50 protein-coding genes (1 of these 50 running past the window's edge) are annotated in these 57,671 nt (G+C 59.9%); 28 read left to right on the top strand and 22 right to left on the bottom strand.

Annotated features, from left to right (window positions below):
* A protein-coding gene (locus HY067_11675; protein MBI3528615.1) for a class I SAM-dependent methyltransferase crosses the window boundary here: on the top strand, window positions 1–374 show its end. It extends 847 nt beyond the left edge of the window; 374 of the gene's 1,221 nt are visible here — the last part of the coding sequence; the start codon falls outside the window, past its left edge; it ends in the stop codon at window positions 372–374.
* Between the two features lie 65 nt (window positions 375–439).
* Window positions 440–1,729, top strand: coding sequence for an FAD-binding oxidoreductase (locus HY067_11670; GenBank protein ID MBI3528614.1), 1,290 nt, complete (start codon window positions 440–442; stop codon window positions 1,727–1,729).
* 6 nt (window positions 1,730–1,735) lie between these two features.
* Here HY067_11670 and HY067_11665 read toward each other — a convergent pair whose 3' ends face one another.
* From HY067_11665 to HY067_11615, 11 genes are all read right to left on the bottom strand, one after another.
* The gene (locus HY067_11665; GenBank protein ID MBI3528613.1) at window positions 1,736–3,106 is read right to left on the bottom strand and encodes a PFL family protein; all 1,371 of its coding nucleotides are present in this window, start codon (window positions 3,104–3,106) and stop codon (window positions 1,736–1,738) included.
* A gap of 13 nt (window positions 3,107–3,119) precedes the next feature.
* A complete protein-coding gene (locus HY067_11660) occupies window positions 3,120–3,404 on the bottom strand; it encodes an ACT domain-containing protein (protein MBI3528612.1) in 285 nt (94 codons plus the stop codon).
* Between the two features lie 100 nt (window positions 3,405–3,504).
* On the bottom strand, window positions 3,505–4,401 hold the full coding sequence (gene hemF / locus HY067_11655) for an oxygen-dependent coproporphyrinogen oxidase (GenBank protein ID MBI3528611.1): 897 nt from the start codon (window positions 4,399–4,401) through the stop codon (window positions 3,505–3,507).
* Window positions 4,402–4,405: 4 nt separating this feature from the next.
* Window positions 4,406–5,689: a phosphoribosylamine--glycine ligase gene (gene purD / locus HY067_11650; GenBank protein MBI3528610.1), complete on the bottom strand. Its 1,284-nt coding sequence runs from the start codon at window positions 5,687–5,689 to the stop codon at window positions 4,406–4,408.
* A 57-nt stretch (window positions 5,690–5,746) separates the two neighbouring features.
* Entirely contained in the window at window positions 5,747–7,306 is a 1,560-nt protein-coding gene (gene purH, locus HY067_11645; GenBank protein ID MBI3528609.1) for a bifunctional phosphoribosylaminoimidazolecarboxamide formyltransferase/IMP cyclohydrolase, read from the bottom strand.
* 69 nt (window positions 7,307–7,375) lie between these two features.
* A complete protein-coding gene (locus tag HY067_11640; GenBank protein ID MBI3528608.1) occupies window positions 7,376–7,612 on the bottom strand; it encodes a Fis family transcriptional regulator in 237 nt (78 codons plus the stop codon).
* Window positions 7,609–8,616 carry a tRNA dihydrouridine synthase DusB gene (dusB, locus tag HY067_11635; protein MBI3528607.1) on the bottom strand — a complete coding sequence of 336 codons (1,008 nt, stop codon included), beginning with the start codon at window positions 8,614–8,616 and terminating at the stop codon, window positions 7,609–7,611. The genes HY067_11640 and dusB overlap by 4 nt, the downstream gene beginning before the upstream one ends.
* A 76-nt stretch (window positions 8,617–8,692) precedes the next feature.
* On the bottom strand, window positions 8,693–9,859 hold the full coding sequence (locus tag HY067_11630) for an FAD-dependent monooxygenase (protein ID MBI3528606.1): 1,167 nt from the start codon (window positions 9,857–9,859) through the stop codon (window positions 8,693–8,695).
* A gap of 55 nt (window positions 9,860–9,914) precedes the next feature.
* Window positions 9,915–11,216 (bottom strand): aminopeptidase P N-terminal domain-containing protein, encoded by a 1,302-nt coding sequence (locus HY067_11625; GenBank protein ID MBI3528605.1) that lies wholly within the window; start codon window positions 11,214–11,216, stop codon window positions 9,915–9,917.
* 70 nt (window positions 11,217–11,286) lie between these two features.
* Complete coding sequence (locus tag HY067_11620) at window positions 11,287–11,967, bottom strand: nucleotidyltransferase family protein (GenBank protein MBI3528604.1); 681 nt, start codon at window positions 11,965–11,967, stop codon at window positions 11,287–11,289.
* A gap of 32 nt (window positions 11,968–11,999) precedes the next feature.
* Window positions 12,000–12,992, bottom strand: coding sequence for a phosphotransferase (locus tag HY067_11615; GenBank protein MBI3528603.1), 993 nt, complete (start codon window positions 12,990–12,992; stop codon window positions 12,000–12,002).
* 65 nt (window positions 12,993–13,057) lie between these two features.
* Here HY067_11615 and HY067_11610 point away from each other — a divergent pair, with 65 nt between their 5' ends.
* The 3 genes from HY067_11610 to rsmA all read left to right on the top strand — a co-directional run bounded on the left by HY067_11610 (window position 13,058) and on the right by rsmA (window position 17,566).
* The gene (locus tag HY067_11610; GenBank protein MBI3528602.1) at window positions 13,058–15,274 is read left to right on the top strand and encodes an LPS-assembly protein LptD; all 2,217 of its coding nucleotides are present in this window, start codon (window positions 13,058–13,060) and stop codon (window positions 15,272–15,274) included.
* Between the two features lie 72 nt (window positions 15,275–15,346).
* Entirely contained in the window at window positions 15,347–16,657 is a 1,311-nt protein-coding gene (locus HY067_11605) for a peptidylprolyl isomerase (GenBank protein ID MBI3528601.1), read from the top strand.
* Window positions 16,658–16,792: 135 nt separating this feature from the next.
* Window positions 16,793–17,566 (top strand): 16S rRNA (adenine(1518)-N(6)/adenine(1519)-N(6))-dimethyltransferase RsmA, encoded by a 774-nt coding sequence (rsmA, locus tag HY067_11600; protein MBI3528600.1) that lies wholly within the window; start codon window positions 16,793–16,795, stop codon window positions 17,564–17,566.
* A 12-nt stretch (window positions 17,567–17,578) separates the two neighbouring features.
* Here rsmA and gloA read toward each other — a convergent pair whose 3' ends face one another.
* Together gloA and HY067_11590 are read right to left on the bottom strand one after the other, a co-directional pair.
* Window positions 17,579–18,019 (bottom strand): lactoylglutathione lyase, encoded by a 441-nt coding sequence (gloA, locus tag HY067_11595; GenBank protein MBI3528599.1) that lies wholly within the window; start codon window positions 18,017–18,019, stop codon window positions 17,579–17,581.
* On the bottom strand, window positions 17,977–18,165 hold the full coding sequence (locus HY067_11590) for a rubredoxin (GenBank protein ID MBI3528598.1): 189 nt from the start codon (window positions 18,163–18,165) through the stop codon (window positions 17,977–17,979). Before HY067_11590 ends, gloA begins: the two co-directional genes overlap by 43 nt.
* Window positions 18,166–18,229: 64 nt before the next feature.
* Here HY067_11590 and thiD point away from each other — a divergent pair, with 64 nt between their 5' ends.
* The 3 genes from thiD to hemL are packed head-to-tail and all read left to right on the top strand — an operon-like array spanning window position 18,230 to window position 20,984.
* Window positions 18,230–19,066: a bifunctional hydroxymethylpyrimidine kinase/phosphomethylpyrimidine kinase gene (thiD, locus tag HY067_11585; GenBank protein ID MBI3528597.1), complete on the top strand. Its 837-nt coding sequence runs from the start codon at window positions 18,230–18,232 to the stop codon at window positions 19,064–19,066.
* Window positions 19,050–19,685 carry a thiamine phosphate synthase gene (locus HY067_11580; protein ID MBI3528596.1) on the top strand — a complete coding sequence of 212 codons (636 nt, stop codon included), beginning with the start codon at window positions 19,050–19,052 and terminating at the stop codon, window positions 19,683–19,685. Before thiD ends, HY067_11580 begins: the two co-directional genes overlap by 17 nt.
* Window positions 19,686–19,694: 9 nt before the next feature.
* Window positions 19,695–20,984 (top strand): glutamate-1-semialdehyde 2,1-aminomutase, encoded by a 1,290-nt coding sequence (gene hemL / locus HY067_11575; GenBank protein MBI3528595.1) that lies wholly within the window; start codon window positions 19,695–19,697, stop codon window positions 20,982–20,984.
* Between the two features lie 14 nt (window positions 20,985–20,998).
* On the opposite strand, the gene HY067_11570 is transcribed toward hemL, so the two are convergent.
* Window positions 20,999–21,601 (bottom strand): cytochrome c4, encoded by a 603-nt coding sequence (locus tag HY067_11570; protein MBI3528594.1) that lies wholly within the window; start codon window positions 21,599–21,601, stop codon window positions 20,999–21,001.
* Window positions 21,602–21,674: 73 nt separating this feature from the next.
* Between HY067_11570 and HY067_11565 the strand changes: the two genes are divergently transcribed.
* Window positions 21,675–22,277 (top strand): YihA family ribosome biogenesis GTP-binding protein, encoded by a 603-nt coding sequence (locus tag HY067_11565; GenBank protein MBI3528593.1) that lies wholly within the window; start codon window positions 21,675–21,677, stop codon window positions 22,275–22,277.
* A 231-nt stretch (window positions 22,278–22,508) separates the two neighbouring features.
* On the top strand, window positions 22,509–23,513 hold the full coding sequence (hemB, locus tag HY067_11560) for a porphobilinogen synthase (protein MBI3528592.1): 1,005 nt from the start codon (window positions 22,509–22,511) through the stop codon (window positions 23,511–23,513).
* Between the two features lie 8 nt (window positions 23,514–23,521).
* Here hemB and HY067_11555 read toward each other — a convergent pair whose 3' ends face one another.
* Window positions 23,522–24,142, bottom strand: coding sequence for a hypothetical protein (locus HY067_11555; protein ID MBI3528591.1), 621 nt, complete (start codon window positions 24,140–24,142; stop codon window positions 23,522–23,524).
* A gap of 5 nt (window positions 24,143–24,147) precedes the next feature.
* Window positions 24,148–26,478, bottom strand: coding sequence for a penicillin-binding protein 1A (locus HY067_11550; GenBank protein ID MBI3528590.1), 2,331 nt, complete (start codon window positions 26,476–26,478; stop codon window positions 24,148–24,150).
* Between the two features lie 154 nt (window positions 26,479–26,632).
* On the opposite strand from HY067_11550, the gene HY067_11545 reads away from it, so the two are divergent.
* The 17 genes from HY067_11545 (at window position 26,633) to HY067_11465 (ending at window position 49,264) form a co-directional block, all read left to right on the top strand.
* Window positions 26,633–27,739 (top strand): pilus assembly protein PilM, encoded by a 1,107-nt coding sequence (locus tag HY067_11545; GenBank protein MBI3528589.1) that lies wholly within the window; start codon window positions 26,633–26,635, stop codon window positions 27,737–27,739.
* Window positions 27,736–28,344 carry a PilN domain-containing protein gene (locus HY067_11540; GenBank protein ID MBI3528588.1) on the top strand — a complete coding sequence of 203 codons (609 nt, stop codon included), beginning with the start codon at window positions 27,736–27,738 and terminating at the stop codon, window positions 28,342–28,344. Before HY067_11545 ends, HY067_11540 begins: the two co-directional genes overlap by 4 nt.
* A gap of 6 nt (window positions 28,345–28,350) precedes the next feature.
* A complete protein-coding gene (locus HY067_11535; GenBank protein MBI3528587.1) occupies window positions 28,351–28,983 on the top strand; it encodes a type 4a pilus biogenesis protein PilO in 633 nt (210 codons plus the stop codon).
* Entirely contained in the window at window positions 28,980–29,501 is a 522-nt protein-coding gene (locus HY067_11530; GenBank protein ID MBI3528586.1) for a pilus assembly protein PilP, read from the top strand. Before HY067_11535 ends, HY067_11530 begins: the two co-directional genes overlap by 4 nt.
* An 18-nt stretch (window positions 29,502–29,519) precedes the next feature.
* Window positions 29,520–31,652: a type IV pilus secretin PilQ gene (locus tag HY067_11525; protein MBI3528585.1), complete on the top strand. Its 2,133-nt coding sequence runs from the start codon at window positions 29,520–29,522 to the stop codon at window positions 31,650–31,652.
* 89 nt (window positions 31,653–31,741) lie between these two features.
* The gene (aroK, locus tag HY067_11520) at window positions 31,742–32,344 is read left to right on the top strand and encodes a shikimate kinase AroK (protein ID MBI3528584.1); all 603 of its coding nucleotides are present in this window, start codon (window positions 31,742–31,744) and stop codon (window positions 32,342–32,344) included.
* Window positions 32,332–33,420, top strand: coding sequence for a 3-dehydroquinate synthase (gene aroB / locus HY067_11515; GenBank protein ID MBI3528583.1), 1,089 nt, complete (start codon window positions 32,332–32,334; stop codon window positions 33,418–33,420). Before aroK ends, aroB begins: the two co-directional genes overlap by 13 nt.
* Entirely contained in the window at window positions 33,413–34,534 is a 1,122-nt protein-coding gene (locus HY067_11510; GenBank protein ID MBI3528582.1) for a deoxyguanosinetriphosphate triphosphohydrolase, read from the top strand. The genes aroB and HY067_11510 overlap by 8 nt, the downstream gene beginning before the upstream one ends.
* 315 nt (window positions 34,535–34,849) lie before the next feature.
* Window positions 34,850–39,505, top strand: coding sequence for a glutamate synthase large subunit (gene gltB, locus HY067_11505; protein ID MBI3528581.1), 4,656 nt, complete (start codon window positions 34,850–34,852; stop codon window positions 39,503–39,505).
* Between the two features lie 90 nt (window positions 39,506–39,595).
* On the top strand, window positions 39,596–41,059 hold the full coding sequence (locus HY067_11500; GenBank protein ID MBI3528580.1) for a glutamate synthase subunit beta: 1,464 nt from the start codon (window positions 39,596–39,598) through the stop codon (window positions 41,057–41,059).
* A 92-nt stretch (window positions 41,060–41,151) separates the two neighbouring features.
* A complete protein-coding gene (locus tag HY067_11495; GenBank protein MBI3528579.1) occupies window positions 41,152–42,213 on the top strand; it encodes a uroporphyrinogen decarboxylase in 1,062 nt (353 codons plus the stop codon).
* Window positions 42,214–42,532: 319 nt separating this feature from the next.
* Complete coding sequence (locus tag HY067_11490) at window positions 42,533–44,710, top strand: primosomal protein N' (protein ID MBI3528578.1); 2,178 nt, start codon at window positions 42,533–42,535, stop codon at window positions 44,708–44,710.
* 55 nt (window positions 44,711–44,765) lie between these two features.
* A complete protein-coding gene (locus HY067_11485) occupies window positions 44,766–46,508 on the top strand; it encodes an arginine--tRNA ligase (protein ID MBI3528577.1) in 1,743 nt (580 codons plus the stop codon).
* Between the two features lie 14 nt (window positions 46,509–46,522).
* On the top strand, window positions 46,523–47,128 hold the full coding sequence (locus HY067_11480; GenBank protein ID MBI3528576.1) for an SPOR domain-containing protein: 606 nt from the start codon (window positions 46,523–46,525) through the stop codon (window positions 47,126–47,128).
* 31 nt (window positions 47,129–47,159) lie between these two features.
* Window positions 47,160–47,819 (top strand): thiol:disulfide interchange protein DsbA/DsbL, encoded by a 660-nt coding sequence (locus HY067_11475; GenBank protein ID MBI3528575.1) that lies wholly within the window; start codon window positions 47,160–47,162, stop codon window positions 47,817–47,819.
* An 18-nt stretch (window positions 47,820–47,837) separates the two neighbouring features.
* Window positions 47,838–48,491, top strand: coding sequence for a thiol:disulfide interchange protein DsbA/DsbL (locus HY067_11470; GenBank protein MBI3528574.1), 654 nt, complete (start codon window positions 47,838–47,840; stop codon window positions 48,489–48,491).
* A complete protein-coding gene (locus HY067_11465; protein MBI3528573.1) occupies window positions 48,488–49,264 on the top strand; it encodes an SDR family oxidoreductase in 777 nt (258 codons plus the stop codon). The genes HY067_11470 and HY067_11465 overlap by 4 nt, the downstream gene beginning before the upstream one ends.
* A 13-nt stretch (window positions 49,265–49,277) precedes the next feature.
* On the opposite strand, the gene HY067_11460 is transcribed toward HY067_11465, so the two are convergent.
* The 6 genes from HY067_11460 to HY067_11435 form a co-directional block, all read right to left on the bottom strand.
* Window positions 49,278–49,931 (bottom strand): HAD-IA family hydrolase, encoded by a 654-nt coding sequence (locus HY067_11460; protein ID MBI3528572.1) that lies wholly within the window; start codon window positions 49,929–49,931, stop codon window positions 49,278–49,280.
* A gap of 2 nt (window positions 49,932–49,933) precedes the next feature.
* Window positions 49,934–50,410 (bottom strand): tetratricopeptide repeat protein, encoded by a 477-nt coding sequence (locus tag HY067_11455; protein ID MBI3528571.1) that lies wholly within the window; start codon window positions 50,408–50,410, stop codon window positions 49,934–49,936.
* Between the two features lie 55 nt (window positions 50,411–50,465).
* A complete protein-coding gene (gene glmS / locus HY067_11450) occupies window positions 50,466–52,295 on the bottom strand; it encodes a glutamine--fructose-6-phosphate transaminase (isomerizing) (protein ID MBI3528570.1) in 1,830 nt (609 codons plus the stop codon).
* A 66-nt stretch (window positions 52,296–52,361) separates the two neighbouring features.
* A complete protein-coding gene (gene glmU, locus HY067_11445; GenBank protein MBI3528569.1) occupies window positions 52,362–53,678 on the bottom strand; it encodes a bifunctional UDP-N-acetylglucosamine diphosphorylase/glucosamine-1-phosphate N-acetyltransferase GlmU in 1,317 nt (438 codons plus the stop codon).
* Between the two features lie 142 nt (window positions 53,679–53,820).
* On the bottom strand, window positions 53,821–55,158 hold the full coding sequence (gene dacB, locus HY067_11440; GenBank protein MBI3528568.1) for a D-alanyl-D-alanine carboxypeptidase/D-alanyl-D-alanine-endopeptidase: 1,338 nt from the start codon (window positions 55,156–55,158) through the stop codon (window positions 53,821–53,823).
* 118 nt (window positions 55,159–55,276) lie between these two features.
* Window positions 55,277–56,599 carry an adenosylmethionine--8-amino-7-oxononanoate transaminase gene (locus tag HY067_11435; protein ID MBI3528567.1) on the bottom strand — a complete coding sequence of 441 codons (1,323 nt, stop codon included), beginning with the start codon at window positions 56,597–56,599 and terminating at the stop codon, window positions 55,277–55,279.
* 190 nt (window positions 56,600–56,789) lie between these two features.
* On the opposite strand from HY067_11435, the gene HY067_11430 reads away from it, so the two are divergent.
* A complete protein-coding gene (locus HY067_11430; protein ID MBI3528566.1) occupies window positions 56,790–57,428 on the top strand; it encodes a diguanylate cyclase in 639 nt (212 codons plus the stop codon).
* Window positions 57,429–57,671: the final 243 nt, after the last annotated feature.

Here is a 57,671-nt window from a genome sequence, read left to right as displayed (position 1 = left end):
GCGATACCGAGCTCTACATCCGCAAGCACGTATTTCCCGGCGGCTGGATTCCGAGTCTTGCCCAGACTATTGCGGAGATGGAGCGTTGCGGGCTGGAAATCGTGGACATCGAGAACCTGCGACGCCACTATGCCCCGACGCTGGATGCCTGGGCGGAACGCTTCGATCGCAACTGGGAGCATATCCGTGCGCTTGACCCCGGTCGGTTCGACGAGAAGTTCCGGCGTGTGTGGCGGACTTACCTCATTTCCTGCGCGGAAATGTTTCGCTCCCCCGCGGGAAGGACGCACCTGTTCCAGATCGTATTCAGCAAAGGCAACGTCACCAAGGACACCTACCCGATGAGCCGCGGCTTCCTCTACGAGCGGCCCTAGCGTTGGCTTCGAAAGCGCGGAAAGCGGACACGTACGCGGCCCGCCGGGAAAGACTGGCGCAACAGATGCACGCCGCCACCGGGCAGGTCACGCTCAGGAAAAAGAACTCCAACCTGTTCCGCGACCGCGTTCGTGCAAGCAAGCCGCGGCTCGACGTGCACGATTTCAATCATGTCCTGCAAGTCGATCCGCAATCCGGGTGGGCGGACGCGGAAGGCATGACATCCTACGAGACACTGGTGCTGTCCACGCTGGCGTGCGGCACGATGCCGGCCGTGGTGCCGCAGCTGAAAACGATCACGCTCGGCGGTGCGGTGGCCGGTGTCGGTATCGAGGCAACGTCCTTCCGCCAGGGACTGGTGCACCAGGGCGTTCTCGAAATGGACATTCTTGCCGGCGACGGCAAGATCTATCTATGTACGCCGCAGAACGAACACCGCGAACTGTTTTTCGGGTTTCCGAACTCCTACGGCACGTTGGGCTACGCGTTGCGGGTGCGTACCAGGACGATTCCCGTGAAGAAGTTCGTGCGGATCGGGCACTCCCACTTCCGGGATCCGTCCGAGTACTTCCGCGGCCTGCAGGTGATTTGCGATTCCGGCGCCGACTTCGTCGACGGCGTCGTATTCGGCCCCGAAGATTTTTATCTGACCACGGGAACATTCGTCGACGATGCGCCTTTCGTCAGCGACTACACTTTCGAGCACATCTACTACCGTTCCATTCGGGATAAGGAGTCGGACTATCTCACCGCGCACGATTTCCTCTGGCGCTGGGATACTGACTGGTTCTGGTGTTCGAAGAATTTCGGTATGCAGAATCCGCTGGTCCGCCGGTTGGCCGGCAAGCCGCGCCTCAACTCGCGCACCTATACCAGGGTGATGCGCTGGAACAGCCGGTGGAAACTCACGCAACGCCTCGGCGCCCTGTTCGGCGTGCACCGAGAGTCGGTCATTCAGGACGTCGACATTCCGATCGAGCGAGCGGCCGAATTCCTGGATTTCTTCCAACGCGAGATCGGTATCCTGCCGATATGGATCTGTCCGATCCGCAGCCCGGATGCGCGGGCACAGTATCCCCTGTATCCGCTGAGTCCACCGACAACCTACGTGAATTTCGGATTCTGGGATGTCGTGAAATCGAAGAAGTCGCAACTTGCGGGGCATTTCAACAGGCTCATCGAACGCAAGGTGGCGGAACTCGGCGGCATCAAGTCCTTGTACTCGGACAGCTACTACTCGCGCGAGAAATTCGATGGCATCTATGGCGGGGCCGCCTACCGGCGGTTGAAGTCCAGGTACGACCCGCACGGCCGCCTGCACGACCTGTACGACAAGTGCGTACTGCGCAAATAATCCTCTTTAGTTGTTGAGCGCCTGCAGCGGTGCTGGAATGCGTCCGCCGCGACGGATGAAGTCATGGCTCGATTCGCGATGCACAGCCATGACCGGTGCGCGCCCCAGCAAGCCGCCGAATTCAACCATATCGCCTTCTTTCTTTCCCGGTGCGGGAATGATGCGTACGGCGGTGGTCTTGCGGTTGATCATGCCGATGGCGGCCTCGTCGGCGATGATTGCGGCAATCGTTTCCGCAGGGGTGTCGCCCGGAATGGCGATCATGTCCAGGCCGACGGAGCATACGCAGGTCATGGCCTCGAGCTTGTCGAAGGTCAGGGCACCCATGCTTGCGGCCTCTATCATGCCGATGTCTTCGGAAACCGGAATGAATGCGCCGGACAATCCACCCACGTAGCTCGATGCCATCGCCCCGCCTTTTTTGACTGCGTCGTTCAGCAGCGCCAGCGCAGCCGTCGAACCATGCGTACCGACGCGCTCCAGGCCCATCGCCTCGAGAATCCGCGCCACCGAATCGCCCTGCGCAGGGGTCGGCGCGAGCGACAGGTCGACGATGCCGAAAGGTACGCCGAGTTTTTCCGAGGCCGCCCTGCCCACCAGTTCGCCCATGCGGGTGATCTTGAAGGCCGTGCGCTTGATTGTCGTGGCCAGCATCCCGAAATCGGTCTGGCCTTCTTTCTCGATCGCCCGCAATACGGCGCCCGGGCCCGACACGCCGACATTGATCACGCATTCCGGTTCGCCGATACCATGGAAGGCACCGGCCATGAAAGGGTTGTCATCCACCGCATTGCAGAACACTACGAGCCTGGCGCAACCCAGGCCGTCCCGCGACGCGCTCAGACGGGCGGTTTCGACGATGGTTCGCCCCATCAACGCCACCGCGTCCATGTTGATGCCGGCTTTGGTGGTGCCGACGTTGACCGAAGCGCAGACGCGATCGGTGACGGCGAGTGCTTCCGGAATAGAGGCGATCAGCGCCGTGTCGCCGCGGGTCATGCCCTTCTGCACCAGCGCGGAAAAGCCGCCGAGGAAATTCACGCCGACCTGCTTTGCTGCGCGGTCGAGATATTCGGCCATCAGCACGTAGGAGTCCGCGGCGGAGCTCTCAGCGATCAGCGCGATCGGCGTCACGGAGATGCGCTTGTTGATGACGGGGATGCCGTATTCCGCGGCGATTTCTTCGCCGGCGCGGACCAGTCTCTCGGCCAGCCGGCAGATCTTGTCGTAGGCTTTTGTTGCCGCGACGGCAAGATCAGGATGGGCACAGTCGCGCAGGCTGATGCCCATGGTGATGGTGCGAATATCGAGATTCTCCATCTGCACCATGCGGATGGTTTCGACGATCTCCTGCGGGGAGTAGTGGCTGACGCCCATGTTGGAAATCGCGTCAGATGCGATACATGAACTTGAACACGTCTTCGTGCTGGGCGTCGATCCTGAGTCCCATTTCCTCGCCCTTGGCGTTGAGTTTGGATTTGAGCTCGCCGAAGGAAATGCCGGCGTGCTCGACGTCCACCATCATGATCATGACGAAGAATTCGTCCATGACGGACTGCGAAATGTCGAGGATATTGGCACCGGCCTGGGCCAGGACCGCGGAAACATTGGCGATGATGCCGACGCGGTCCCGGCCGATAACGGTGACAATGATGCGATGGGAATGCCTGGACATGAATGCGGCCTGACGGGAGTCGCGACCATCGCAGGACGGCCGCGATGGCGACAGGATATTGCCGCAAAAACCGCGGCTGCGCCAGTCCGTCGGCGTGGCGTCACACCCAGTCGCGCGCGGTCAGGAATTCGGTATAGAGTCTGGCTTCGGGCGTACCGGACTCGGGCTTCCAGTCGTAACGCCATTTCACGACCGGCGGCAGCGACATGAGGATGGATTCCGTGCGACCGCCGGACTGCAGGCCGAACAGCGTGCCGCGATCATAGACCAGGTTGAATTCAACGTAGCGGCCGCGCCGGTAGGCCTGGAAATCGCGCTCGACTTCGCCGAAAGGCAGATCCTTGCGGCGCTCGACGATCGGCACATAAGCGTCTATCAGGTGATCGCCTACGCTGCGGACCAGCGCGAAGCAGGTATCGAAATCGGGTTCCGACAGGTCATCGAAGAAGATGCCGCCGACGCCGCGCGGCTCCCTGCGATGCTTGAGATAGAAATATTCGTCGCACCATTTCTTGAACTTGCCATGCGTTCCCGCCCCGAACGGTTCCAGGGCATCGCGACAGGTGCGGTGAAAATGCACGGCATCTTCCTCGAAGCCGTAGTAAGGCGTCAGATCCATGCCACCACCGAACCACGACACGGCCTCGGCGCCAGGCTGTTCGGCCACGAAGAAGCGCACGTTCATGTGCACCGTCGGTACGTACGGATTGCGCGGATGCAGGACCAGGGATAGCCCCATGGCCTGGAACGAACGGCCGGCGAGATCGGGCCGGGTTGCAGTGGCCGATGCCGGCAGCGCGTTGCCGGTTACATGGGAGAAATTGATCCCGCCGCGCTCGAATACGCCGCCGTCCTCGATCAGGCAGCTGATCCCGCCGCCGCCTTCCGGACGGGTCCACTCGTCCCGGCGGAAACTGTTGCCGTCGAGCGCTTCGAGCCTGCCGACGATCCACCCTTGCAGACCTTCCAGATAATCTTTGACGATCTGGCTGCCCATAGCGTTACAACGTGCTCCTTTTCGCACCAATTGCACGAAAGCCGATGTCACGACGCATCTGGCTTCCGGCAAAGTGGATGCCCTCGGCGACTTCATAAGCCCGGCGTTTTGCCACGCGCACAGTATCGCCGAGTGCAGTCACACACAATACGCGTCCGCCGCTTGTCAGCACTTTGCCGTCGCGGAGCGAAGTCCCGGCGTGAAAGACATGAAAGTCTTCCCCATCGCGCGGCAGGCCGGTGATCTCGTCGCCTTTGCGAGGGTCCTCCGGATAACCCTGGGCAGCCATGACGGCGCCGAGGGCGACGCGGCGATCCCACTCGGCGTCGACGGTGTCGAGGGTGCCATTGACAGCATGTTCGACCAGGGTGAACAAATCGCTCTTCAGCCGCATCATGATCGGCTGGGTTTCCGGATCGCCCATGCGACAGTTGAATTCAAGCGTCCTGGTCGTGCCATCTGGTCGGATCATCAGGCCGGCATAGAGAAACCCGGTATAAGGGTTGCCCTCCTTTTCCATGCCGTGAATCACCGGCTGGATCACTTCACGCATCACACGGGCATGGATGGCCGGTGTCAGAACGGGTGCCGGCGAGTAGGCGCCCATGCCGCCCGTGTTCGGGCCTTTGTCTCCATCCTGCAGGCGCTTGTGGTCCTGACTGGAAGCAAGAGGCAGCACGTGCTTGCCGTCGACCATGACGATAAAGCTCGCCTCTTCGCCGCCCAGGAACTCCTCGACGACGACACGCGCGCCGGCTGCCCCCATCTTGTTGTCGACCAGCATCATGTCGATCGCGGCATGCGCTTCCTCCAGCGTCATCGCCACCACCACACCTTTGCCTGCGGCCAGTCCATCGGCCTTGATAACGATCGGCGCACCCTGTTTCGCGACGTAATCGTGAGCCGTCTTTGCATCGGTGAAGGTCGCATACGCAGCTGTCGGAATGCCGTGCCTCATCATGAAGGCCTTGGCGAAATCCTTCGAGGCTTCGAGCTGTGCTGCCGCGCGCGTGGGTCCGAAGATCCTAAGCCCCGCGACGCGAAACGCATCGACGATGCCGGCCGACAGCGGCGCCTCCGGGCCGACCACGGTGAGCGCGATCGATTCCTTGCGGGCGAAATCGACCAGGTCGGGAATCGCCGTTAGCGGCAGGTTGAACAATCCGTCTTCACGTGCGGTACCGGCATTTCCCGGCGCGACGTATATGCGACCAATGCGTGGCGATTGTGCCAGCCGCCAGGCCAGCGCATGCTCGCGACCGCCGTTGCCGATGACGAGAAGGTTCATAAAAACGATAGGGACGAAAGACGAGTGAGGAGGGACGAGGGATAAGACAATATCATTTCAATGGCGAAAATGGCGCACGCCGGTAAGGGCCATGGCAATGCCGTATTCGTCGGCGGCAGCGACCACTTCATCATCACGCACACTGCCGCCGGGCTGGATGATTGCGGCTGCGCCCGCCTTCGCCACCACGTCGACCCCGTCGCGGAAAGGAAAGAAGGCGTCGGAAGCGACCACCGAACCCTCGAGCGACAGTCCGGCATTCTCCGCCTTGATCGATGCGATGCGCGCGCTGTCCACACGGCTCATCTGTCCTGCCCCCACGCCGAGTGTCATGCCGTCCCCGCAGAATACGATGGCGTTAGACTTGACGAATTTCGCCACTCTCCAGGCAAACAACAGGTCCGACAGTTGCCGTGGAGTGGGTTGTTTCTTGGTCACGAACCGCATATCTGAAATCTGGACGTTCATCGCGTCGGATGTCTGCACCAGCAGGCCGCCGCCGATGCGTTTGCTGTCATACAGGTTCGCACCGTTCTCGATCGGCACCTCGAGGACCCGCACATTGGTTTTTTTGGCGAGCGCCGCCGCGGCATCCGCGGCGATGCGTGGCGCAATCAGGACTTCCATGAATTGTTGCGACACCGCTTCGGCCGTTTCCAGATCGATCTCGCGATTGAAGGCGATGATGCCCCCGAACGCGGAAGTCGGGTCGGTTTTGAACGCGCGGCGATACGCTTGCGCCGTACCCTCGGCGACGGCAACGCCGCAAGGATTGGCGTGCTTGATGATGACGCAGGCCGGTTGTTCGAACGTCTTCACGCATTCCCACGCAGCATCCGCGTCGGCAATGTTGTTGTAGGACAGTTCCTTGCCCTGCAATTGCCGGTAGTTGCTGAGTGCGCCCGATACCGGATTCAGGTCACGGTAGAACGCCGCCTGCTGATGAGGATTCTCGCCGTAGCGCAAATCCTGGATCTTGGCGAAGCTCATGTTGATCTGTTCGGGAAATGCATTACGTGCGCCGTTAATGTCAGTGGCGGTCAGATAGTCGCTGATTGCACCGTCGTAGGCCGCGGTGTGCGAAAAGGCCTTCCTGGCCAGGCGATAACGGGTCTCGACGCTAATCGCGCCGTTGGCCGACTGCATTTCGGCAATGAGCGCAGGATAGTCGGCGGGATCCGTGACGATCACCACATGTTGCCAGTTTTTCGCCGCCGCACGCACCATCGTCGGGCCGCCGATGTCGATGTTCTCGATCGCTTCTTCCAGCGTGCAGCCGGCTTTGGATATCGTCTGCACGAACGGATAGAGATTGACGATCACCAGATCGATGGTCGGAATGTTCGCGCGGGTCATGGCCTGCATATGTGCGGCCAGATCGCGACGCGCGAGGATGCCGGCGTGCACTTTCGGATGCAGCGTCTTCACGCGGCCGTCAAGCATTTCCGGGAAACCGGTGTAGTCGCCGATTTCGACGACCGGAACGCCCGCCTCGCGCAGCAGCTTGGCGGTTCCACCGGTAGACAGGATGCCGATGCCGGAAGCGTGCAGGACGCGGGCGAGTTCCGCAGCACCGCTTTTATCGGACACACTGATCAGGGCTTGTCGTTTGTTCATCGAACGCGTTCCAAAAATAAACCGCCCGTCGGCAACGAACGGGCGGAAGTGTGGTGAGGCATCGGCGTTCTACTTGATGCCGTAATCCTTCATTTTCTTGCGCAGCGTGTTGCGGTTCATGCCCAGCAACTGCGCCGCCTGCGTCTGGTTGCCGGAGACCCGGTGCAGCACGATTTCCAGCAGCGGCTTCTCGACCGAATTCATCACCATGTCGTAAATGGCGCAAGGCCGTTCGCCGTCCAGATCCTTGAAGTAGCCATCCATTGCCTTGCGCACGCAGCGGGCGATTTCGTTTTCGTTGATCATGCCGCGAGTTCCTCGATATAGGTCAGGCGATCTCCACGGGCTGCCAGTCCGGCAAGATAGATTTCCACGGCAGCGAGTTGCTGTCGCGCGGTTTCCAGCCTGTTCATGGTCTGGCGGAATTCGAAAGCACCGGCAAGTCCCCTGACATACCAGCCGATATGCTTGCGCGAGACCCGAACGCCACCCTGTTCCCCGTAGAGCGCGTAGAGATCACGCAAATGCTGTACCAGCACGTCGCGGATTTCCGTGATTTGCGGCGCGGGAAGGTGACAGCCGTTCATAAGATAGTGCTGGATCTCGCGAAAAATCCACGGCCGGCCCTGCGCTGCGCGGCCGATCATGAGCGCGTCGGCACCAGTGTGGCGCAGCACATCGCGAGCTTTTTCCGGGGAATCGATGTCGCCATTGGCGATGACGGGAATGCCGACACGCGACTTCACATCGGCGATGGTGTCGTATTCCGCATCACCGATGAAAGCGCAGGCGCGTGTGCGACCGTGAATCGATAATGCCTTGATTCCGGCGGATTGCGCGATCTCCGCCACGCGCGCGGCATTGCGGTTCTGCGGATTCCAGCCGGTGCGGATTTTCAGTGTGACCGGGATGCTGACCGCCGCTACAACGGCATCGAGAATCCGGCCGACCAGCGGCTCGTTCTGCAGCAGTGCTGATCCGGCCGCGACGTTGCAAACCTTCTTGGCCGGGCAGCCCATGTTGATGTCGATGATCTGCGCCCCACGATCCGCGTTGTAACGTGCTGCTTCAGCCATCGCCGCCGGATCGGCACCGGCAATCTGCACCGAAATGGGATCGACTTCGCCCTGATGATCGGCGCGCCGCCGGGATTTCGCCGTATTCCAGAGTTGCGCATTCGACGAAAGCATTTCCGATACCGCCATGCCGGCCCCCATCGCCTTGCACAATTGCCGGAATGGCCGATCGGTCACCCCGGCCATGGGTGCGACGATCAGATTGTTCCTGAGGATGTGCGGACCGATCTGCATTTCGGTGCCGGGGCGAAAAAGTGGACCGCCATTCTAGCGCAAAGGATGCTGAATGGAGAATGCGAAACGGCGCTTGTTATCGCGATGCGCCGAAGATCATGCGCTGCATGAATGCGCGTTTGGCTGGCGGAACGAGCTCGAGCAACGCCAGTGCGGCTCCACGCGTGGCTCGCAGCGGCGCAAAATCATTGGAGAAAATCTTGACCAGCGAATGGGTTAGCGCGATGCCTCGCTGACGATCCGGGCGGCGCGTGGTTCGATAACTCGACAGACACTCGTCCGACCCGGGATCGCGCGCCGCGTGCAGCAGCAAAGTTTCGCCGAGTTCCCATGCATCGCGCAAACCCAGGTTGAATCCCTGACCGGCAATCGGGTGTAGTGCCTGCGCGGCATTGCCGAGCATAACGGCGCGTGGCAAAACCGGATCGGCGGCGTAGCGCAGTATCAGCGGAAAGCGTGCACGTGCTTCTATGGAAATGAAGCGCCCGGCGCGATCGCCGAAATGCCGCTGCAATTTGTCCAGGAAACCGGTGGCCGGAAACTCCATCAGTCCATTCGCAGTTTCAGGCGTCGCGGTCCACACAAGCGCGTAACGGTTTTCGAACGGCAGCAACGCAATCGGGCCGTCCGGCGTGAAACGCTCGTAAGCCTTGCGCTCATGCGGTCGCGCAGTTTCGACCAGGCCGACGACGGCATCTTGACCATACTCGCGTATCTTCACGGCCGCACCAGCGCGCAATCCGGCGCTGGCACCGCCGTCGGCAATGACCAGCAGGCGCGCTGCCGCCGATTGCATGATTCCCTGCGAGCGATACCCGATGCAGACGGCCTCGGCTGTGGAGTCCATGCCGAAGACTTCGGCACCGGCCATCAATGTCGTGTGCTCCGACCCGATCGCTTTGCCGAAAGCCTGCTGCAATCGGGCATAGCGCACGACATAGCCCAGCGCAGGCAGTCCCGCTTCGTCGGCGCTCAGCAGCGTGCGGCCAAAACCGCCGCGCTGGGAGACATGGATCGATTCGATCGGCGTGACGGGCTCTATCAGCGACCAGATGCCGAGACGTTCGAGAATCAGACGGCTGCCATAAGACATGGCCAGGGTGCGCGCATCGTTGCTATTGCCCGCGTCGGGCCGCGCTTCGAGCACCAACACGGTCAGTCCGCTGCCCTGCAGCGCGATCGCCAGTGCGGCACCTGTCGGTCCGCCACCGACGATCACGACGTCGTAAGGGCGCGCGCTCAAGACTAGCGTCGTGCGGGTGCAACGAGTCGAAGAATGGACATGAAGCGTTGCGGGCTCAGTTGCGCATCAGTACTTCGATGTCGTCGATATTCTTCGGGGCCGCCGCGGTGATGATCTCGCAGCCGGAGTCGGTCACCAGCGCATCGTCCTCGATGCGTACGCCGATGTTCCAGAATTTTTCCGGAACGCCTTCGGCGGGCCGCACGTAGCAGCCCGGCTCGACCGTCAGCACCATGCCCGGCTTGAGCGCGAGCCACGCGCCATTGCGCTTGTAATCGCCGGCATCATGGACATCCATGCCCAGCCAGTGTCCGGTGCGGTGCATATAGAAGCGCCGGTAGTCGCCGGACTCGATTACGCTGTCCGTGCTGCCTTTGCATAGTCCGAGGTCTACCATGCCCTGCGCCAGCACCTTCACTGCCGCATCGTGCGGCGCTTCCCATTCATTGCCGGGCTTTACCTGCGCTATGGCCGCAGCCTGGGCCGACAGCACGAGTTGGTAGATATCGCGTTGCGGCCCGGAGAACCTGCCGCTCACCGGAAAAGTACGCGTAATGTCCGAAGCATAGCCGTCGAGTTCGCATCCCGCGTCGATCAACACCACTTCGCCGTCCTTGAGCACTGCATCGTTCTGCACGTAGTGCAGCACGCAGGAGTTCGCTCCGCCGGCTACGATCGGCGTGTAGGCCGGCGCCTGTGCACCCTGCCGGCGAAATTCGTGAATCAATTCGGCTTCCAGTTCATATTCGCGCAACCCGGGACGGGCCGCACGCATGGCCCGGCGATGCGCTTCCGACGAAATAACAGCAGCCCGCCGCATGATGCCGATTTCCTGTTCGTCCTTGATCAGGCGCATGTCGTCGAGGAAGCGGCGGACATCGCGAATCTCACCCGGCGCACCCACGCCGGTTCTGACTTGCGCGCGCACCCTGTTGATCCATCCGATCACCTGGCGGTCCCAATCCGGGTCCGCGCCGACATCGCAGAAAACGGTGGATTGGTTGGCGAGCAGTTGCGGCAACTGCTCATCGAGCCTGGCGATCGGGTGCGCCTCGTCCAAGCCGAAAGCTTGTTGCGCCTTCTCGGGGCCATAGCGAAAGCCATCCCAGATCTCGCGCTCGACGTCCTTCTCGCGGCAGAACAAGATGCTTTTCGGGTTCTTTCCGGCGAAAAGCACCAGCACCGCTTCTGGTTCGGGAAAGCCGGTGAGGTAGTGGAAATAGCTGTCGAAGCGAAACGGATAAGAGGAATCGCGATTGCGCAGCCGCTCCGGCGCGGTGCGTACTACCGCGACGCCGTCCTCCATCAGTGCGGCGAACCGGGTGCGGCGACGGGCATACAGGGCGGGATCGATCACGTAAGGGAATCCAAGGATGCAGTGCTCGAATTATACGGCCTGTGCGATGCCGATCCCGCGCGGACGGAGGTCAGCGGTCCGGTGCCTGCTGCAGCCGCGCCTCGAGATCGGCAAGGCGCTGCGGTGTGCCGACATCGTCCCATGCGCCGCGAAAATGCTCGCCGGTAATCTTGCCGAGGGCCATTTGTTCGCGTAGCAGCGGCGCCAGCGGGTGCTTGCTCCCGGGCGCGACCGGATCGAACAGTGCCGCTCGATACGCGCCGACGCCGCTGAACGTGAGCAGATCTTTGCTGCCGGCGCGCACCAGATTGCCTTCCAGGCAAAAATCACCTTCCGGATGATGCGGCGGGTTGTTGACCAGGACGAGATGCGCAAGCGTTGCGGGTTGCATTTGCCGAATCGCTTCGGCGAGGCGAGCGTAATCATAGCCGCTATAGACGTCGGCATTGACGACGGCAAACACCTGTTCGCGCAGCAGCGGCAGCGCATTGCGGATACCGCCTGCCGTCTCCAGCGCCTGCGCTTCCGGCGAAAAACGAATCGCGAGATTCCAGCGACTGCCGTCGCCAACGGCGGTTTCGAGCTGTTCGCCCAGATGGGCATGGTTGATCACGACGGAGCGGAATCCGGCGTCCGCGAGTTTTTCAAGATGCCGGAAGATGAGTGCCTTGCCGCCGACCTGCAGCATGGACTTGGGTGTGTGGTCGGTCAGTGGCCGCATGCGCTCGCCGCGGCCGGCGGCGAGAATCATCGCAACGGGAGAAAAATGCCGAGGCACGCGGATCAGAACGTGTAGCCGATTGCCGGCTTGCGATCGGCGAATTGATCGAGCAGGTGCAGCAACGGGGACAGCGGCGCGTAACGCTCGGATACTGTGCGCACGTAGCCTAGGAAGCGCGGCGTATCCTTGACATAAGTGGGCTTGCCGTCGCGGTGGCAGATGCGTGCGAAGATGCCGAGCACCTTGAGGTGGCGCTGCAATCCCATCCATTCGAAGTCGCGATAGAACGCGCCGAAGTCGGCATTGACGGGCAGCCTTGCCTGCCTGGCTTTTTCCCAATAGCGGATGGTCCAGTCGAGGATGCGTCGCTCGTCCCAGCTTATGAAGGCGTCCTTGAAAAGCGAGGCCACGTCGTAGGTGATCGGCCCGTAAACCGCATCCTGAAAGTCGAGCACTCCCGGATTGGGTTCGGTCAGCATCAGGTTGCGCGGCATGTAATCGCGATGAACGTAAGTCCTGGGCTGGGCAAGGTTGCTGGCGAGAACGAGCCGGAACACCGTCTCCAGAGATTGCCGTTGCCGGGCATTGAGTTCGATGCCGAGGTGACGCCGCAGATACCACTCGGGGAACAGGTCGAGTTCGCGTCGCAGCAAGGCTTCATCGTACAGGGGCAGCACGGCTTCGCGGCTGGCGAGCTGCCAGCGGATCAGCGTATCGGTCGCATCGCCGAACAGACTGTCGGCGTTGTGATCGCTGAGCGCGGCGAGATAAGTCGTCGAACCCAGGTCCGACAACAGCAGCAAGCCCTGTGCAAGATCCTGTGCAAATATGGCGGGAACGTTCATGCCCGCCGCGGCCATGAGCCCGGCGACGTGTACGAACGGGCGGCAATCTTCATGCTCGGGCGGCGCATCCATGACGATGAGCGTGGCGTCAGGCAGCGTAACGCGGAAATAGCGCCGGAAGCTGGCGTCCGCGGAGGCTGGCGAGAGAGAGAAGGTCCGTCCGGGAAGTTGCCGGGTCAGCCAGTCGTGAACGAGCGCGTAGCGATCCAAGCTGCTTCGTTGCCTTGAAGGATGATTTGTGAGATTTTAGCACCTCGCCTCGATCAACAACCCGCATGCATCGTTTGCGCATCACATCTGCAGTCCTGTCGTTGATCTTGTATGTCGCTCACGGCGCGCACGCCGAAGAACCCGGTCTCAAACTCCGGATGCAACCTGAACTGATTCCTTACGTACTCGGCCGCGATGAGCCCACCGACCTGTTCGTCGACGCCGATCACGTCGAGGGCCACCAGGAGCAGGAGCTTGAGGCCGCAGGCAGCGTGCGTCTCCGCAAGCGCGGCACGGCGATATTTTCCGATCAGCTGCACCTGTCTTTTCCGGACCAGCAGTTTACCGCGACCGGCCACGTCCGCTTCGAGAAGGAGGGCGATGTCATCACCGGTGACCAGCTGTTCTACGATCTGGACAACGACAGCGGATATATCGACAAGCCGGCGTACAGGCTGCTGCGCTACGGCGCACGCGGCGATGCCGGCCGGCTGGTGGCGGAGAATCGCGACTTGTACAAGATCGACAAGGCTACTTATACCAATTGCGATGTGGGCGACGACGACTGGTTCATGCGCATAGACCGGCTGGAACTCGACCGGCTTCGGGATATCGGCGTGGCACACAACGCGACCGTGGTATTCAAGGGCGTGCCGATCCTGTATTCACCCTATCTGGATTTCTCGCTGAGCGGTCGTCGCAAGACAGGACTGCTGCCGCCTACCATCGGCAGCACGGGACAGAGCGGCTTCGAGTACACCCAGCCGTTCTACTGGAACATCGCGCCGAATCGCGACGCGACAATTGCACCGCGGCTGCTGGCCAAGCGCGGCGTGCTGATGAACGGGGATTTCCGTTACCTGGAGCCTGACCTCAAGGGCGAGATGCGCGGCGAATACCTCCCCGATGATCGTCAGAAAGATCAGACGCGCTATGCCTATTCCTGGCAGCACCAGCAAAATTTCGGAAACGGTTTTTCGGGCGCGCTGGACCTGCAAGGCGTTTCCGATGACACCTACTTCACGGACCTGAGCGACAAGATCGCCGCCACGTCGCAGACCAACTTGAATCGGCAAGGGAACCTGTTCTATGACGGGGACTGGTGGAATCTGAATACCCGCGTCCAGCGATTTCAGACCCTGCAGGATCCGCTGGCCCCGGTGGTTCCGCCTTATGCGCGGATGCCGCAGATTACGCTGAACATGAATCGGCCGACGGACGTACATCTGGATTTCGGCTTGCAGGGCGAATATGTCGAATTTGTGCACCCCACCCTGCTCAATGGCAGGCGCGAGATTCTGTATCCGTCGATCAGTGCGCCATTCCAGACTTCGTTCTTCTATCTGACACCCAAGGTCGGCTATCACACCACGAATTACTCGTTCGAGGATCCGAATCGTGCCGGAGAGTCGCGCAATTTGCCGATTTACAGCGTCGACAGCGCGCTTACGTTCGAACGGGAGACCGCTTTGTGGGGGCGCGCGTTCCTGCAGACACTGGAGCCGCGGCTTTACTACGTCTACATCCCGTTCCGCCCGCAGGATCAGTTGCCCAATTTCGATACCGCCCTGGCGGACTTCAACCTCGCGCAAATATTCACCGAGAACCGGTTTAGCGGCGGCGATCGGATCAACGACGCCAATCAACTCACGGCTGCGGTCACCAGCCGACTGATCGATCCGGACAACGGTGACGAACAACTGCGTTTCACGCTGGGCCAGCGTTACTACTTCAAGCAACAACAAGTCTCGCTCACGCCAGCCTTGCCCGGTTCAGATCGTTCCGATGTGCTGGCAGCGGCGACCGGGCAAATCACCAAGCACTGGTTCACCGATCTGGGCATGCAGTATAGCGTCAACGACAATCGAACTGAGCGTAGCAACGCGGTGCTACGCTATCAGCCCGACGTCGGCAAAGTGGTGAATTTCGGATACCGTTTCACTCGCGACACGCTGGAGCAGGTCGACCTGTCGACGGAATGGCCGATTGGCGGTCGCTGGACCGGGTTGGCACGCTACAACTATACCTTACGGGACAGGCGTCTCCTGGAGGGGCTGCTGGGGGTCGAGTACAATGCCGGGTGCTGGGCTGCGCGGTTCGTCTTGCATCGGTTTGTGAGCGCGACCCAGGAGTACGTCAACGCAATGTTCTTTCAACTCGAGTTGAACGGAGTTTCGCGGATCGGTTCGAGCCCGCTGGAGCTGTTGCGGCAGAACATCACCGGCTATACGAAGACAAACGAAAAACGGCCCGCGGATTTCAATCCGTTCCCGTCATTTTGACGCATGAACGCATGCTAGGCGCCATGGTCTATTGTTGCAATGATGCGAATTTTCCGATTACCGAAATGAATGATGAATATGCGAATCCTCTGCGCCCTGCTGCTGGTATGCCTCGCTTTTCCAGTCTCGGCCGCGCAGGAAGGTCGAAAGCGCAACGACAGCCTGATGCTCGATCGGGTTGTTGCGGTGGTCAACAGCGAGGTGGTCACCCGTCTCGATCTCGACGAACAGGTTAAGGTCGCGCTGCAGCAGTTAAAACGCCAGGGCACACCCTTGCCGGCTCCCGACGTCCTGGAGCGCCAGTTGCTCGAGCGGCTGGTTACCGCAAAAGTATTGGCGCAGAGTGCAAGGGAAACCGGATTGCGCGTGGACGATACCCAGTTGCAGCGATCGATCGAGCGCATCGCACAGGAAAACAAGATGACGCCGGAAGCTTTCCGCAAGATGCTGGAGGCTGACGGCATCGACTTCAACCGCTTTCGGGAAGAATTGCGCAACGAGATCCTGATCGCCCGATTGAAAGAGCGCGAAGTCGACAGCAAGATCCTGATCACCGATGCGGAAATCGACAACTATCTGAAGAACCAGCAAAGCCAAGGAGGCAAAGACGACGAGTACAGTCTTTCCCACATCCTGGTCCTCGTGCCGGAACAGGCCAGCCCGGAACAAATCAAGGCGAAGCGCATCATTGCCGAGAAAGCACTTGAGCAGATCAAGGGGGGGGCCGATTTCCGGCAGGTATCCGCGGGCGTTTCGGACGCGCAGAATGCGCTCGAGGGCGGTCCGCTGGGCTGGCGACCGGCAGCGCGCCTTCCACAGATTTTCGTCGAATCCGTCAAGACCATGAAGGTCGGTGATGTCAGCACGGTGCTGCGTAGCGCCAACGGATTTCACATCATCAAACTTCTGGACAAGCGCGGCAATGAATCACCCGTGATCATTCCGCAAACGCATGCACGCCACATCCTGATCCGGCTCAATGAAGTGGTGTCGGAGGCCGAAGCGAAGCAGCGGCTGACCAACCTTAAGGAGCGCATCGAAAACGGCGCCAATTTCACCGAACTGGCGCGCCTGCAATCCGAGGATGCGAGCGCCTCGCGCGGAGGCGACCTGGGGTGGCTGTCCCCGGGAGATACCGTGGCGGAATTCGAGCGTGCGATGAATGGACTCGAGCCGGGCCAGGTCAGCGACCCGGTGCAGTCACCCTTCGGCTGGCATCTGATTCAAGTCGTCGAGCGGCGCAGTGAGGACATGTCGAAAGAACGTCAGCGAGTCCTCGCCCGGCAGTCGATTCGCACGCGCAAGGCCGACGAGGCTTACCAGGAATGGGTGCGGCAGCAGCGCGACCGCGCTTATGTCGAATTGCGCCTGGAAGAACGCTGAAGCGCCGTGCCAAACGCAGTAGCTGCGCTGCATGGCGTCCATGTGCATGCGGTATGCCCGACGTCGATCAACGAATCACGCAGATTCCGACGCCGCTGAGTTGTACCCGTAGTTCGTCCGCGAGGTTCGGCTGACATGCGCACACCGCGCAAGCGCTTTAGCCAGAATTTCCTGGAAGATGCCGGCGTGGTCGAGCACATCGTGGCGGCCATCCGCCCGCAATCCGGTGACCGGTTCATGGAAATCGGACCTGGCCTCGGCGCGCTGACATTGCCGCTGTTGCAGCGGCTTGAGCATCTCGACGTAATCGAGATAGACCGCGATATCGTGGCGGACCTGCGCGCCCGCCATGGAGCCGATCGATTGACCATTCACGAGGGCGACGCGCTCGAATTCGATTTCGCCGCGATGGGGCACGACTTGCGCGTTGTGGGGAACCTGCCCTACAACATATCCACTCCGCTGCTGTTCCACTTAACGAGCCAGGCTGACGTTGTGCGCGACGCACACTTCATGCTCCAACGCGAAGTCGTGGAAAGGATGAGTGCGCAACCCGGTACTTCGGAGTACGGGCGGTTGTCGGTGATGTTGCAGTATCGATGGAGCATCGAGTTGTTGTTCGACGTTGCGCCTTCGGCCTTCCGCCCCGCTCCCAAGGTCTGGTCGTCCATCGTGCGCATGATTCCGCACAGGGTCCTGCCGCATGTGGCGGACGACGAGAAGCTGTTCGCGGAGGTGGTGATGCGTGCGTTCGGTCAACGCCGCAAGACATTGCGCAATACTTTGAGGGAAATACTGGTGTCGTCGGACTTCGAGCAACTTGGGATCGATCCGGTGGCAAGGGGAGAGACCCTCGGCGTGGCGGATTTCGTGCGGATCGCTAACTTCATGGTTGCCGCCAGGACCTGAACCGCGGCATTTCTAGTGTTTGTGCTGGATGAACTCTATCTTGTAGCCGTCCGGATCTTCCACAAACGCGATCACGGTGGTTCCATGTTTCATCGGCCCGGCTTCGCGCGTGACCCTGCCACCGCGCTTCTTCACCTCTTCACAGGCCTTGTAAGCGTCATCGACTTCCAGCGCGACGTGGCCATAGCCAGTACCGAGATCGTACCTGGGCGTATCCCAGTTATGGGTCAGCTCGAGCACGGCTTCCTTGTCCTCGGCGCCGTACCCGACGAACGCCAGCGTGAAGCGGCCATCCGGATAGTCTTTCTGCCGCAGTACCTGCATTCCGAGCACGTTGGTGTAGAACTCGATCGAACGCTTCAGGTCTCCGACCCTCAGCATGGTGTGAAGTATTCGCATGTCCGCCCTCTCTAGATCTCGACCAGTTCGAAGTCTTCCTTGCGGGCGCCGCATTCCGGGCAAACCCAGTTGACCGGGACATCGTCCCAGCGCGTACCGGCGGGGATGCCTTCCTCGGGCAGGCCGGCAGCTTCGTCATAAATGAATCCACAGATTAAACACATGTAAGTCTTGTAGGTTTGGTCGTCGGTCGCGGCCATGGTAAGCAAGGGTTTCGGTTAAACTTCCATTTTAGTTCGAAACGCAGCCGCGAAATACATCGACGTGCCCGCTCCGCCTCCCATTGTCCTCGTGTTTGCGGGAACCGACCCCAGCGGCGGGGCCGGCATGCAGGCGGACATCCTCACTCTGTCCAGCATGGGATGTCACCCATTGTCCGTGGTCACTGCGGTCACCATCCAAGACACGATGGGCGTGGAGGATGTGCTGCCCATCGACGCCGAGTGGGTGGCCGATCAGGCGCGTTGCGTTCTCGAAGACGTGCCGGTTGCAGTGTTCAAGATCGGACTGCTGGGCAGTGTAGAAGCCGTCGCGGCAATTGCGGAAGTGGTATCCGATTATCCAGATATTCCGCTGGTACTGGATCCGATCCTCGCCTCGGGGCGCGGAGACGAACTGGCTTCCGAAGACCTCATCTCGGCCATGCGCGAACTGCTGGTTCCGCAGACAACGCTGATCACGCCAAACAGCCTCGAAATGCGCCGGCTGGCCCGGGACGACGATGCAGACGGAGATGACGATCCGGACCTCGGAGAATGCGCACGCAGAATCCTCAGTCTGGGTTGCGAATATGTGCTTATTACCGGCACACACGAGAATACGCCGCAAGTCATCAACACGCTTTACGAACAACAGGGTGTCATGCGCACTGACTCATGGCAGCGACTCGCCGGGACCTATCATGGGTCGGGATGTACGCTGGCCTCGGCCATCGCAGCGACGATCGCCAACGGCCTTGCCATTCCGGAAGCCGTGCGCGACGCGCAGGAATATACCTGGCAGACGCTCAAGCACGCGTATCGGACCGGTATGGGCCAACTGGTGCCGGACCGTCTGTTCTGGGCGCGCGAGGAAGAACGGGAGGATGAACAAGCCAGTTAGCGGCCTGTATGCAGTAACCCCGGAACTGACCGATTCGATTGCGTTGATCAGCAAGGTCGACGCGGCGCTGCGCGGCGGAGCCAGTGTTATCCAGTACCGGAGCAAATCGATCGCGGATTCGCTGCGCCGGTCGCAAGCAGGCGAGATTGTGCGCTTGTGTCGGAACTGGAATGCGCTGTTCATCGTCAACGACAGCGTGGCGCTGGCACGCGAAGTCGATGCCGATGGCGTTCACCTGGGCAAGGATGACGGTGGCGTGCTCGCAGCGCGGACGATGCTCGGGCCGGGAAAACTGATCGGTGTGTCCTGCTATAACGAAATCGGTCGTGCGCGGGAAGCGGTATCGCAAGGTGCGGACTATGTCGCGTTCGGAAGTTTCTTTTCTTCCTCCACCAAGCCCGAGGCGTTACGGGCCGGCACGGAACTTCTGCAAATCGCAGCCTCGGAAATTGCGCTTCCGGTCGTCGCAATCGGCGGAATTACCGAGAACAATGCTGCCGGACTGATTGCCGCCGGCGCCGACGCTGTTGCCGTGGTCGGTGCGCTGTTCGATGCAATCGATGTGGAGGCGCAAGCACGCCGTTTTGCACGGCTATTTCAGATGCCTGTCAATTCGTGAGATGCATTCATGAAATCCAGAAATGAAATCCTGTTCGAGAAATCCCAGCGAGTCATCCCGGGCGGGGTGAATTCGCCGGTGCGGGCATTCCGTTCGGTCGGCGGTACCCCGGTTTTTTTTGCTCGCGGCAATGGACCTTACGTGTGGGACGCCGATGACAGGCGTTACATCGATTATGTGGGATCCTGGGGGCCGCTGGTGCTTGGTCATGCCCATCCGGAAGTCGTCAAGGCCGTGCAGGATTCCGCTGCGCGCGGACTGAGCTTCGGCGCGCCAACGGAGTCGGAACTGGAGATGGCGGAATGCATTACGCGCTGTCTGCCTTCGATGCAGCAAGTGCGCCTGGTTAGTTCGGGCACCGAGGCAACGATGACGGCGATCCGGCTGGCGCGTGGCTTTACCGGAAGGCCGAAGATAGTCAAGTTCGAGGGCTGCTACCACGGCCACGCCGACTCGCTTCTGGTGAAAGCCGGTTCGGGGGCGCTGACACTGGGTCAGCCGAGTTCGGCAGGTGTGCCACCGGAGATCACCGCGCACACGATCGTGCTCGACTACAACGACCCCGCAATGCTGGAAGCCGCTTTCAAGGCGGAAGGCGATCGGATCGCGACCGTCATCGTCGAGCCAGTTGCCGGCAATATGAATCTCGTGAAGCCCACCAAGGAATTTCTAACTGCGTTGCGTGAACTGTGCACGCGTTATGGAGCGGTGTTGATTTTCGATGAGGTCATGACCGGCTTTCGCGTGGGACCGCAAGGGGCGCAAGGTCTGTTCGGGATTACCCCGGATCTCACCACGCTCGGCAAGGTCATCGGCGGCGGCATGCCGGTCGGTGCGTTCGGTGGCCGGCGCGACATCATGCAGTTGATCGCTCCGCTGGGTCCGGTCTACCAGGCTGGCACGCTATCCGGAAATCCGGTCGCGGTCGCTGCCGGACTGGCGACGCTCAAGTTGGTTCAGGCCCCGGGATTTTTCGACCGCCTGGCAGCCCACACCACCAGCCTCGTCGAACAGCTGCAAAGTGTTGGACGCAATGCCGGCATCGCGTTTTCCACGCAATCAGTGGGGGGAATGTTCGGCGTCTATTTTCGCGCAAAACCGCCGGAGACTTATGCGCAGGTAATGGAGAGCGACAAGGTGGCTTTCAACCGTTTCTACCACGCGCTGCTGGCGGAGGGAGTCTACTTCGCGCCATCGGCCTACGAAGCCGGTTTCGTATCGGCCGCGCACGGTGACGCCGAAATCGAGGCTACCATCAAAGCGGCGAAAATCGCATTCCGGAAAGTTGCCGCTGCGTGAAGACGGCGAGCGGCTTAATGCAATCCCGAGATGTATTCGGCAAGCGCGGCGATTTCCTTGTCGGTCAATTTGACCGCCGTCGCCCTCATCATCTGATTCGGATCGTTGGCGCGATTGCCGGCACGAAAAGCTTTCAACTGCGCAGCTACATAGTCGGCATGCTGGCTGGCAAGTCGGGGATATTGGGCCGGAATTCCAGACCCGTTCGGCGAATGGCAGCCTGCACAGGCTGCAACGCTATTCGACGGATTGCCGCCACGATAGAGCTTGCGCCCCTGCGCCACCAGATCCTTGTCCTTGGCGCCCATCTGTTTCGGAGTCTGCGACGAGTAATACGCGGCCAGATTGCGCATGTCGTCGGGAGAAAGATTTGCCACCATTCCGGTCATCACCGGATTGCTACGCGCCTCCGACTTGAATTCGGTCAGCTGCTTGAACAGATACTCGGGATGCTGACCAGCGAGGCTTGGATTCGCGGACAGTGGGCTGTTGCCGTCGATACCATGACAGGCTGCGCAAACCTGATTGACGATTCCCTGCGCTTTGGCGGGATCACCTGCGGCGTGAGCGGAAGTGATGGCTACCAATGCGACAACGGTCGCGATAAAACGATTCATGAAGGCTCCCTAATTTACTGCCGGGCAAGACGCCACATCCGGCCCTGACCGGATCATTATTTTAACGTAACTCATGAGCCAGTCAGGTTTGTTTCGCGACATCGCCTTCTTCACGTCGGCCGCCGACGGGAGCGGCTTGCCGCCCTCGCAGGTGGAAGTCGCATTTGCCGGCCGCTCGAATGCAGGCAAGTCGAGCGCCATCAACGCGCTCGCGCAACGCCATCGACTGGCATTCGTAAGCAAGACACCGGGGCGAACCCAGCAGATCAATTTCTTCAGTCTTGGAGGCGAGCGCTTTCTGGTAGACCTGCCCGGTTACGGCTATGCCAAGGTGCCGCGAGGGATGAGAAACGAATGGGAATTGCTGATCTCGGGATACCTGCAGTTACGTCCGCAACTGCGAGGCCTGATCGTGGTCATGGACATCCGCCATCCAATGAAGCCCCTCGACCGGCAATTGCTGGGGTGGTTCGAGGGTACTGGAAGGCCCGTGCATATTCTGCTTACCAAAGCGGACAAGCTCGGTCGGCAGCCGGCAATGGAACAGCTGCGCAATACCACGAAGATACTTGCCGCCGACTTTCCCGATGTGTCGGTCCAGTTGTTCTCGGCGGAAACGAGGATCGGAATCGATGAAGCAGAAGCGGTGCTGAATCGGTGGTACGCGCCCGCCTAGCGTGCAAACGTGCGGGTAAAATAAAAAACCCCCGGTTAAAGGGGACTAAAACCGGGGGGTAAAACAAAGCCTCAATTGGATTAAGGCACCCGCTCAGGGAGGAGAAGCGGGAGACATCGCTGTCTACGCTATCAGAGTATCGAGGCGGTCGAAAGTTCCATATCCATGGCTTTTCTTCAATAAATCAATAAATTAATATCCGCGAAACACGCGGGATAAGGATCGAGAATCATGCATGTTCTGGGGAAATTCCCGCGTCGAAGGATGCGCAGGCTTCGCCACGATGACTTTTCGCGTCGGCTGGTGCGGGAGCATCGGTTGTCTGCTGATGACCTGATCTATCCGGTATTCGTTATCGATGGGGAGAATCGTAGCGAAGCTGTGCCCTCGATGCCGGGGGTGGAACGCGTTTCCATAGACCGGTTGCTCAAGCAGGCGGAGCGGTGTGTGCAACTCGATATCCCGGCCATCGCGCTGTTCCCGGTGGTGGACAACCGGTTCAGAACGGCCGACGCACGCGAGGCCTTCAATCCAGAAGGACTCGCTCCGCGCACCATCCGCGCGCTCAAGGAGCGTTTTCCTGAACTCGGCGTCATCACCGATATCGCGCTCGATCCCTATACCAGCCACGGGCAGGACGGCTTGATCGACAGTAGTGGCTATGTGCTCAATGACGAAACCATCGAAGTTTTGGTCAAACAGGCATTGTCTCACGCACAGGCCGGAGTCGACATCGTTGCGCCGTCGGACATGATGGATGGCCGCATCGGTGCATTGCGTGAGGCGCTGGATGCGGGGAAGCACATCCACACGCGCATTCTGGCCTATGCCGCCAAATACGCGTCGAATTTCTACGGCCCGTTCAGGGATGCGGTCGGCTCCTCCGCTACGCTCGGCAAGGGCAACAAGTACACCTATCAGGTCGACCCGGCCAATTCCGACGAAGCGTTGTGGGAGGTGGGGTTAGATCTGGAAGAAGGCGCCGACATGGTGATGGTCAAGCCGGGCATGCCCTACCTGGACATAGTACGGCGGGTGAAGGATGCATTCGGTGCGCCGACCTTGGTGTATCAGGTTAGCGGCGAGTATGCGATGCTCAAGGCGGCCGGGCAGAATGGCTGGATTGACGAACACAGATGCGTCATGGAAGTGCTTTTGGCGTTCAAACGCGCCGGTGCTGACGCGATTTTGACGTACTTCGCGCTGGATGCAGCCGCTTGGCTGAAAGAAGGTTGAAGCCGGTATCAGGCGCCGGGCGCGTTGCGTTCGGCAAGTGTTGCATCCAGCCAGTCTATGCGAGCACGTTCCAGCGGCCGACCGTCAGGCGTGCTGCGAATCGGCGAGCGCAGATCGCGTGGAGCGAATACGGTAATGTCGAAATCGGCATCTTCGGTGCTAACGCTGAAATTCGGCACCCCGCGCATTTCGTCGCCGATATGGATCCGACGCTCCCCGGTGCGATAGGCAATGCGGCGATCCAACAGGAACAATTCCACGTCCTTCATGCTGTCGGTAAATAGCAGCAGGTCGATATCGGAATATTTGCCCGCGCTGCCGGAGAGCACCGCACCCGAAAGATAGGGATCGAAGCGGGCAAGCAGTTCCATCATCTCGCGAGCTCGCTGACGAAGATGACGCAATCGATCGCGTTGTTCGTTGGCCTGATAGAGCTGCTGATAGGCGCGCAGTGCGTGTTCGACTTCGTCGTTGTTGGGAAGGTTGCGGGTATCGGGCGCGCCAGCCTGGCGCGCCGCCTTGCGTTTCGCCAGCGCGTAGTCGTCGACGCCGTCGACGGCCATCAACCGCGCCGCCAGATGGGCGATGCGTTCCCGCATTTGTTTGTTGTTACCGTGGTCCCTCGGCATAGGTGTTAGTACAACTGGTCCTTCACTTCCTCCGGAGGCTTGGGCGTATCCACGCCTTCGTTCTCCGGTCCGCCCTCTTGTTCCGGCGGCACGTTTTCGTGATAGAAATATTCGATCATAGGCGCCGGAGCATGCTTGTCGCGCAGGCCGGTTTCCGGATTGATGGCGACAGCCGCCACGCCTTCGGGCGCTATCGGCAGCTCCTCGGGCTGGCCCTTCAATACCGCGCCCATGTATGACATCCAGATAGGCAATGCAACAACGGCACCGGTCTCGCGATCGCCGAGCGTACGCGGAATATCGTAGCCGACCCAAACCACGGAAGCCAGGTGCCGTTGGAAGCCCGCAAACCACGCATCCAACTGCTCGTTGGTAGTTCCGGTCTTGCCCGCAAGATCGATTCTGCCCAGCGCCATGGCACGGGCACCGGTTCCGCCGCGAATTACATCCTGCATCATGTTGGTCATGATGAAGGCGTTGCGCTGGTCGAGAACCCGTTCCGCCCCTTTGCCGACGACGACGGGATTTGCTTTCCCGAGCACGGTGCCCTGAGCATCTTCGATGCGCTCGATGAAGTAAGGAGTCATCCGGTAACCGCCGTTGGCGAAGACGGCATAGCCGATCACCATCTCCAAGGGCGTCGTCGACCCCGCGCCCAGCGCCATCGTCAAATAGGGGGGATGTTGCTTCGGATCAAAACCGAAACGCGAGATGTAGTCCTGCGCATATTGAGGCGTGATCGCCTGCAAAATCCGGATTGATACCAGGTTTTTTGATTTCGTAAGCGCAGTGCGCATGCGGATGGGGCCATCGAAGCTCCCGTCGAAATTTCGCGGCTGCCAGTTGACCGATCCGGTTTCGCTGGCGTCGATGGTCAGCGGCGCATCGTTGATGATGGTCGCGGGCGTAAATCCCTTCTCGAGGGCCGCCGAATAAATAAATGGCTTGAAACTTGAGCCCGGCTGACGACGCGCCTGGGTGACATGGTTGTATTTGTTGCGATAGAAATCGAAGCCCCCGACCAGTGCCCGAATTGCACCGTTGTCGGTATCCACCGAAACCAGAGCGGATTCCACCTGCGGCAGCTGCACGATTTGCCAATCGCCCTTCGCGTCCGGTTGAACGCGAATCAGCGCGCCGCGCTTGAGCCGCACTTTTGCCGGAGCCTTATTGCCGATCATCCGGCTCGCGAATTTGAGCCCGTCGCCGGTGATGGTCACGGTCCCGCCGCCCTTGCGATAGGCCTTGACCACTTTGGCATCGACATCCAGCGCTATGGCCGGATAGACGTCGTCGCTTTCCAGTTCTTCCTGCAGCGCGTCTTCCAGGGCTTCTTCGCCAACTTCCTCTTTTGGCAGATTGAAGTAGCCCTCCGCGCCACGGTAGCCTTGGCGTTTGTCGTATTCCATGACACCCAGCCGCAACGCGCGGTAGGCGGCGTCCTGATGAATCTTCGAAAGCGTGGTGTAGACGCGGAATCCGCGCGTGTAGGCCTCCTCCTTGTAAGCGTCGTAAATGGCCTGGCGCACCATTTCGGCAAAGTGATCCGCGCGGGTTGCAAACTCCTGAATCTGGCGCGAGATGATGATCGGCTGTGCCTCGGCCTTTTTGAGTTGCTGTTCGTCGATATGCCCGAGCTCGGCCATTCGCCGCAATACATAGCGCTGGCGAATCCTGGCCCGGTTCATATTGACGACTGGGTTGTACCTAGATGGCGCCTTTGGCAAACCGGCGAGCATCGCGATCTCCGCCACGCTCAACTGATCGAGTTGCTTGCCGAAATAGACTTGGGAGGCTGCACCGAAGCCGTAAGCACGTTGGCCGAGGTAGATCTGATTGATGTACAACTGCAGGATTTCGTCCTTCGTCAGGCTGTGCTCGATCTTGAATGCCAGCAACGCCTCGCTGAACTTGCGACTGAAAGTTTTTTCAGTGCTGAGGAAAAAATTGCGCGCCACCTGCATGGTGATTGTGCTGGCCCCTTGACGTGCACTGGCGGACGCGAAATTGGACAGCGCGGCGCGGATGACCCCGATATAGTCCACGCCGCCGTGCTCGTAAAAGCGCTCGTCTTCCGCTGCAATAATGGCTTTCCGGAGCAATTCCGGCGTCTGGTCGATCTTAACGAAGGCACGCTTTTCCTCCCCGAACTCGCCGATGAGGCTGCCTTCCATGCTGAAAATTTGCAGGGGTATCTTCGGCTGATACGAGGTGAGGGCATCCAGGGAAGGAAGATTAGGATAAGCCACCACTGCGGCATAACCCACGATCAACGCTAGGGAAACCGCGAACGCAGCCAGCCCTATGAGGGGATAGATCCACCAACGGGAGAACATGATTAAACAGCCGCGGGGGCGCGGAAAGGAAAACGACGGGCATTATATAAGGTGTTGTCAGCAGGCAACAGAATCCTGCATAAAAACGCTTTACATGCAAAATAGTTGTTGCTAGCATTTAATGTAGATTATACGTATCGCGTCTAAACGGCCAATGCTCAAGGGAAAATTTGCGTTTGATGCCGATTTTATCGGCAGCCTGCTGAAACCCAAGTCGCCCCCTTTGATCGGCGTCGACATTAGTTCGTCGTCGGTGAAAATGGTGGAACTGACCGGGCCCGGCAGGGGGCGATATCGTCTCGAGCGTTACACCATCGAGCCGTTGCCCAAGGATGCTGTCGTTGACGGAAACATCATGAACCTCGAGGAGGTTGGCGATGCGCTGCGCCGCGGCTGGAAGCGCATGGGCACCCGAGCCAAGAATCTTGCCATGGCCCTGCCCTCCGCAGCAGTCATCACGAAAAAGATCGTGGTGCCCGCCGGCCAGACCGATGAACAACTCGAAGCCCAAGTCGAAACTGAAGCCAATCAATACATTCCGTTTGCACTCGAAGAGGTCAATCTCGACTTTCAGACTCTTGGACCTGCGCCTAACAGTACGGAAGATGTAGAAGTGCTAATTGCCGCATCGCGCAAGGAAAAGGTTGAGGACCGCGTTGCCGTGGCCGAATCGGTCGGTCTCAAGGCTACGGTTATGGATATCGATGCTTTTGCCTCCCAAAATGCATTCGAACTGATGCAGGGTCAATTACCCGATGCCGGTCATGATCAGACCATTGCCGTGGTTGACGTGGGTGCATCGATGATGAATATCAACGTATTACGCAACGCCCAATCGGTTTATATGCGTGAGCAGCCGTTTGGCGGCAACCAGCTGACGCAGGAAATCATGCGGCATTACAGCTTATCGGTCGAAGAGGCGGAGGCGGCAAAGCGCAACGGCGGCCTGCCAGACACTTATGACTCTGAAGTGCTGGCACCGTTCATGGATACCTTGGCACTTGAAATTGCAAGGGCGCTGCAATTCTTCTTCACTTCCACGCAGTTCAACCAAGTTCACCATATATTTCTGTCCGGTGGTTCGGCTACGATACCCGGATTGCCGGAAGTGGTCGCCGAACGCACGCAGGTCAATACGCTGGTTGCGAATCCGTTCGTTGGAATGGAAGTGTCCTCGAAAGTTCGGCAGGCGCAATTGACGGTGGATGCGCCAGCGTTGCTGGTGGCCTGTGGCCTCGCGCTGCGGAGGTTCGACGAATGATCCCGATCAATCTTCTGCCGCACCGCGCAGCCCGGCGCAAGGCCCAGCAGCAGCAATTCTTCATCTTAGCCGGTATGACGCTTGGCTTGGCCGCCGCCATCGTCGTCGCCGTGCACACTTTTTTTGCGGGCCGGATCGAAAACCAGGTCGAGCGCAATAAATACCTCGAATCCGAGATTGTGCTGCTTGATAAACAGATCGATGAAATCAGGAAGCTCAAGGAGCAAACGCAGGCGTTGCTGGCGCGTAAGCGCGTGGTGGAATCCCTGCAGACCAACCGTACCGAGACCGTGCGACTGCTCGATCAGCTGGTAAGGCAGCTTCCAGACGGCATATATCTAAAGTCGGTAAAGCAGACCGGCCAACGCGTAAATGTCATCGGCTATGCAACATCCAACGCGCGAGTTTCGACGCTCATGCGTAATTTCGAGGCGTCACCCTGGCTTGAGAGCCCGTCTTTGATCGAAATAAAGGCGGTCACTGTCGACAATGCGGCCCTCAACGAATTCAATTTGAACGTCAATATTTCGCGGCCAAAAGAGGAAAGTGCCTCGCGTCCGAAACCGGCTGCGCCCACCGCAGTGCCTCCTGCGCCGAAAACCTGACGCCCCATGACGCTTGACGATCTTCGAAGACTAAATCCGCGCGATATCGGCAGCTGGCCAGCGCTGCCGAAGCTCGGCGCGTTGTTCATACTACTACTCGTTCTCGTGTTCGCCGGATACTGGTTCGATTGGCAAAATCAACTCGACGATTTGGCGCGGGATCGGGCGAAAGAACAAGACCTGCGAACCGCTTTCCTCGACAAGAAAAAGCAGGCCGTGAACCTTGAGGCCTATCGCAAGCAACTAGCTGAGATTGAAGAGTCCTTCGGCGAAATGTTGAAGCAGTTGCCAAACAAGTCGGAGATGGAAGCGTTGCTCACGGACATCAACCAGGCCGGTTTGGGTCGCGGCCTGCAGTTCGAACTGTTCCGCCCGGCGCCTGCGGAAACCCGGTCGGAGTTTTATGCGGAGTTGCCGATCACGATCAAACTCGCTGGTAACTATCATGACATCGGCGCGTTCGCGAGCGACATTTCCCAGCTTTCCCGCATCGTCACATTGAATGATATTGCGTTGAGCACAAGCAAGGGTGGCCTGACCCTGGACGCCGTCGCCAAAACGTTCCGCTATCTGGATGACAGCGAAGTTGCGGCTCAGCGCAAGGCCGCACGTGATGCCTCCGCTCCCAAGAAGAAATGACGCGCGCCCTTTTTGCAATCGCTCTTGCTGCACTGTTGGTCTCCGGTTGCGGCGGCGAACAGTTTTCCGACCTCAAGCAGTTCGTGAAGGAATCGGGCGAGGGGCTGCGCGGACGTGTGGAACCGATTCCGGAAGTCAGGCAATTCGAACCATTTGCCTATAACGCCTTCGATCTGCCGGATCCTTTCAGGCCACGCAAGACCGTCGCCGATACGCGCGGCGGGACGGGCGGCGGCCCGCGCCCTGACCTGAACCGCCGCAAGGAAGCGCTGGAAGCATTTCCGCTGGAGAGTCTGCAAATGGTCGGCACTCTCGAGCAGAAGCAGGTTCGCTTCGCGTTGATCAAGACGCCTGACAACAATCTATATCGCGTCAAGTCCGGAAACTATCTGGGACAAAATTTCGGTGTCGTGACCTCGATCAGCGAATCGACGGTGACACTCAAGGAAGTCATCCAGGATTCTTCATCGGGGTCCTGGACCGAGCGCACAAGCAGTTTGCAGCTGCTCGAGAAATGAACTAAGGAGCACGCGAATATGAAACGCATCGGTCGTTTGATCAAACTCGTCGCCGCGCCGCTGGGACTGGTATTGCTGGTAAACATGGGTGCTCATGGTCAGGACAAATCCGCCCCGTCTGCGGGTAACGTCATCCAGTCGATCGACGTTTCCACTCAGGCTGGCAGCGTGACGGTCAAACTCGGATTCAAGGAAGCACCGACCAATCCGCCGGCAGCATTTACCGTAAACAATCCGCCGCGCGTCGCATTCGATTTTCCGAGCACTGTCAATGGTCTCGGAAAAAATTCGCAGGATGTCAACCAGGGCGAGCTGCGCACGATCAGGTTGGGTCAATCCAACGGCCGCACGCGGGTGGTATTCAACCTCGCGAAAATGGTCAAGTACGCGACCAAGATAGACGGTAATTCGGTCATCATTATGTTGGAGGGCGGAGGCGTCGCCGCGTCTACTGCCGCGACAGATTCTTCCACAGCTTTTGCCGAACCCAAGGCTAGCGGTGAAGGACATGCGATTCGCGACGTCGATTTTCGTCGTGGCAGAAACGGCGAGGCACAAATTATCGTCGATCTTTCCGATGCGACAACGGGCATTGATCTGCGCCAACAGGGAAAGAGCGTTCTGGTCGACTTCATCCAGACCGTTTTGCCGCCTGCACTTGAGCGGCGCTACGACGTCACCGACTTCGGTACCCAGGTCGACAATTTCGAAGTCACCCGTTCCGGGGCGAACACCCGCATAACGCTTACGCCGAAGGGGCGCTGGGAGCAATCCGCCTACCAGACGGACAACCGCTTTATCATTGAGGTAAAGCCGGTGGTCGAGGAGGCCGGTAAACCGAAAGCGTCCAGTGGCTATACGGGCGACAAACTGTCATTGAACTTCCAGAACATCGAAGTGCGCGCAGTGTTGCAAGTGATCGCCGACTTCACTAGCCTCAATATCATCACCAGCGATACGGTAAGCGGCAACCTTACCTTGCGCCTCAAGGACGTTCCCTGGGATCAAGCGCTGGACATCATTCTGCAGGCCAAGGGCCTGGATATGCGCAAGACCGGCAACGTGGTCTGGATCGCGCCGCGAGATGAGCTCGCCACCAAGGAGAAACTCGCGCTGGAAGCGCGGCAACAGATCTCTGAACTAGAGCCGTTGCGCACGGAGAGTTTTCAGCTCAACTATCAGAAAGCGGAAGCCTTCCAGAAGGTCATTACTGACGCCGCGCAGAGAATTCTGTCCAAGCGCGGCAGCGCCGTTGTTGACCCCAGGACGAATCAGATTTTCGTCCAGGACACGCCTTCCAAACTCGACGAAGTTCGGGATTTGTTGAAGAAAACCGACAAAGCGGTGCGCCAGGTATTGATCGAAGCCCGTATTGTCGAGGCTACGGACACTTTCAGCCGCAACGTCGGTGCTCGACTGGGTTGGCATGACACGACTGGCCGCGGTGAACAGATTCCGGGGAGCACTCACCGGGCGTTAATCGGCGGAGGCCTTGTGGATACCGGTGCTCACAGCGGACAGACCACAGACACGCCGAATTTCCTGACCGATTCGACGTTCGTGAATATGCCGGCTCCCGGTCTTGGTGGCGTGAACCCGGGACAGCTTTCATTGATCCTGATGAACGATGCAATGACCAAATTCCTGAACCTCGAAATCACCGCGTTGCAGGCGGACGGCAAAGGCAAGATCATTTCCAGCCCGCGCGTGATCACGGCCGACAACGTGGAAGCCGTCATCGAACAAGGTACGGAAATTCCCTACCAGCAGGCTACCAGCAGCGGCGCGACGAGCGTCTCGTTCCGTAAGGCGACCTTGAGTCTCAAGGTCAAACCGCAAATCACGCCTGACGACAACATCATGATGAAGTTGAACGTCAACAAAGACAGTGTCGGCGCGAACACCAGTGCCGGCCCCGCCATCGATACCAAACAGGTTTCGACCGAGGTGCTGGTGGAAAATGGCGGTACGGTAGGTCTGGGTGGTATCTATACTCAGGAAGAATCCTCGACCTTGACCAAGGTTCCGTTCCTTGGCGACATCCCCGTTCTGGGCTTCTTCTTCCGTCAGGACTTGAAACGCAACGACAAGCGTGAGTTACTCATTTTCGTCACGCCACGGGTGATCAAGGATACCTTGAGCGTCCGCTAGACAACACCATTCCCCGAGCGGCCGCAATCTGCGGCCGTTTTTTTTGGCGCTTTTCCGCTGTACAGCGATGGTTTCGCTAAAATGGCGCCATGCACAACGCAATCCCCGAAAGTTCCGGACAAGCCGATTTGGCGATTCCGGGAAATATTTTCCTCGTCGGGATGATGGGCGCAGGCAAGACCTCCGTTGGTCGAGTCCTGGCGAAGCGCTTGAGCAAGGTCTTTTATGACTCGGATCACGTGATCGAAGGTCGAACCGGGGTGAAGATACCCGTGATATTTGAAATTGAGGGTGAGTCGGGTTTTCGCCATCGTGAGTCTGCGGTTCTGGACGAACTGACTGCGCTGGACGAGGTCGTGCTCGCCACCGGCGGTGGAGCGGTACTGGTACAGGAGAATCGTGACAGGCTCCGGGCCAGGGGCACGGTCGTCTACCTCAGGGCCAGCGTCAAAGACCTGCTTAACAGAACGCGGTATGACAAGAATCGCCCGCTTTTGCAAACCGCGGATCCGCGTACGCGGATCAATGAGTTGTACGAAATGCGCGATCCGCTGTACCGCGAAGTCGCGCACCTGACGATCGATACTGGCAACCAAAGCCTCACCACCCTCGTCAACAGGTTGCATCAGGTACTCGAAACCCGGTGCGACCAACCCGCCGCTGCGCAGGACCAGCCGCGATGCGAACCGTAACGGTCGGGCTCGGCCAGCGGGCCTACCCGATTCATATCGGAGGAGGGCTGCTCGCGCGAGCCGAACTGTTCCTGCCGCACTTGCCACAGCGCAAGATATCCGTGGTCACCAATACCATGGTCGCCCCGCTCTATCTAGAAAAGTTCAGCGCAACGCTGCGCAGAGAAGGCGTGGAAATCGTCCCCGTCATATTGCCTGACGGCGAGGAGCACAAGAACTGGCAGACCCTGAATGCGATTTTCGATGCGTTGTTATCGAACCGCTGTGAGCGCAAATCAGCCATCATTGCCCTCGGTGGAGGGGTAGTGGGTGATCTTGCGGGGTTTGCCGCGGCCAGCTATCAGCGCGGGGTGCCTTTCATTCAGGTGCCAACGACACTGCTTGCGCAAGTGGATTCAGCCGTCGGCGGCAAGACCGCGATCAATCATCCGCTCGGCAAGAACATGATCGGCGCGTTCCACCAGCCGCGCATGGTCCTTGCGGACACGACGATCCTCGACACGCTGCCTGCCCGCGAACTCTCCGCCGGATTGGCCGAGGTGATCAAGTATGGTTTGATCATGGATCTGCCATTTCTCGAATGGCTGGAAGCCAATATGGACAACTTGAATAAGCGAGACCCTGCGGCGCTCGCTTATGCCGTTGGGCGTTCGTGCGAAAACAAGGCAGCAGTGGTCGCCGCAGACGAGCGCGAATCCGGCGAGCGTGCCCTTCTCAATCTCGGCCATACCTTTGGGCACGCGATTGAAGCCGGTTTGGGATATGGTACTTGGTTGCATGGCGAGGCTGTGGCGGCCGGAACCATTCTGGCGGCACGACTCTCGGAGCGCATGGGTTTGCTGACGGCCAATGACGTGGAACGCATTGCGCGCCTGTTCGTCCGTGCGGGTCTCCCAATAGAGGCGCCGTCACTGGGTCAGGACCGTTACCTTGAACTCATGGGCCATGACAAAAAAGTCGAGAATGGCAGGCTTCGCCTGGTCCTGCTCAGATCGCTGGGCGCTGCATTCATGACGACAGAATTCGATTTGCGCAACTTGCGCGAAGTCCTCGCCGGAGTAGCGGCGCATGCATGAATTGGTGGCCTACGCCGCCAATCCCGCGACTTCCCGCGGCAGGCAGTTCACCGAAACACCTCCGGTCGGGCGCACTGAATTCCAGAGGGATCGTGACCGCATCATTCACTCAACAGCTTTTCGTCGCCTCGAATACAAGACCCAGGTATTCGTCAATCACGAAGGGGATCTGTTCCGCACCCGCCTGACCCACAGCATTGAAGTCGCGCAGATCGGACGTTCAGTGGCTCGTAGTCTCGGGCTCAACGAAGACCTGGTCGAGGCCGTATCGCTGGCACACGATCTCGGGCACACACCGTTCGGCCATGCAGGCCAGGATGCGCTCAACGACTGCATGAAGGATCACGGAGGCTTCGAGCACAATCTGCAGTCGCTGCGCGTGGTCGATGTGCTGGAGCAGCGCTATGCCGCTTTCGACGGGTTGAATCTCTGTTTCGAGACTCGCGAAGGCATCCTGAAGCACTGTTCCCTCAAGAACGCGCAGAAACTGGGCGAAATCGGCGAGCGCTTCATCCGGAAACAGAGACCCTCCCTGGAGGCGCAGATCGCCAACCTGGCCGACGAAATCGCCTACAACAATCATGATGTCGACGACGGATTGCGCTCGGGACTGATAACGATCGAGCAGTTGTCGTCCGTGCGGATTTTCTCGCGGCATCTCGACAACGTCAGAACGCAATATCCGGCTCTGCTCGACCGCCGCCTGATTCATGAAACGGTGAGGCGCATGATCAACACGCTGGTTTCCGATCTGACCGAGCAAAGCCGGACATTGATCGCGCAGCATCGTCCCGGGCGGATCGATGATGTACGCAATGCGCCGCCGCTGATCGCGTTCAGCACCGGTATTCAGCAAGAACAGCAGGAGCTCAAAAAATTCCTGCACAAACACCTGTACCAGCATTACCGGGTGGCGCGTATGAGCAATAAGGCTAAACGCATTGTCACCGACTTGTTTCGGGCATTCCTGAGCGATGCGCGCCTGCTGCCGCCGGAGTTCCAGGTGCGCGCTGAAACCGACCTGCCCAGGGCAATTGCGGACTACGTCGCAGGGATGACCGACCGCTACGCCATCCGCGAGCATCGCAGACTATTTACCGTAGAGGAAACCTGATTTTGGCTCGTCTGGCTGGTAGCGCGGCAGCAGATGTGGCCGTCACGGCGGATTCGCGGTGCAATTACCCAATCCAGCTTCCTAATACCCCTGATCCGGGCTCGGAAAAGCGGGCTTTGGACGGTCCGCAGACAAGCGTCCCGTCACTGAAGATCAGTCCTATCTTGGTTGGATGGAACTGCCATTTGTCAGCCGCCGTTTATTGAAAGGGCGCGGGCAATCGCGGTACCATTCATGACTCCCCCGAATTTTCGACGGTCCCGGCGACTAGCGGGGCGGGCACCCACTACTGATACGGCTCAGAGGCAAGACGACATGGTTCATCCTTCTTTACCTGCCAGGCAGGGTCTCTATGACCCGGCCAACGAACACGATGCCTGCGGCGTAGGCTTCATTGCGAACATCAAGGGTGCCAAGAGCCATGCCATCATCGAGCAGGGCCTGCAGATCCTCAAGAACCTCACTCACCGCGGAGCGGTGGGTGCGGATCCGCTGGCCGGAGACGGTGCCGGGATCCTGATCCAGATTCCCGACCAGTTCTTCCGCGAGGAAATGGCCGGCAGGGGTGTCAAGCTGCCGCCGCCCGATGAGTACGGCGTAGGCATGGTGTTCCTGCCGCAGGAGCCGGCCTCGCGGCTGGCCTGTGAGTACGAGATCGAGCGCGCGATCAAGGACGAAGGCCAGGTGCTGCTCGGCTGGCGCGACGTGCCCCGCGACAATGCCGGCCTCGGCGAATCGGTTAAAAAGATCGAGCCGGTCATGCGGCAGGTCTTCATCGGCCGTGGTGCTGGAGTGACCGTTACGGACGCACTGGAGCGCAAGCTTTACATCATCCGCAAGGTTTCCGGGCACGCCATTCAGGTGCTCAAGTTGGAGCACAGCAAGGAATTCTATGTGCCGTCGATGTCGGCGCGCACGCTGGTTTACAAGGGAATGCTGCTGGCAGGACAGGTCGGTAGTTACTACAAGGATCTTTCCGATCCCAGGGTGGCATCGGCGCTGGCGCTGGTGCACCAGCGTTTTTCGACCAACACCTTCCCGACCTGGGATCTGGCGCATCCGTTCCGCATGATCGCGCATAACGGCGAGATCAACACGTTGCGCGGTAACGTCAATTGGCTTCGCGCCCGCCAGGGCGCCATCTTCAGCCCGATCCTGGGCAAGGATCTCGACAAGGTCTGGCCGTTGATTTACGACGGGCAGTCCGACTCCGCCTCGTTCGACAATGCGCTGGAACTGTTGACCATGAGTGGTTACTCGCTGGCGCACGCCATGATGCTGCTGATTCCCGAAGCCTGGGAAAAGCATACGCTGATGGACCCGCACCGGCGCGCCTTCTACGAATACCACGCGGCGATGATGGAACCATGGGATGGTCCGGCCGCCGTGGCGTTTTCCGATGGACGCCAGATCGGCGCAACGCTGGACCGTAACGGTCTGCGCCCCGCTCGCTATCTGGTTACCGGTGACGACATGGTCGTCATGGCTTCGGAGGCCGGCGTGCTGCCGATAGCGGAAGAGAAAATCATCAAGAAATGGCGGCTGCAGCCTGGCAAGATGTTCCTGATCGACCTCGAGACCGGTCGCATCATCGATGACAAGGAACTCAAGGATACGCTCGCCAACACCAAGCCCTACAAGGCGTGGATCGACCGCATCCGTATCAAGCTCGACGACCTGCCGGCCTCCACCAAGATAGTAGAGCAAAGCAAGGTGCCCCTGCTGGACCGCCAACAGGCCTTCGGCTACACCCAGGAAGACCTGAAGTTCATCCTCAGTCCGATGGCACAGCAGGGCGAGGAGGCGATCGGCTCGATGGGCAACGACTTGCCGCTCGCGGTGCTGTCCAACAAAAACAAGACGCTCTACCACTATTTCAAGCAGTTGTTCGCCCAGGTCACCAACCCGCCGATCGACCCGATCCGCGAGGAGCTCGTGACCTCGCTCGTCTCCTTCATCGGACCCAAGCCCAACCTGCTCGGCATCGACGAATCGAATCCGCCGATGCGCCTCGAGGTCAGCCAGCCGGTGCTGGACTTCAACCAGATGGAGACCATCCGGCACATCGATTACTACACCGGCGGCAAGTTCAAGTCCTTCGAAATCGACATCACTTACCCGGTCGCCTGGGGCAACCAGGCGATCGAGGCAAGGCTGGCCAGCCTGTGCGCGCAGGCCGAGGATGCGGTGCGCTCCGGCTACAACATTCTGGTCGTGTCGGATCGCAAACTGGACGCAACGCATGTCGCAATCCCGGCGCTGCTGGCTTTGTCCGCGATTCACCAGCACCTGGTGGGCAAGGGCTTGCGCACCTCCGCCGGCCTGGTGGTGGAAACCGGGTCCGCGCGCGAGGTGCATCACTTCGCGCTGCTCGCGGGTTACGGCGCGGAAGCGGTGCACCCTTGCATGGCGATGGAGACCATCCTCCATGCCGACGAATCGATCCCGGACGACTACCGCGGCGAGAAGGGAGTCGCCAACTACGTCAAGGCAATCGGCAAGGGCCTGATGAAGGTTATGTCGAAGATGGGCATCTCGACCTACATGTCCTACACCGGCTCGCAGATCTTCGAGGCGGTAGGCCTGAAGCGGTCGCTCGTCGACAAGTACTTCACCGGCACGACCTCGAACGTCGAGGGCATCGACGTGTTCGACGTCGCCGAGGAGGCGATCCGCGTGCATGGCGCGGCGTTCGACGAGCGCGACCCGGTGCTGGCCAACGCGCTGGATGCGGGCGGCGAGTTCGCCTGGCGCGTGCGCGGCGAAGAGCACATGTGGACGCCGGACGCGATCGCCAAGCTGCAGCAGTCGACGCGCGCGAACTCGTATTCGACCTACAAGGAATACGCCGCGCTCATCAACGACCAGTCGAAGCGTCACATGACTTTCCGCGGGCTGTTCGAGTTCAAGTTCGACCAGTGCGCGCCGGTGCCGATCGAGGAGGTCGAATCCGCGGCGGAGATCGTCAAGCGCTTCGCCACTGGTGCCATGTCGCTAGGGTCGATTTCCACGGAGGCGCACGCCACGCTTGCCATCGCCATGAACCGCATCGGCGGCAAATCCAACACCGGCGAAGGGGGCGAGGACTACAGGCGCTACGCGCCGGTGAAGGCCGGCGAGAGCCTGATGTCGCGGCTCGGCCGCGAGCGCGTGGAAGTCGACATACCGTTGGTCGCGGGGGACTCCCTCAAGTCGAAGATCAAACAGGTTGCCTCTGGTCGCTTTGGCGTCACCGCCGAGTATCTGGTGTCCGCCGAGATGCTCCAGATCAAGATCGCACAGGGGGCGAAACCCGGCGAGGGCGGGCAGCTGCCTGGCCGCAAAGTGTCCGCGTACATCGCCGAGCTGCGCTACGCGACGCCGGGAGTCGAACTGATCTCGCCGCCGCCGCACCACGACATCTACTCCATCGAAGACATCGCGCAGCTTATCCACGACCTGAAAAACGCCAACCCCGATGCTGCGATCAGCGTAAAACTCGTGTCCGAAGTGGGTGTCGGCACCGTGGCCGCGGGCGTGTCCAAGGCGAAGGCCGATCACGTCACCATTGCCGGCCACGACGGTGGCACCGGCGCCTCCCCTTGGTCGTCGATCATGCACGCGGGCACCCCGTGGGAGCTCGGACTCGCCGAGACCCAGCAGACGTTGGTGCTCAATCGCCTGCGCGGTCGCATCGCGGTCCAAGTGGACGGCCAGTTGAAGACTGGCCGCGATGTGGTGATCGGCGCCATCCTCGGAGCGGACGGATTCGGCTTCTCCACCGCGCCACTGGTGGTCGAGGGCTGCATCATGATGCGCAAATGCCACCTCAACACCTGTCCGGTGGGGGTGGCGACGCAGGACCCGGTGCTGCGCAGGAAGTTCGAAGGCAAGCCGGAGCACGTGATCAATTACTTCTTCTTCGTCGCCGAGGAGGCGCGCGAGCTGATGGCACGACTCGGCGTGAGGACGCTCGAGGAGCTGATCGGATGCACCGATCGGCTCGACATGAGAAAGGGCATCGAGCACTGGAAGGCGAGGGGGCTCGACTTCTCGAAGATCTTCTGCATGCCGCAGATGCCGGCCGATGTCGCGCGCTACAACACGGAGAAGCAGGACCACGGACTGGAGAAGGTGCTCGATCACCGCTTGATCGAGCTGGCGAAGCCGGCGCTGGAACGCGGCGAGAAGGTCACGATCGAGATGCCCATCCGCAACATCAACCGCGCTGGCGGCACCATGCTCTCGGGCGAGATCGCCAAGCGTTACGGCCATGACGGCTTGCCGGACGACACCATACATATCCGATTCGCGGGATCCGCGGGGCAGAGCTTCGGCGCCTTCCTCGCGCATGGCGTCACCCTCGACCTCATCGGCGATACCAACGACTATTGCGGCAAGGGACTGTCGGGTGGGCGCATCTCGATCCAGCCCTCGCCGAAGTTCCGCGGCGAGCCGACCGAGAACATCATCACCGGCAACGTGGTGCTCTACGGGGCGATCGCTGGCGAAGCTTATTTCCGCGGCGTTGCCGGCGAGCGCTTCGCCGTCAGGAACTCGGGCGCGCGCGCCGTGGTCGAGGGCGTAGGCGACCATGGCTGCGAATACATGACCGGCGGCACGGTAGTCGTGCTCGGCACCACCGGGCGCAACTTCGCTGCCGGCATGTCGGGCGGGATCGCGTACGTGCTGGATGAGGACGGTAGCTTCAAGACCCGCTGCAACCAGTCGATGGTGCAGCTCGAGCCGGTTTTGTCCGAAGCCGAGCAGGAGGCCAAGGTGCCGCAGGACGTGTGGCACATGAATCGGGCCGATGAAGCGATTCTCAAGGGCGCGATCGAGAAGCATGCCGGCTATACCGCGAGCGCACGCGCCACGGAAATACTTTCCAACTGGGCCGCTTACCGCGCCAAGTTCGTCAAGGTGTTTCCGTCCGAGTATCGTCGCGCGCTTGGCGAACTGGCGGCCAAGCGCCGCAAGCTGGCAGCGTAAGAACTCACCACAGAGGCGCAGAGAACACAGACTCCTGTGTTCTCCCGGTGCCTCTGTGTCTCTAGTTGTAGGGATGCAAGGGACTGAAAAATGGGGAAGATCACCGGTTTCATGGAGTACCAGCGCCTCGAGGAGCCGCACGAGCCCAAAGAGGCCCGCAAGAAGCACTACCGCGAGTTCTATGCACGCCTGTCGGACGAGGCGGCCGCGACTCAGGGCGCGCGCTGCATGGATTGCGGCATTCCGTTTTGCATGTCGGGCTGTCCGGTCAACAACATCATTCCGGACTGGAACGATCTGGTTTATCGTCAGGACTGGAAGAACGCGATCGAGGTGCTGCACTCGACCAACAACTTCCCGGAGTTCACCGGCCGCATCTGCCCCGCGCCGTGCGAGGAAGCCTGCGTGCTGCGCATCAACGCCGATGCCGTCAGCATCAAGTCGATCGAGCACGCGATCATCGACAAAGCCTGGGAAGAAGGCTGGGTGCGGCCGCAACCGGCGGCACACAAGACCGGCAAGAAAGTTGCGGTGGTCGGCGCGGGCGGCGCAGGGCTCGCTTGCGCGCAGCAGCTCGCGCGCGCCGGGCACGAGGTCACGGTATTCGAGAAGAGCGACCGCATCGGCGGCCTGCTGCGCTACGGCATCCCCGACTTCAAGCTCGAAAAGGGCGTGATCGACCGGCGCCTCGACCAGATGCGCGCCGAGGGCGTCAAGTTCCGCGCCAGGGTATTCGTCGGCGTGCAGCCGCCCGGCAAGGGCGTGGTGAGCGACGCGCGCGAAAGCATCGCGCCCGGGAAACTGATGGCCGAGTTCGATGCCGTGGTGCTTGCCGGCGGCGCCGAGCAGCCGCGCGACCTGCCGATCCCGGGCCGCAGCCTCGACGGCGTTCATTTCGCGATGGAGTTCCTGCCGCTGCAGAACAAACGCGTCGCTGGCGACTCGACGGTCCCCGAGCTGTGGGCGACCAACAAGCATGTCGTCATCATCGGCGGCGGCGACACCGGCTCGGACTGCGTCGGCACGTCCAACCGCCACGGCGCGCGCTCGGTGAGGCAGTTCGAGCTGCTGCCGATGCCTCCCGATGTCGAGCGCAATCCAGTGTGGCCGTACTGGCCGACGCGGCTGCGCACCTCTTCCTCGCACAAGGAGGGCGTGAACCGCGACTGGTCGGTCGCGACCAAGGAATTTATTGGAAGCAACAATCGTGTTACCGCCCTGAGGGCGGTTCGGCTGGAATGGAAAGACGGCAAGCCGCACGAGGTGCAGGGCTCGCAGTTCGATATGCCTGCCGATCTGGTGCTGCTAGCGATGGGCTTCGTTTCGCCCCTGCAGTCGATGCTCGACGAATTCGGCGTCGAAAGGGACGCGCGCAGCAACGTCAAGGCCGGCACCGAGGGCCCGAAGGCCTACGCGACATCGGTACCGAAGGTATTCGCCGCGGGTGATATGCGTCGCGGCCAGTCCCTCGTGGTCTGGGCAATTCGCGAAGGCCGTCAGTGCGCCCGCTCAGTGGACGAGTTTTTGATGGGCCGTTCCGAATTGCCGCGCTGAAACCCAGAATCGACAAACAATGAACGCTTGACGGCGCGAGTCTGCCTGCCGGTCACAGTTTGCCGATCAAGATCACTTTTTCGCCCTCTCACGTGTCCCGACCGAAGAACGATGTCCTCCTGCGCGCGCTACTGAGTGAGCCGACCCCGTATACGCCGGTCTGGATCATGCGGCAGGCCGGCCGCTATCTTCCCGAATACAACCAGACCCGTGCCCGCGCCGGAAGCTTCCTCGATCTATGCAAGAGCCCGGACTTCGCGACCGAGGTCACGCTGCAACCGCTCGCCCGTTTTCCGCTCGATGCAGCAATCCTGTTTTCAGACATTCTTACCATTCCCGACGCGATGGGACTGGGACTTTATTTCGCGGAAGGCGAAGGGCCGCGCTTCCAGCATCCGTTACGCGACGAGCGCGATATCCGCAATTTGATTGCGCCCGATCCAGTAGCACAATTGCCGTACGTGCTAGACGCCGTGACGCAGATCAGGAAAGCGCTGGCCGGCGCGATACCGTTGCTCGGTTTCTCCGGCAGTCCGTTCACTCTGGCGTGTTACATGATCGAGGGACGTGGTGGCAGCGATTTTCACGAAACCAGGAAAATGCTCTATGAGCGCCCCGAACTTCTGCACCACCTGCTGGAAGTCAATGCGCGTGCGGTGACGGACTATCTCAATGCACAGATCGAAGCCGGTGTCCAGGCCGTGATGATTTTCGATACTTGGGGAGGCATGCTTTCCGGGGAGGCCTTTCACGAATTTTCCCTGCGCTATATCGAGCGCGTATGCGCCCAGTTGAGACGCGAGCGGGACGGGCAAAAAATTCCGCGAATCGTCTTCACAAAAGGTGGAGGTCTATGGCTGGAGAGCCTCGCCCAATGCGGAGCCGACGCGCTGGGTCTCGACTGGACCGCCGACATCGGACAGGCGCGCGCTCGCGTTGGTGACCGTGTGGCTCTCCAGGGAAATCTCGACCCGGCTGTGCTGCTGGCGCCGCCGGAAGTCATCCGCCGGGAGGCCGGCAAGATATTGGCGGCTTACGGATATGGGACCGGCCACGTTTTCAATCTCGGCCATGGCATTTCCCAGTTCACTCCGCCTGAGAATCTGGCCGCGTTAGTGGACGCGGTACACTCGGAAAGCAGGCAGTTTCACTGAGTGGTTTACCATCGGTAGCCGCTCGAAACCCCACTGTTTATGCACAATTTCGGACTGCCGCAAGCTGAAATGCAGCAACCATGCGCCTTTCCGGGCAGTACCGTTTTAAGATATTGAATTTATTAATATAATTAATGTTGACACGCTCAATCCCGCGTCCCTTCTGGGTTTCAGACCAATTTCCCAGAGAGCAACCGGGTAGTTTCATCAACAGAATTATCCACAGTCGGTCTACGTCCAAAAAAAGCCCTTTCCCGAAAGTCAGTTAGAGCAGAGCCGCTGGGTTCCATACGCCGCCCGGATTGTCCGCCAACAGATAATGGCTATCGCAAGAGTCGCGCTCGATTGCCCGGTGAATTCGTTGTTCGACTACCGCTTGACGGGACAGCGGATATTGGCAGGGCAACTCGTCGTCGTTCCCTTCGGCAGGCGACGCCAGGTCGGATTGGTCCTCGAGGTCGCAGAGCACTCCGAGATCGCCGATGCGCGCCTGCGCGGCATCGAAAGCATCGTGCCGGTGGAGCCCTTGCCGGCCGACACGCTTGCCCTGATTCGATTTGCCAGTGAGTACTACCAATGTCCGATCGGCCAAGCCGCGTTTGTCGCCTTGCCTGCTGCATTACGGCGCGTTCGCTACGTCGCTCCTAAACCGCAATGGCAGTATGTGCTCACGATCGCTGGCAAGGAGTTGAACCCGGATCAGTTTCCGGTACGGGCCATAGTCAAGCGTCGACTGCTAGAAGCCCTGCGCTCCGTGCATGCGCTGCGCCGCCCAGATTTGCTCGCGATGTCTGCGCGTGCCGTGGAACTCGTGGAGTCGTGGGTCCAGGCGGGATGGGTGGAAAAGCATGACGAGACCGATTCTCACGCCAAACCTGATGTCACAACGAACGCGAAACATGAACTTACCGACGAACAGCGCGGCGCAGTCGACTCGATTTCGGCGGGACTGGGGTCCTACTCGCCATGGTTGCTGGAAGGCATTACCGGCAGCGGCAAGACAGAGGTCTACTTCAGATTGATCGAGCAGGCCGCCGGGCGCGGGTTGCAGACGCTGCTGATGATCCCGGAAATCAATCTCACGCCGCAACTCGAAGAACGATTTTGCGGCCGCTTTCCCGAGCTGCAGCTGGTCAGCTTGCATAGCAATCTGGCGGAAGGCGAGCGCTGTGCGAACTGGCTCGCCGCGCGCGCCGGCCAGGCCCAGGTCGTGATCGGCACCCGCTTGTCGATCTTCACCCCGCTGCCGCGACTCGGCCTGATCATCGTCGACGAAGAGCAGGATGGGTCATTCAAACAACAGGACGGTTTGCGCTATTCGGCGCGCGATCTTGCGATTTTTTTAGCGCGGCAACGGCAGGTGCCTGTCGTCCTCGGCTCGGCCACGCCGTCGCTCGAGACCTACCACAACGCGCGCAGCAAGCGCTTCGGCCATTTGCACCTAAGCCAGCGTCCCGCGGCGACCAGAGCATCCATAAAGCTCGTCGACATCCGCGGCATGGCGAAAGCGCAGAGCATTTCCGATCAGGTGTTGCAGGCGATCGGCGCACGCCAAGCCTGCAGTGAGCAAAGCCTGGTGTTCCTGAATCGACGAGGTTTCGCTCCTGCGCTGGTCTGCAACGCCTGCGGCTGGAACGCCGGATGCAGTCGCTGCAGCGCTCGCCTGGTCTGGCATCTTCGCGACGCCGTTCTGCGCTGCCATTATTGCGGACATCAGGAGCAGGTGCCACGCGCCTGCCCGTCGTGCGGCAACCAGGATTTAAAGGGTCTGGGACAGGGTACACAACGTCTCGAACAATTGCTGGGGGAACACTTTCCGGACGCGCGCGTCCTGCGCATCGACCGCGACAGCACCCGGCGCAAGCATACCTGGCACGCAATGCAGGACGATATTCGCCGTGAACGCGTGGACATCCTGGTGGGTACCCAGATGCTGGCCAAAGGGCATGACTTTCCCAAACTGACGCTCGTCGTCGTGGTCAATCCGGACAGCGCGTTGTTCTCGACCGATTTTCGCGCCGGCGAAAAATTGTTCCAGCAACTCATGCAGGTCGCGGGTCGGGCCGGGCGCGCCGATCTGCCGGGCGAGGTGCTCGTGCAGACGCAATTTCCCGAGCATCCGCTGTATCAGGCACTGGTGCGCCAGGATTACCGGACCTTCGCCGAAGAATTACTCGACGAGCGACGGCGTGCCGTGTTTCCGCCGTTTGTGTATCAGGCGCTCTTGCGCGCCGAATCGCAGAGCGAATCGTTGTTGATGGATTTCCTCGGCTACGCGGCGAGCCAGGCTGGCATAGGGCGCGAGGCAGTCACGCTTTACGATCCGGTGCCCGCAACTATTGCGAAAATAGCCGGCCATCATCGCGGGCATCTGCTGGCGCAGTCTGCGTCGCGCGCGGAATTGCAGCGCTTTCTGTCCGAATGGCGTCCCCTGCTGGTGGAAAGGAAGGCCGCCCGGGTGCGCTGGTCGCTTGATGTCGATCCGATAGAACTGTGACGGGCCGCCGTGATCGAGTCGGTATAATCCCCGCTTTTATTCGACGTAGCGCGTAATGAGCAATACCCCGTCAGACATACGTTCTCATCTCACCGATTTGCTGCATTCGGCCCTCCAGGTTGTCGCGCCTGGTGCCGCTGCCATTCCCGTGGTACTCGAGCGCCCCAAGTCTTTGCAGCACGGAGACTATGCTTCCAGTCTGGCGATGCAGCTCGCCAAACCGATGAAGCGCAATCCGCGGGAAATCGCGCAAGCGCTGGTGGAGGCGTTGCCCGCGTCACCCTTTCTGGACAAGGCCGAAGTTGCGGGCTCCGGGTTCGTCAATTTGCATTTGAAGCCCGCCGCAAAGCAACGGGTCGTGCGTGAAGCTCTGGAACACGGAGGCGCATTCGGACGCGTCAATCTCGGACATGCAAGGAAGGTGCAGGTCGAGTTTGTTTCAGCCAATCCGACCGGGCCATTGCACGTAGGACACGGACGCGGCGCGGCCTACGGGGCGAGCCTTTCCAGTCTGCTCGAAGCCGCCGGATTCTCCGTGGCTCGCGAGTATTACGTCAACGACGCCGGCCGGCAGATGGATATCCTGGCGCTATCCGTGTGGATGCGCTATCTCGAAATCAACGGAACAACGCTGTCGTTTCCGCCGAATGCCTACCAAGGAGACTATGTGCGTGACATGGCGCGCCAACTCCACGAAGCGCAAGGAAAGCGCTACCTGCATCCCGCCGATGCCGTGTTGGGCGGTGTGCCGTCGATTGAAGCCGACCCGGAAGCGCATCTCGACGGACTGATTGCGAACGCCAAGCGGCTGCTCGGCGCGGATTACGACAGCCTGCATGACTTCGTGCTGACCGAACAGCTCAGCGATTGCCGCAACGATCTGCTCGAATTCGGCGTCACCTTCGACTCCTGGTTCTCGGAGAAATCATTGTTCGATTCCGGGCTCGTCGAACGGGTCGTCGAAAAGCTGGAGAAAAGCGGTCACCTTTTCCAGAAAGAGGGGGCGAAATGGTTCCGCTCGACCGAATTCGGCGATGAGAAAGACCGCGTCGTCCAGCGCGAAAACGGCCAGTACACCTATTTCGCGTCCGACATTGCCTATCACCTCAACAAATACGAGCGCGGCTTCGATCGCGTGATCAACGTCTGGGGCGCGGATCACCACGGCTACATTGCGCGCGTCAAGGGCGCGCTGCAGGCGCTCGGCCTGGATCCCGACAGGCTCACGATCGCGCTGGTGCAGTTCGCCGTGCTCTACCGCGACGGCCAGAAGGCGCCGATGTCCACGCGTGCCGGTGAATTCGTCACGTTGCGTGAATTGCGCAACGAAGTCGGCAACGACGCGGCGCGCTTCTTCTATGTGCTGCGCAAGAGCGACCAGCACCTGGACTTCGATCTCGACCTCGCAAAATCACAAAGCAACGATAATCCGGTGTACTACATCCAGTACGCGCACGCGCGTGTCTGTTCCGTCATGGAGCAATGGGGCGGAAATCCGGCGGAGCTGGTCAACGCCGACCTGACGCCGCTCGTTGAAGAGCAGGAACTGCAGATTCTGCAGAAACTGCTGGATTATCCGGAACAGATCGAAGGCGCAGCGCGCGAACTTGCGCCGCACCTGCTGGCGTTCTATCTCAAGGATCTTGCGGGTGGCTTTCACAGCTATTACAACTTCACGCGTCTGCTGGTCGAAGACGATCGCATCAAGCTGGCGCGACTGGCTTTGGCAGCGGCGATTCGCCAGGTATTGCGTAATGGACTCGAGATCCTTGGCGTGGGCGCCCCCGACAGGATGTAAGGTAAACTTCCGTAATGAGCCGCGACTACAAAAACAGCGGATCTGCCGCGGCCGGTGGACGCGGCAGTCCGATATGGGTCGGCATCCTGATCGGGTTGCTGGTCGGCCTTTGCATTGCTCTCGGCGTTGCCCTGTACATCAACAAGGGCGCCAATCCCTTTCTCCAGAAGCAGAAGGCCGCAGAGAAATCCACAGAGAAATCCACCGACCCGCAGAAGGAGTCTCCCGCCACGGAGACATCGAAGCCGTTCCCGCCTGCGGGCGAGAAACACGCCAAGAGCGGCGAGGTCAAACCGCGCTTCGACTTCTACAAAATCCTGCCGGGTACCGAAGAAGCGGTTACGGACAAGGAATTCAAACGGACTTCCCCTGCTGCGGCCAAGGAAGTTTATTTCCTGCAGGTGGCGGCCTTCCAGAGTCCTTCCGACGCGGACAATCTCAAGGCGCGCCTGGCTCTTGCCGGTATCGAGACTCAGATCCAGACCGCCACGCTGCCGGACGGCCAGGTATGGCACCGCGTGAGAGTTGGCCCGTTCTCGAGCCAGGATGAACTAAGCAAGTCACGTGCTGCTCTGAAGGAAAACAAGCTGGAAGCAAACCTGATCAAGGTTCGCGAATAGAATCGGCGATTGCCAACGTTACGGGAATGACATGAAACAATTACGCCCCATTTTTCTTGCCGCGCTGACGATACTGGGATTCGTACTTGCGTCGGCCGCTGCAGCCAAGCCTGTGCTGGACAAGGAATACAAGCTGATCGATCCACCTCAACCCCAGCCGGCCACGGTGAAGGGCGTCGAGGTGCTGGAGTTTTTCAATTACGCCTGCTCGCATTGCTATGAATTCGAACCGAATCTGAAGACCTGGCTGAAGAACAAACCGAAGAATGCGGAGTTCCGCTACGTCCCGGCGGTTTTCAATGAACGCATGATCCCGCTAGCCAAGATCTACTACACGCTCGAAGAAATGGGAGCGCTCGAAAAACTGCATGACAAGGTGTACTACGCGATCCATCAGCAACAGTTGAATCTGACAGACCGGGCGATTCTGCTGAAATGGATCGGCGAACAGGGAGTCGACACCAAGAAATTCGAAGCGACCTTCGACTCCTTCAGTGTGAACAACAAGGTGCAGCGCGCCACGCAGATGACGCGCAACTATCGTATCCCCGGCACGCCCTATCTGATCATCGGCGGCCGTTACCTGACCGGGCCCTCGATGTCCTTGCGTGCCGACGGCAATGTCGATCATAACCGGCTCATGCAGGTCCTGAACGAGCTGATCGATCTGAGCCAGGGCGGTGCACGCTAACCCGCCCTCGGCGGGATCGTGAAGCAGTTCATTGCCGCGCTAAGCCCGGCGTGGCTGATCGCGGCCGGGCACCTGTTCGCGTTGATGCCTGGCGCAATGGCAGCAGAGCCGATGGAGGACGTGGACTACGTTCTCGTTGTGCCCCAGCCGGTGGCAGTCCCGGGCAAGATCGAAGTCATCGAATTTTTCCATTACGGCTGCGAATCGTGCAACCGCCTCGAGCCGCAGCTCCAATCCTGGCTGAAGACCGTCCCCCACGACACCTCTTTCCGGCGCGTGCCGGCCCTTCGGCGCATGGCCTGGGTCCCGCTCACCAGGGTTTATTTCGCCCTCGAACAACTCGGGGAAATTGAAAGATTGCATATGCAGGTTTATCAGGTCGTACATGAGGGGGGGCTCAATCTCGGCAATTCCACCGAACTCCGCGCATGGGCGCAGAAGTCCGGTCTCGATAGCGTGAAACTCGAGCAAATGCTGGACTCCGATCTGGTCAGGGCGCAGGTGCAGCGGGCACGCGATGCGACCGTGGCGTATGGCATTCGCGCCACGCCATCCTTCGTCGTGGACGGAAAATACATGACCAGTGGCCGCATGGCCGGCAGTCTGGATGCGCTGTTGCCCATAGTCGATGGCCTGATCGACAAGGCGCGTGCAGCGCGTGCACTGAAATGAAGGCGCCGGCCCGGAAGGTCATCATTACCGGCGCCTCCAGCGGCATAGGCAGAGCCCTCGCGCTGGAATACGCCGGACGCGGTGCCACGCTTGGTCTGATCGCGCGTCGCGCGGATCTTCTCACGCAACTTGCGGCGTCGCTGCCGGTTCGGTCCTACACGTATGCCGTGGATGTAACGGACGCGCGCGCGCTGGCGATGGCTGCGGAGGATTTCGTCGCCCGTGTGGGAAGTCCCGATGTCGTGATCGCGAATGCAGGGATAAGTGCCGGTACGCTCACAGGCAATCCCGAGGACAACGCGGTGTTCGAAGAAATCATGGCGATCAACGTCATTGGAATGATGCTGACCTTTCAGCCATTCGTCGAAGCGATGAAACGGCAGCGCGAGGGTGTACTGGCCGGGATCGCCAGCGTAGCCGGATTTCGCGGTATTCCGGGCGCCGCGGCGTATTCCGCGTCGAAAGCAGCCGCGATCTCCTATCTCGAAAGCTTGCGTGTCGAATTGCACGGCAGCGGTGTATCGGTCGTGACGATTTGCCCGGGGTATGTCGCCACGTCGATGACTTCGAAAAATCCCTATCGCATGCCGTTTTTAATGCATGCCGAGGTAGCAGCTTCGAAGGTGGCTACGGCGATCGCCGCACGCAAAAAGTTTTACGTTCTGCCCTGGCAGATGGCGCTGGTTGGCTGGGTGTTGCGCCGGTTGCCGCGGCCGTTGTATGACCTGCTGTTCGCGCGCGCGCCGCACAAGCCGCGTCGGCCGCCCCGCTGAACCCGCCGCGTCTTCAGTGTAAGGAAATTTCCAGTACCGACTCGAGTTCGGCTATCGCGATGGCCGGATCCTCCACTTTGATGGTGCGCATTCCCATGGTTCGCGCAGGCTTCAGGTTGGTGCCCAGGTCATCCAGATAGACCGCCTGCGACGCGCTTATGCCGAGTTGCTCGCAAGCCCGTTCGAAGAACCGAATCTCGGGTTTGCGCACGCCGATTTTGGAAGATTCGATGACGACGTCGAACAAGTCGAGAATTCCCTTCCATTCGACGGCGCGCCCCGGGTCACGCTCAAACCCCCGCCCAGGCCCCGCGGCTACGTTATTGGTGACGCAGGCATTGGTAAAGTGGCGCTTGCAGGCCCTGAGCGCTGCGACCATGGCCGGCCGGACTTCACCATAAAGGAGATCGATGACATCGAGCCCGCGCACTTCGTGACCGGCGGCCTGCGTTTCCGCGGCGAAAACTTCGTCGAACTCATGAGGCGACAGTTCCGATCGCTCGAAACGCGCCCAGGCATTGTAATCGTGGTTGCGCGCATTGATGCCGCGCAGGAAATCGGCAGGCAATCCGCGTTCCTCTTCGAAACGTCGAAACGCCAGAAAAGGACTTTCCGTCATCACGCCGCCGAAATCCCACAGCACGGCGCATATCGCCGGATTGGGCATCGCTACTTCTTGGCCTTTTTGTAGGTGTCCACGGCGCGCTTGAGCTCCTTGTATTCCTCGCACGGAATCGGCGAACAGATTCTCTGCAGCTCGGCGAGATGTTGCTCCGCCTTGGGCAGGTTGTCGGTCAAAAGATAGGCCTCCCCGATGTATTCATGTGCGTGCTTGTTCGTCGGATCGAGCTTCAACGCTTCGTTGTACTGGACGAATGAAGCGTCGAACCTCCCGGTCTTACGATATGCGTATCCCAGGAGATTGTGCGCATCGGAATTGTTCGGCACGGCCTGCACCGCCTTCGAGAGCAGGTCGATCGCCTTTTTCCACTCCTGCGATTCCACGGCTTTTTTGCCCTCCAGGTAGTTTGGATCACTGCTCTCGGTTGATTCCTCCGAGCCCATATTCGCTACGGCCGTCGGCAGTATGATCAGGCTCAGGACGGCAAGCATTGAGGGAATCAATAATTTCAGGAATTTCTGCATGTCCTCCTCCGTTCGACATATTCGACGGCTCGTTCGGCAATTCGCATTTCCATGCTTATTCGACAGTGACAGACTTTGCCAGATTGCGCGGTTTGTCGACATCCGTGCCCTTGGTAAGTGCGGCGTGATACGCCAGCAACTGCAGTGGCAGCGTGTGCAGGATGGGGCTCAGGTAACCTGCGTGTTCGGTCATGCGGATGATATGCACCCCATCCTCGGCCTGAATATGGGTGTCGGCATCGGCGAACACGTAGAGCTCGCCACCGCGGGCGCGGACTTCTTGCAAGTTGGACTTGAGTTTCTCCAGCAACGCATCATTCGGGGCGATCGCGATTACCGGCATCTCCTTGTCCACCAGTGCCAGCGGTCCGTGCTTGAGCTCGCCGGCCGGGTAGGCCTCCGCGTGGATATAGGAAATCTCCTTGAGCTTGAGCGCGCCTTCCATCGCGATCGGATAGTGCATGCCTCGACCGAGGAACAGTGCATGTTGTTTATCGGCAAATCGCTTCGCCCATTTTGCAACCTCGGGTTCGAGCGTGAGCACCTGTTGCAGTGCAGAAGGCAGGTGCCGCAGCGCTTGCAGATGCTTTTGCTCATCCGCCGCGGAAAGCCGACCACGCGTTTTGGCCAGCACCAGCGTCAGCAAAAACAGCGCTGCGAGTTGAGTAGTAAATGCCTTGGTCGAGGCCACGCCGATCTCGGGTCCGGCGCGCGTGAGAAATTTCAGACTGGCGTGTCGGATCAATGAGCTTTCCGCCACATTGCATATTGCCAGCGCGAGGTTCTGCCCAAGCGATTTGGCGAATTGCAGCGCGGCTATCGTATCCGCGGTCTCTCCTGACTGGGATATGGCGATGACCAGTGTGTCGGGATTCGGTACACTCTCCCGATAGCGGAATTCACTGGCGATCTCGACCGAGCAGGGAATGCCTGCGATTGCCTCTATCCAATAACGCGCAACCAGCCCGGCGTGATAGCTGGTTCCGCAGGCGAGCACGGTGACTGCGTTGATCCGCTTCATCATGCTCTCGGCCTCGACGCCGAACAACTGCGGCACGATCGATTGGGCGCCGATGACCATCTCCAGCGTATTGGCCACCGCCCCTGGCTGCTCGAAGATTTCCTTCTGCATGTAGTGACGGTACGGCCCGAGTTCTACCGCGTCTGCGGACAATTTGCTTTCATGCACGGACCGGATCACTTCGCTGCCTGTGCTGTCGCAGATTTGCACGCCGTTCAACCCGATCTCGGCCACATCGCCATCTTCGAGATAGATGACCTTCTTGGTGACCTGCAGCAGCGCAGAAGCGTCCGATGCGGCGAAGTTTTCACCTTTGCCCAGTCCCAGCAGCAATGGCGCGCCCTTGCGCGCGACTACCAGCGTTTCAGGACTTTTCTCCGACAACACCGCGATCGCGTAGGCCCCGCGCAACTCGGCGACGGCTTTGCGCACGGCGGCGAACAGGTTGCCATCCTGTTTCCAGTGCAGATGAATCAGGTGTGCGACGACTTCGGTGTCGGTATCGGAGGCGAAGCGATACCCGGCAGTCGAAAGCCGTGCGCGTATCTCTTCGTGATTTTCGATGATGCCGTTGTGAACGACCGCAAAGCCGTCCTCGCTGACATGAGGATGGGCGTTGCGCTCCGAAGGAACCCCGTGCGTGGCCCAGCGGGTGTGTGCGATGCCAAGGTTGCCGTGAACCTTCGCCTGATCCGCCATCTCGGCGAGCGAAGCCACGCGCCCGATACTGCGCAGGCGATGCAGACCGCCATTGACTACCGCAATCCCCGCGGAATCGTAGCCGCGATACTCAAGCTTGCGCAGACCCTCGATCAGGATGGGAACGATATTACGCCGAGCGACTGCGCCTACGATTCCACACATAAATGTATTGACCGATGATTTAGTGGCTAGTGATCGATGAACGGCCAAGCATGTTGAATGCGGTCGTTACTTTGGACTCTTCTTGGTTGGGCGTACCCAGCCGGACACGGATATCTGTTTGGAGCGCGATAGCGTCAGCGCTTCCGCGGGGGCATCTTTGGTGATCGTGCTCCCTGCGCCGATGGTGGCACCACGACCAATGGTGACCGGCGCGACCAGTTGTGTATCTGAGCCGATGAAGGCGCCGTCCTCGATCACAGTACGATATTTGTTGGCGCCGTCGTAGTTGCAGACAATGGTGCCCGCACCGATGTTGACGCCGCTGCCTATCGTCGTGTCGCCAAGGTAGCTCAGGTGGTTGGCCTTGGACTTGTTGCCAATTTCGGTCGCCTTGGTCTCGACGAAATTGCCGATATGCACGTCGTCGGCCAGCCGTGTACCGGGACGCATCCGCGCATAGGGACCGATCTGGCAGTTGGCACCTATGACGACCCCATTGAGATGACAGTAAGGCGCGATCTCGCTGCCTGCCCCGATTTCGACATTCTTCAGCACGCAACCCGGGCCGACTCTGACTTCATCCGCCAGCCGGACCTTTCCTTCAAATACGCAGTTTACGTCGATAAATACATCGGCGCCGCAATCGAGTTCGCCACGCAAATCGAAACGCCATGGATCAGCCAGCGTCGCACCACGCGCCATGAGGCCCCTGGCATTTTGCAATTGATGAACGCGTTCAAGATAGGCCAGCTGCTCCTTGCTGTTAACGCCCAGGATCTCCCACTCGTCTGCCGGAATGGTCGAGCTCACTTCGGTTTTCGATGCAATTGCAAGGCGCACCACATCGGTCAGGTAGTATTCTTTCTGTGCATTGTGGTTGGTCAGCTTTGATAGCCAGTGCTGCAGCAGGTCCGTCGGTGCGTAGAGAATGCCGGTGTTGATCTCCCCTATGGCTTTCTCTTTTGGACTTGCATCCTTGTCCTCGACGATACATTGGATGCGGCCGGCGCGATCCCGAATTATGCGGCCGTAGCCCGTGGGATCGCTTAGTGTCGCAGTAAGAACTCGCAGACCCGGTTTCGACATGAGGTCCTTAAGCGTGTTGTCCCGGGTAAGCGGCACATCGCCATACAACACCAATGTGCTGCCGCCGGGCAGCAGGTAGGGCAAGGCCTGCCGGACTGCGTGACCGGTGCCAAGCTGCGGCTCTTGTCGTATGAACTTGACCGGTGCATTCCCGAAGGCGGACGGAACCGCGTCACCTCCGTGGCCGTAGATGACGATGGTGCGCTCAGACCGCAGCGCCATTGCGCGCTCCAGCACATGACCGAGCATCGGTTTGCCGCCGATGGCGTGCAAGACCTTGGGAAGCCGGGAGTGCATGCGCGTACCCTTACCCGCGGCAAGGATCACGACGTTGAGAGGGGCTTTTTTCACAGGAAAGCGCGAAGACTGTGCCAGGAATTATCGCATAAGCCCCCGGTTTGGTTGCTGCGGGTAACCCGTTTGAGCCTCTCCGATTGGGTCAAAGGGCAGTTCGTCCCGCGTAAACCCATTCGAGCAACGCATCCTGCACAGGCTGCGTATCGCCTGCACGAGGGTGGTTGATGATCATTACGACGGCGAGCATTCGGCCACGCGCGTCAAGGGTGTAACCGGCGAGCGCGCGTACGCCTTCGATATAGCCTGTCTTCACGTGGGCCTGTCCCGCGGCCGGAGAATTGTTCAACCGCTTTTTCATTGTGCCGTCGATCGCCGTTAACGGCAGGGAGGCCATGTATTCCGGCATCAACGGGCTGCGATAGGCGGCGATCAGCACCTGGGCGAGGTGTCGGGAACTGATTCTATTGACACGCGACAGCCCCGCGCCGTTTTCGACCACAAGCTCGGGAAAGGAAAGTCCACGCCGGCCAAGCCATTCGCGCAGTGCGCGTTGTGATTTTTCGAGGGTAGCGGGCGGATCCTCACGCACGCCCAGGGTGAGAAAGATCTGCCGCGCCATGACGTTGATGCTGAATTTGTTGACCTCGCGGATCAATTCGGAGAGCGGCGGCGATTGCCAGGTGATGAACAGTTCCGCCGTTGCGGCAAGTTCGGCGTCCAGCACGCGGCCTGACCAGCTGCCACCGACCTGCTGCCAGAACTGCCGGAACAGCGTTGCTGCGTAGTCATTCGCTGAGAGCAGGCTGAAATAACGAAACTTCTCGCCGCAGCCCGATGGAAACACACCAGAAAACGTCAGGGTATTTTCGTTGATCCCGGGCTTCTCCGGCCATACGTCGCAGTTTCCCGGCCCGAGACGAAGGTTGTTCACCAGCCGTAACTGCGGCAGGGGCGGGTCCGAGAATATGCCGACCGTCTGTCTTCTTTCGTCCGGCACGAACTGGAGCCGGAATGTCTTGTAATTGATCAGCAGCGCGTCCGGTCCGACGTTATAAGGCCGCGACGGCTCGCTATCGAACAGCGCCGGATCGTGGTTGTCGATGGCGAAAAAGCTGCGGTCGAGCAACAAATCACCCGTGATGTCACGCACGCCGCGGTTGCGAAGATCACGCAGAAACAGCCAAAGACTCTCCACGTTGAATTTTGGATCGCCATAGCCCTTCAGCACCAGATTGCCATCGAGCCGGTCACCGTCAAGCTTGCCATCCAGCCAGGCTTCGGTCTTCCATGTATAAGCCGGTCCGAGCAATTCGAGCGCCGCGAACGTGGTAAGCAACTTCATCGCGGAGGCTGGATTGAGCGCCTGGTCGGCACCGAAGGACAACACCTCGCGGTCGCTGGTGAGGTCATGCACGTAGACCCCGACCTCGCTTTCGGGAACGCCGGCCTGTGCCAGGGCGGCGGCTATGCTCGCCGGCAGCCTGTTCAGCGCTGTAGCGCAAACGGTCGCCGGCAATACGGCGAGCAGCAAGAGGATGAATCGGATACGCACGGACATCACGATGGCAGCGGCCAAGGAAGGCGCGATCGGCGCCGCATCAGTCCGTGCCATCCAGGATTGCGCAGGTACCTTCGACGAGCATGTCCATGTGTTCTTCCGCAATGACATACGGCGGCATGAAGTAAACGGTGTTGCCGAGCGGTCGCAGCAACAGTCCCCGGTCTAGCGCCGAGCGATAGAACTTTCGCGGGAACAACGGGTCCTTCGTCGCGACTTCGAATGCCCAGATCATGCCGGTATTGCGGAACTGTCTGACACGGGGATGCTGAACGATTTTTCGACACCGTCTGGACATCTGCGCGGACTTGGCCCGATTCGCGGCGATAACGTCGTCCTGCTCGAAAATATCCAGGACTGCCAGCGCGGCACGACAGGCGAGCGCGTTGCCGGTATAGGAATGGGAATGGAGGAAGCCTCGCGCCATTTCATCGTCGTAGAACGCACGGTAGATGTCGTTGGTCGTCATTGTTACCGACAACGGCAGGTAGCCGCCGGTGATGCCCTTGGACAGGCAGACGAAGTCCGGGCGAATACCGGCCTGTTCGCAGGCGAGAAAACTGCCGGTGCGACCGAATCCTACCGCGATTTCGTCGGCGATAAGGTGCACGCCGTGGCGATCGCACAGAGCTCGGGCTTCGCGCAGAAAGCGCGGGTGGTACATTGCCATCCCGCCCGCGGCCTGGACCAGCGGTTCGACGATCAGGGCCGCAGTCTGCGCGTGCGCTGCGGCGAGATAAGCTTCCAGCGCGTCCGCCGCACGAATAGCAACATTTTCGGCCCTTTCCCCGGGACGCGCATCGCGCCAATCCGGCGAGGGAAGTTGGGTGCTCTGCCTCAATAGCGTCGCATACGTATCCCGAAACAGGGGCACATCCGTCACCGACAGAGCACCCAGTGTCTCCCCGTGGTAGCCGTTTTTCAGGCTGACAAATCCCTGTTTCTCAGAACGTCCGCTGTTTTTCCAGTAATGGAAACTCATTTTCAGGGCGATCTCGACCGCGGATGCGCCGTCGCTGCCGTAGAAACAATGCGACAGGCCGGTCAGCGTCGACAGTCGCTCAGAAAGCTGCACGACCGGCTCATGAGTGAAGCCGGCAAGGATCACGTGTTCCAGCCTGCCGAGCTGTTCGGTCAGCGCAGCATTGATGCGCGGATTGGCATGCCCGAAGAGATTGACCCACCAGGAGCTGATCGCATCGAGATAGCGGTTACCGTCGAAGTCATACAGCCACATCCCGTCTCCGCGCGCGATCGGCACCAGCGGCATTTGCTCGTGATGCTTCATCTGGGTGCAGGGGTGCCAGACGGAGCGCAGGCTGCGGGCGAGCAGATCCTGGTTGCGAGGCAAATTGGAATTCATCAGGATGCAGAGCAGGTAGTGGCGCGGCTGGACATCGCGCGCAGTAAGACATTTTTTCGGCGGTGAATCAAGCGGGAGTATTGGCGCTCTGCGGGTTTGGCTGCCAGGCAGTCAGGCATCGTTGATGCTTTACTCTTTGAAGGTAGCCCGATATAAGCTGCCGAGATATCCGGTGTAAAGGAGGTTCTGCATGAACTTGCTGGAAACCATCACCGAGCATATATCCGCCAAACCCCTGCCTTTGGTGGCGGTTACTGTCGCGGCCGTGCCATGCCCGGACACCCCGGTGATCCTGACGCTGCACTGGCATGGCTTCGTCGAGGAAAAAATCATCGAATGCGAAGAAGCCGAGACGGTGGCTTACAAGCCAATCCCGAGCTCAGCACTTCAGGTTAACGGTCGCTGGAGCGACTTGGCCATGCTGGATCGGGCGGCCATGGAAGCGGGCTGGGAGCTCGGTGCTTGGGATGTAGCCCGCGCCGAGCGAGCAGGATGCACTCGCCCGGGGGCGGATTCGAGCGAAGCCCTGGAATGTTTGCAGGCTTTCGGGTCGTTTCCTTACGGATTCAACGATTTCCCGGTTGTGGAGGCAGAAGCACCCGATGCGGCGGAACTGGTTACTCTTGCGGCTCGTCGGGGCTACCTGATGTGGATGTTCCGTCCGGTTTATCGTGGTATTTGGGCGGAGTTTGCCGATGACACCACGTTGGGTGCGGACGGCACGCGGACTCCGCCGTGCCCGATTGAGTCGGTGCCGCCCATTGGCAATGGCTCCAGAAAAACTGTGTATCGCTTTGGCGTGCCGGGTTCCTGCTCCCTCATCAACTGAGTTGCGTAAGCACCCTGACGCCGACTTAGAGCGAGTACGTCGCCCACCTTTTATGTAAGCGCCCGCTTACATCCTGTTTGGCTTGGTCCGGACCTCGAGATTCGGGAGTATGTACTTGACGAAACCCATCCAAATAGCCGTTTTCCATCATGGGCATGAAAATCTGCCCCAAAACCGCACGATTTCTCGCAAAAAAGTAAAACTTTCCCTTGACTAAAGACATTTAGTTAAGTAAAATGTTTC

Source organism: Betaproteobacteria bacterium (assembly GCA_016194905.1).
Taxonomy (GTDB): domain Bacteria; phylum Pseudomonadota; class Gammaproteobacteria; order Burkholderiales; family JACQAP01; genus JACQAP01.
This window is presented reverse-complemented; position numbering and strand designations above follow the sequence as displayed.

Coding starts and splice junctions, on each gene's coding strand:
- HY067_11550 (MBI3528590.1), bottom strand. CDS start 26,478: ATGTTCTCCCGTTGGTGGATCTATCCCCTCATAGGGCTGGCTGCGTTC.
- HY067_11545 (MBI3528589.1), top strand. CDS start 26,633: ATGCTCAAGGGAAAATTTGCGTTTGATGCCGATTTTATCGGCAGCCTG.
- hemL (MBI3528595.1), top strand. CDS start 19,695: ATGAAATCCAGAAATGAAATCCTGTTCGAGAAATCCCAGCGAGTCATC.
- gltB (MBI3528581.1), top strand. CDS start 34,850: ATGGTTCATCCTTCTTTACCTGCCAGGCAGGGTCTCTATGACCCGGCC.
- purH (MBI3528609.1), bottom strand. CDS start 7,306: ATGAACAAACGACAAGCCCTGATCAGTGTGTCCGATAAAAGCGGTGCT.
- HY067_11435 (MBI3528567.1), bottom strand. CDS start 56,599: ATGAATTCCAATTTGCCTCGCAACCAGGATCTGCTCGCCCGCAGCCTG.
- hemB (MBI3528592.1), top strand. CDS start 22,509: ATGCATGTTCTGGGGAAATTCCCGCGTCGAAGGATGCGCAGGCTTCGC.
- HY067_11465 (MBI3528573.1), top strand. CDS start 48,488: ATGAAGGCGCCGGCCCGGAAGGTCATCATTACCGGCGCCTCCAGCGGC.
- glmS (MBI3528570.1), bottom strand. CDS start 52,295: ATGTGTGGAATCGTAGGCGCAGTCGCTCGGCGTAATATCGTTCCCATC.
- HY067_11590 (MBI3528598.1), bottom strand. CDS start 18,165: ATGGCCGCGACCGACGACCAAACCTACAAGACTTACATGTGTTTAATC.
- HY067_11570 (MBI3528594.1), bottom strand. CDS start 21,601: ATGAATCGTTTTATCGCGACCGTTGTCGCATTGGTAGCCATCACTTCC.
- HY067_11525 (MBI3528585.1), top strand. CDS start 29,520: ATGAAACGCATCGGTCGTTTGATCAAACTCGTCGCCGCGCCGCTGGGA.
- HY067_11485 (MBI3528577.1), top strand. CDS start 44,766: ATGAGCAATACCCCGTCAGACATACGTTCTCATCTCACCGATTTGCTG.
- HY067_11500 (MBI3528580.1), top strand. CDS start 39,596: ATGGGGAAGATCACCGGTTTCATGGAGTACCAGCGCCTCGAGGAGCCG.
- aroK (MBI3528584.1), top strand. CDS start 31,742: ATGCACAACGCAATCCCCGAAAGTTCCGGACAAGCCGATTTGGCGATT.
- HY067_11555 (MBI3528591.1), bottom strand. CDS start 24,142: ATGCCGAGGGACCACGGTAACAACAAACAAATGCGGGAACGCATCGCC.
- HY067_11580 (MBI3528596.1), top strand. CDS start 19,050: ATGAACAAGCCAGTTAGCGGCCTGTATGCAGTAACCCCGGAACTGACC.
- rsmA (MBI3528600.1), top strand. CDS start 16,793: ATGCGCACACCGCGCAAGCGCTTTAGCCAGAATTTCCTGGAAGATGCC.
- HY067_11430 (MBI3528566.1), top strand. CDS start 56,790: ATGAACTTGCTGGAAACCATCACCGAGCATATATCCGCCAAACCCCTG.
- HY067_11665 (MBI3528613.1), bottom strand. CDS start 3,106: ATGGGCGTCAGCCACTACTCCCCGCAGGAGATCGTCGAAACCATCCGC.
- HY067_11605 (MBI3528601.1), top strand. CDS start 15,347: ATGAATATGCGAATCCTCTGCGCCCTGCTGCTGGTATGCCTCGCTTTT.
- aroB (MBI3528583.1), top strand. CDS start 32,332: ATGCGAACCGTAACGGTCGGGCTCGGCCAGCGGGCCTACCCGATTCAT.
- HY067_11475 (MBI3528575.1), top strand. CDS start 47,160: ATGAAACAATTACGCCCCATTTTTCTTGCCGCGCTGACGATACTGGGA.
- HY067_11660 (MBI3528612.1), bottom strand. CDS start 3,404: ATGTCCAGGCATTCCCATCGCATCATTGTCACCGTTATCGGCCGGGAC.
- HY067_11490 (MBI3528578.1), top strand. CDS start 42,533: ATGGCTATCGCAAGAGTCGCGCTCGATTGCCCGGTGAATTCGTTGTTC.
- HY067_11640 (MBI3528608.1), bottom strand. CDS start 7,612: ATGATCAACGAAAACGAAATCGCCCGCTGCGTGCGCAAGGCAATGGAT.
- HY067_11510 (MBI3528582.1), top strand. CDS start 33,413: ATGCATGAATTGGTGGCCTACGCCGCCAATCCCGCGACTTCCCGCGGC.
- purD (MBI3528610.1), bottom strand. CDS start 5,689: ATGAACCTTCTCGTCATCGGCAACGGCGGTCGCGAGCATGCGCTGGCC.
- dusB (MBI3528607.1), bottom strand. CDS start 8,616: ATGCAGATCGGTCCGCACATCCTCAGGAACAATCTGATCGTCGCACCC.
- HY067_11540 (MBI3528588.1), top strand. CDS start 27,736: ATGATCCCGATCAATCTTCTGCCGCACCGCGCAGCCCGGCGCAAGGCC.
- gloA (MBI3528599.1), bottom strand. CDS start 18,019: ATGCGGCGCCCGCAAGGAAGACTTCGAACTGGTCGAGATCTAGAGAGG.
- HY067_11565 (MBI3528593.1), top strand. CDS start 21,675: ATGAGCCAGTCAGGTTTGTTTCGCGACATCGCCTTCTTCACGTCGGCC.
- glmU (MBI3528569.1), bottom strand. CDS start 53,678: ATGCACTCCCGGCTTCCCAAGGTCTTGCACGCCATCGGCGGCAAACCG.
- HY067_11455 (MBI3528571.1), bottom strand. CDS start 50,410: ATGCAGAAATTCCTGAAATTATTGATTCCCTCAATGCTTGCCGTCCTG.
- HY067_11620 (MBI3528604.1), bottom strand. CDS start 11,967: ATGATTCTCGCCGCCGGCCGCGGCGAGCGCATGCGGCCACTGACCGAC.
- HY067_11460 (MBI3528572.1), bottom strand. CDS start 49,931: ATGCCCAATCCGGCGATATGCGCCGTGCTGTGGGATTTCGGCGGCGTG.
- HY067_11480 (MBI3528576.1), top strand. CDS start 46,523: ATGAGCCGCGACTACAAAAACAGCGGATCTGCCGCGGCCGGTGGACGC.
- HY067_11670 (MBI3528614.1), top strand. CDS start 440: ATGCACGCCGCCACCGGGCAGGTCACGCTCAGGAAAAAGAACTCCAAC.
- hemF (MBI3528611.1), bottom strand. CDS start 4,401: ATGGGCAGCCAGATCGTCAAAGATTATCTGGAAGGTCTGCAAGGGTGG.
- HY067_11535 (MBI3528587.1), top strand. CDS start 28,351: ATGACGCTTGACGATCTTCGAAGACTAAATCCGCGCGATATCGGCAGC.
- HY067_11530 (MBI3528586.1), top strand. CDS start 28,980: ATGACGCGCGCCCTTTTTGCAATCGCTCTTGCTGCACTGTTGGTCTCC.
- HY067_11610 (MBI3528602.1), top strand. CDS start 13,058: ATGCATCGTTTGCGCATCACATCTGCAGTCCTGTCGTTGATCTTGTAT.